We start from the raw sequence: 56,810 nt of genomic DNA, 5'->3' as shown, positions 1-56,810 counted from the left end.
GACTTCGTCGTATGGGTACTCCCGTCCTTGGTGCGGGTCTCCATCTCCAGGGTCTGCAGCCCGGGCGTCGGCTCGTCGAGCTTGACCGACGCGACGTGCGGCAGCCGTTCCACCCAGCGATCCGCCTCGTTCACGAAGTCGTAGACGTCCTTCGCGGAACCGTCGATGCGGACACTATCCTCGAACGAGAACGTGAGTTCCTCCGCTTTCGCCGCCGCTTCCAGGTTGGCCTTCAGCGCACCCAGTTCACTGCGGGAGTTGGTGTCGACGGCCTTGGCGATCTGTGCGAGGTCGGCGGGGTCGTCGTCGATGGCGCGGTAGTCGTGGAGCAGCCGGATCCGGCACTCGGTCGCGGTCAGCGGCTCGATCACCCAGGCGCCGCCCATCGAGGCGATCGGTGCCGGGGACACCTCCTGCCGGAACTCGATCCGCCGGGCGGCCGGATCGAGCACGCGGCGCGAGGTCCAGTTCCGGACGTCGCCGTTGGCGGTGGCCCAGATCCGGATCCGCTCCTCGCGGTCCCCGCGCTCGACATGTTCGACATAAATGGTGGGCGGGAAGATCCGCGGCCAGTTCCCCACTTCGGCGATCAGCCGGTAGACCGCTTCCGCCGGTGCGGCGACGGTGATCTCGTGTTCGACTTCGCTCGGGCCGGCACCGGACATGGTGAACGTCCTTTCCTCTGGTGTTTCGGTGACCATGGTCAGAAGTTGCCAAGCCCGCCGCAGACGTTGAGTGCCTGCGCGGTGATGGAAGCGGCGAGATCGGAGGCGAGGTAGCCGACCAGTCCGGCGACCTCCTCGGGGGTCGAGTACCGGCCCAGCGGGATCTTCGCGACGAACTTGTCGAGGATCGCCTGCTCGGTGGTGTCGAAAGCGACCGCGTAACGCTCGCGAACCCCTTGGGCCATCGGGGTTTCGACGTAGCCGGGGCAGACGGCGTTGACGGTGATGCCGGTGGGGGCGAGCTCGTTGCCGAGGGCCTTGGTGAAGCCGACCACCCCGTGTTTGGACGCCGAGTACGGCGCTCCCAGCACGACACCCTGCTTCCCCGCCGTGGAAGCGATGTTGACGATGCGCCCGCGATCCTTGGTCCGCATGCCGCCGGTCGTGAGCACCGCGCGGGTCATCCGGAACACACTGTTGAGGTTGGTGTCGACGACGTCTTCCCAGAGCTCGTCGGCGATGTCCGCGGTCACCCCACCGCCTGCCCGCCCGGCGTTGTTGACCAGGACGTCGACCTCGCCGTACCGGGTGACGGCCGCCTGCACGAAGGTCTCGATGTCGGTGCGCGAGCGGACGTCGAGTGTGGTGCCGTCCGCGTCGTGGCCTTTTTCTTGCAGGGATTTCACCGTCGCCGTCACGTTTTCCGCGGTCCTGGCGCCGAGGAAGACCCGATGCCCCTGTTCGGCGAGCTGCCGGGCGACGGCGAGCCCGATCCCGCTGGTGGCCCCGGTGACCAGTGCTGTCCGGCTGTCCGCTTGCGTCATGGTTCCTCCGTGTTCGTGGGCGTGACCGGTGAGCCGGTCATCCGGCTTTGGCGGCGAGCAGGCGATCGTTGACGGTCTGGATCAGCGCCTTCGGCGTGCTGACATCGGTCAGCACCGAATCGTCGAGGTCGACGCCGAACTGCTGTCCGATGAGGACGGTGGCTTCGAGCAGCGCGAGGGATTCCAGCCCGAGTTCGTCGAACGAGATGTCCACAGTGGATTCATCGAGGCCGCCGTCCTCGCCTGCCCCCTCGCGGAGGATGCGGGCCAGGTCGTCGACGGTGAAGGTTCGGCTCATCAGTGTTCCCTTTCGGTGGCATGGTCTGGTGCGGGCTCAGGCGGCGCGGACGACGACAGCGGCGTTGAAGCCGCCGTAACCGCGGCCGAGCACCACCGCGTGCCGGATCCGCGCCGGCCGCGGTGTCCCGGTGACCAGATCGAGGTCGTACTCCGGGGAGCACTCCACATTGATCGTCGGCGGGATGACACCGTCCCTGATGGACAGCAGCGCGGCCGCGACATCCAGCGAGGCGGCACCCGCGTTGAGCCTTCCGGTCATGGTCTTCGGCGCCGTCACCGCGACCTGCCCGGCACCGAAGACGTCGCAGATCGCCTCGGCCTCGACCTTGTCGAGTTCGGAAACCGCGGCGGCGTCGGCGAAAACGACGTCGACCTCGGTCGGCGACACGGCCGCGTCGTCCAGCGCGAGCTCGATCGCCTTGCGTAGTCCCGGCTCGCGCCCGCTGCCCGGCTTGGGGTCCATGGTCGCCCCGTACCCCGCGAACTCGCCGTAGACCCGCGCCCCGCGTTCCCTGGCCACTTCCGCCTCTTCGAGCACGAGCAGTGCCCCGCCCTCACCGGAGACATGGCCGGTGGCCTCGGCATCGAAAGGCAGGTAGGCCCGGTCGGCCGCGTCGGAGACGCTCATCCGGTCCGCGGTCATCTGCGCGACCCAGCCCCACGGGCAGATCGCGCCGTCCACCCCGCCAGCCAGGATCAGCCTGCTGCCCCGGCGAATCTGCCGTCGTGCCTGCGCGAGCGCGTCGAGACCGCCGGCCTGGTCGCTGACCACCACCCCGGTGAACCCGCGCATCCCGTTCCTGATGGAGATCTGCCCGGTGTTGACCGCGTAGAACCAGGCGTAGGACTGGTACGCGCTCACCGCCTTGCTTCCCCGGCTCCACAGGTTCTCCAGCTCGCGCTGCCCGAATTCGAATCCGCCGCCGGAGCTGGCCGTGACGACGCCCGCGCTGAAATCCGGGAGTTCGGCGGGGCGGACGTCGGCGTCGGCGAAGGCCCAGTCGGCCGCCACGAGTGCGAGCTGGGTCATGTGGTCGGTCTGCGGCAGCAGCCGTCTGGGCAGGTGTTCGGCTGGATCGAAGCCAGGGACCTCGCCCGCCAGCCGGACGGGGTAGCCGGACGGGTCGAAGCGGGTGATCCGGCCGATACCGCTCGCACCGGCCAAAGTGGACGCCCAGTAGTCGTCGGCTCCCATACCGTTCGGCGCGATGACCCCGATACCGGTCACCACCGTCGTCGTGTTCACGCCACCGCCCGTTCCGGCGCGGCCAGCACGATGGCGCTCTGGAATCCGCCGAACCCGCTGCCGACGCTGAGCACGACGTCCGTCTTCTGCTCGCGGGCGACGAGCGGAACGTAGTCGAGGTCGAGTTCGGGATCCTGGTCGTGCAGGTTCGCCGTCGGCGGCACGACGTCGTACTCGATGGCGAGTGCCGACGCCGCGATCTCGATCGAACCGATCGCGCCGAGCGAATGCCCGATCATCGACTTGATCGAGCTGACGGGCACCCGGTAGGCGTGCTCGCCGAGGCTGCGTTTGAACGCCGCCGTCTCGTGCCGGTCGTTCTGCTTGGTCCCGGAACCGTGGGCGTTGACGTAGTCGATGTCCGATGGAGCGAGCTTGCCCTCGTCGAGCGCGACCTTGATCGCCTCGGCCATCTCCTCGCCGTCCGGACGCAGCCCGGTCATGTGGTAGGCGTTGGATCGCGAGGCGTAGCCGACGATCTCGGCGTAGATATGCGCACCGCGCCGCCGGGCGCTGTCGTACTCCTCCAGCACCAGCCCCGCCGCGCCCTCGCCGAGCACGAACCCGTTGCGGGTGCGGTCGTACGGCCGTGAGGCGTGCTCCGGATCGTCGTTGTGCACGGTGGTCGCCTTGATCGCGTCGAAGCAGGCGACGGTGATCGGGGAGATCGGGGCGTCGGTCGCGCCGGTGATCACGACGTCAGCCGTACCTTCGCGGATGAGTTCGACGGCGTGGCCGACGGCGTCGATCCCCGAGGTGCAGCCGGTGGACACCACCGTGCCGGGTCCCTGCGCGCCGGTGCTCCAGGCCACCTCGGTCGCGAACGAGCTCGGGACGAAGTAGTTGTAGAGCTCGCGCGGGGCGTAGTTGTGGTCCACCAGGTTCAGCCGCCCGTCATCGCTGACCACGCGGTACTCGTTCTCCAGCCCGATCGTGGAGCCGACGGCGCTGCCGATGGTGACGGCGATCCGGTGCGGATCCATCGCACTCAGGTCCAGGCCACTGTCCGAGACCGCCTCGCCGGTGCTCACCACGGCGAACTGCGCGGCCCGGTCCATCCGGCGGATCTCCGCGGCGCGGAGGCCGAGCCGCTCGGGGTGGAAGTCGACTTCGGCCGCGACCCGCGACCGGTACGCCGACGCGTCGAACAGCGAAAGCGCCCTCGTGGCGGTACGCCCTTCGCTGATCAGGTTCCAGAACTCCTTGGTGCCGACCCCACCAGGGGCGACGACGCCGATACCCGTGATGACGACCCTTCGCCGTGTCATGCGCGCTCCCATGTGTAGAACCGGGTTGCCATCGCGTCGGACGGCGAACGCCAGTCCGGTGCGTAGGCGTCGATGAAAGGCTTGAGATCCGCGCTGATCTGCTGGAAGAGCGGCTCGCTCTTGGCCTGCTCGATGTGCTCGCCGCTGTTCTCCTTGGCGAAGTCCTGGAGGTGGAAGTACAGGCCGTGGTAGCTGAACAGCTGGCGGCGCAGGGTGCCCATGCGGTGCGGCATGTCGGTGGTGTCGAACTCGGCGAACAGCTTCGCCACGTCCTCGCTCGACTCCGGCCGCATCCGGGCGACGATCAGGTTGCTGTGCACGTTTCGCACTCCTCTTCCTTTTCGGGCTCAGTGGTCAGTGGGACCGTGGTTCGCCGAACCAGCGCGTGAGCGCCGACGTGAGATCGTGATGACTGCCAGGTGCGGCCCAGGCCACGTGCCCGTCCGGCCGGACAAGGACCGCGGTGGTGTCCTCTCCGGAGACCGGCCCGCAGGTGACGATGTCGATCCGGTCGGACCAGCCGGCCGCCCGTTCGCGGAGGACCGGGTTGTCCCGCAGATCGAGCAGCACGCCGCGGGCCTCGTGCAGGAGCGCCGTCGTATCCGTCCGCCCGTCCGGGGTGGTCAGCTCCCAATGCGGGAGCCTCCTGCCCAGCAGCGGATGGCCACCCCCGCCGACGTCGTAGCGGATCTCCAGGCCGCTGACCATCGCGGCGAGATGCCGCCGGACCTCCGGGAGTTCCGTGAGTTCGGCGAGCACCGCGCGCAGTGATCCGGTTTCCGCGCCGGACAGGATCAGATGTCCCTGCGCCTCGGTGTTGACGAGGACGCGCCTGCCCACCGGATGCCGCTCGTCGTGATAGCTGTCGAGCAGATCCTCGGTGTTCCGGCCCCGCACCACGGCCGCCAGTTTCCAGCCGAGGTTCACCGCGTCCTGGACGCTGGTGTTCATCCCCTGCCCGCCGGCGGCGAGATGCACGTGCGCGGCGTCGCCCGCGAGCAGGATCCGGCCACGCCGGTATTCGGTGACCTGCCGCGCGGCGTTCCCGAAGGCGTTGAACCACACGGGTTCGCCACCGGAGATGTCATCGCCGGTGAGCCTTCGCCAGGTGTCGGCCACCTCCGGGTAGCCGAGTGGTTCGGTGCGCGGGCGGGGTGGCTTCCCGTGTTCACTCATGACCAGCCGGGTGTCCCCGTTCGGCATCCGCGCCGCCATCACCATCCCGCCGGGGACCTGTTCGCCGATCATGCGCGGGCGCACGTCGATGCCGCGGACGTCGGCGAGGAACAGTTCACGGGTCGACGATTTCCCGGGGAAGTCGAATCCGCCGAGCTTGCGCACGGTGCTCCGGCCACCGTCGCAGCCCACGAGGTAGCGGGCGTTCAGGCGCTGCGTCCCGCCGCTGCCGCGGACGACGACCTCGACGTGGTCGGCGTGCTGACGCAAGCCGACGACCTCGGTCCCCCGCCGCACATCCGCGCCGAGGTCGAACGCCCACTTCTCGAGTACGGACTCGGTCTGCGACTGCGGCACGGTCTTCGCGGACTCGTGCACACTGTCCAGTACGCCGAAGTCCAGGAACAGCCCGGCGAAATGGCCGAAGTTCCCGGTCTCCAACGGCCCGAACCTCGGCAGCAGCCCGCGCTGGTCGAACACCTCCATGGTCCGGATCGCCAGGCCAAGTCCCCGGGACTCACCGCTCGGCTCGCCGAGCCGTTCGAGCACGGTCACCCCGGTCCCCGCCAGCCGTAACTCACCGGCGAGCATGAGACCCGCCGGGCCGGCACCGACGACGATCACCTCAGCATCCACTGCACTCTCCTCACGCCAGGACGTCGTCATCACGGACACGCGAACCCGGCGGACAACGGGCGCGTGCGATTAATCCCCAGAAGTCGGAAAACAAGAGAACGAAGTTCGGCCCCCATGCGAACGATGTCACCATCTGACTCCGAAACCGGCACCCTGGTCAAGCCCGTGAGCCGTTTACTGCGGACCGACCACTATGCGCGGGCAAACCGACCTGCGGACCGACCACTATCAACGGGTGAGCCGGATCACAGTGGATTGAGTGATTCTCCGAACCCGTGGATAAAGGAACCTGTGCCATTGACGGCCGGGGTCGCCGGGAATCGCACGAACACTCCACGGTGACCAGGTTGTCGCCGACTCTCTCCTGCCGTCGCCGCCACCCAACACAGATGGGAACTGCACAAATGGGCAACCTCGCTGGCAAGACCGCGCTCGTCACCGGATCAAGCCGCGGAATCGGACGTGCCATCGCGGTACGGCTCGGCCGGGACGGCGCATTGGTCGCCGTCCATTTCGGGGAGAACGAGGCGGCGGCGAAGGAAACTGTCGAATTGATCGAGTCGGATGGCGGGAAAGCATTTGCCGTCCAAGCCGTTCTCGGCATTCCTGGTGACGCACACGAACTCATTCAGGCATTCCAGAACGGAGCCAAAGAACGCACCGGTGAAAGCGGTCTCGATATTCTCGTCAACAATGCGGGGGCGACCACGCTCGGCACCCCTCCGGAAGAGATCACCCCGGAGGAGTTCGACCGGGTCTTCGCGGTCAACGCGCGGGCGCCGTTCTTCATCGTCCAGCGGGCTCTGCCGCTGTTCCGGACCGGTGGGCGGATCATCAACATCTCGTCGGGCCTCACCCGGTTCGCGAACCCGGATCAGGTCGCCTACGCGATGACGAAGGGTGCCATCGAACAGCTTTCACTGCATTTCGCCCGGCACCTCGCGCCGAGGGGCATCACGGTCAACAGCGTCGCGCCCGGTATCACCCGCAATGGCCAGCCGGTCTTCGACATTCCGGAGGCCGTCGAGCAGATGGCACAACTGTCGGCCTTCAAACAGGTCGGCGAAGCGGAAGACGTCGCGAGCGTGGTGGCGTTCCTGGCCTCCGACGACGCCCGCTGGATCACCGGCGCCTTCCTCGACGCCACCGGCGGCACCCTGCTCGGCGGCTGACCACCCGATGGCCACGCTGCGTTCCCCTCCCGTGGACGGTCGCCGGTGGGCACTGCTTTCGGTGCTCGCCGGGACCATGCTCGTCGATTCGCTCGAAATCGTGCTGATGGGTGTCGCGCTCCCGTCACTCCGCGACGACCTGGGGCTTCCGGTCTGGCAGGCAGGTTTGATCCTCGCGGGATTCCCGCTCGGGTTCGGCCTGACGCTGGCGCCGGGGAGATTCCTGACCTGGCGGTTCGGGCGACGTCCGGTCTACCTGGGCGCACTGGCCGCGTTCGGCCTCGCCGCAAGTGTGAGCGGGCTCGCGACCGACGCGGTGCTCCTGACCGGCGCCGAACTCGTCAAAGGATGCTGTGCCGCGGTGACGGCCCCGGTCGGGATCGCGGTGATCACCACGACCTTCGGACAGGGATCCGCGCAGAAGCGGGCGATGCTCGTGTACTCGCTGTTCGGCACCACCGGGGCGACCGCGGGGATGCTGATCTCCGGCGTGCTGAGCGCGGCGAGCTGGCGATGGGCGCTTCTGGTGCCGTTGCCGGTCGTCGTCGTGCTGATCGCGCTGGGACTGCGGCATCTCCCGCCCGATCCCGCCGCCGCTCCGCGCCCGCCCCGGCTCACCAGGGCACTGCTCGGTACCGGCGGGGTCCGGCGGGCGGCCTTGGGCGCGGCCTGTCTTAACGGCACCTCCGTCGGGCTCTTCGTGCTCCTGAACCTCCAGCTGCAGAACGGTTCCGGCTGGCCGGCTTGGCGTGCGGCGCTCGTGTGCACACCCGCGTACCTGACCCTCGCGTTCTCCGTGCTCCTCGCGGGCAGGCTGATTCCTCGGTGGGGCACCGCGAAACCGGTCGCGGCGGGAGCGGTCTTCACCGCGGCGGGCTGCGCGCTGTACCTCGCCGATCCCTCCCCCGGCCCGGACGGCGGCGGCGTCTTGACCACCACGGTGCTCCTCGGCCTCGGCTACCTGTGCTCGTTCGCCGCGCTGAACGCCGGGGCGTCGGCGGGCCTCGCCCCGGCAGACCGGCCGGCGGCGGGAACCGTCCTCCAGTCGGCCGTGCAACTCGGCGCCGTGCTCACCGTGATCCCGGCGACCGTCCTGCTGAGCGTCGAGCACGACCTCCGGACGGCGCTCGTCCCGATGGGTATCGCGGCGGCGGCCGGGCTGGCCGCCGCGCTCACCGGACTCCGCCGGGGCGCGCCCGGCACCTGAACATCCCGACCACCGCAGAAGAGGAGTTCCATGACCGACCGCGCCGTACGCGTCGCCCTGATCATCGGGAGCGCACGCAAAAGCCGTTTCACCACGACCGTCGCGACCTGGTTCGGCGACCGGCTGGCCGAACGCCAGGACATCGAAGTCGACGTCGTCGACCTCGCCGACGTCTCACTGAGTGCCGGGGGCCCCAGCCATCAGCCCGACCCCGCGGACGTCGCCGCCTTGGCCGAGACCGCGCCGAGGCTGGCGGCCGCGGACGCGTTCGTCGTCGTCACCCCCGAGTACAACCACAGCTTTCCCGCGGTACTGAAGAACTTCATCGACTGGCACCTCACCGAGTGGGGCGCGAAGCCGGTCGGGTTCGTCTCCCACGGCGGTATGTCCGGCGGCTTGCGTGCCGTCGAGCACCTCCGCCAGGTCTTCGCCGAACTGCACGCCGTCAGCATCCGCGAGACGGTCAGCTTCCACGGCGGGCAGGCCACCTTCGGCCCCGACGGCGTCCCGGTGGACGCCGACGGCTGCGCCGGCGCCGCCAAACTCATGATCGACCAGCTGCTGTGGTGGGCGCTGGCATTGCGGGACGCGAAAGCCGTCCGCCCCTACCGCGCGGGATGACGCGCGTTTCCCCGACCGGATCACCGAACAAGGAGTGCTCATGAGCGAAGCCGTACGGCTCGCCCACACCACGGTGGGAGAACGAGCCGACGAGGCCGTCGGCCTCACCGACGCCATCGTCACCGACGCGGTCACGATGATCAACGCCTTCACCGTCCCCGCCGGGCAAGGGGAGCTGTTCCTGACCCGGTGGAAGGACAACGTCACGGTGATGGCGGCACAACCCGGCTTCGTCCAGGCGAAGATGTACCGGGCCATGGACGAAAACGCCGACCTCGGCTTCGTCAACGTCGTCCACTGGGACAGCGGCGAAGCACTCGCCAAGGCACGGACGAATCCGGAATGGCGGGCCGCGGTCCAGCGCATGATGGACGACGACGACCTGCACATCACCGCCCGCCCGATGGTCTACGGAACGGCCTTGGTGGTCGGCCCGGGAGACCGGCCGTGACCCCGTCCCGCCCACCGGTGATGGACCGGCCCGAAGCCGTCAGCTCCCTGATCGAGATCAACGCCGTCGGCGCCGGCGAGTCACCGGACGAACGGGCCGAGAAGATCCTCGCCGGCTGGAGCGACGACCCGTCCCCGGATCTGCTGTCCGTCGCCTGCTTCGCCAGCGACGACGACGAAGTGATCACCACCATCAGCCAATGGCGCACCGACGGCGACGGCGAGGTGCTGCGCCCGGACCTCCCGGGTGAACCCGCCCGGCTGCGTTTCCGGCTGTACCGCAGCGGTCCCGTCGACCCGGGGCGGACAGCGGGCTGCTTCAACATCGTGATCCGGGTGAGTCCCGGACCCGAGCGGGCAAGGGAGTTCGTCGACGCGCTGCTGGAGCGGTCGTCGTCGCTCGCCGAGCTGAACCAGCCGATCACCGGCAGCTTCCACCTCGGACTCGACGGGAAATGCACGCTCCTCTACTCCGAATGGGAGACGAAGGCGGAACACGACGCCCACCGGGAAACCATGCGGCACACGATGGCCGATCTGTACGAGGGTCTCCCCGCTCCGCTGAGCGTCCGTCAGTACCGGCACTACCGGAGCCTGCACATCGCGTGACGCGCGCCGCTTCCAGTGAGGAGTCAGTCCGGCCATGACCATCCTGCCAACGACCCCGATCACCTTCCCGTTCGACGAAGAGGTGGGGCTCGCGCTGAGCGAGTCCTACGCCGAGGCCAGGGACACCCCCGGTCTCGTCCGGGTCCAGATGCCCTACGGCCGCCCGGCCTGGCTCGTGACCCGCTACGCCGACGCCCGGTTCGTCCTCGGCGACCGCCGGTTCGTACCGGCGACGGCGAACCCCGATGACGAACCGCGGATGGCCGAATACCACCGCAGCGGCGGCATCCTGATGACGTCGCCCGCCGACCACGCGCGGCTGCGTACCTTGGTGGCGAAGGCCTTCACCATGCGCCGGGTGGAACGGCTCCGGCCGAGGGTGGCCGAACTTTCCCGCGAGCTGATCGCCGCGATGCGGCGAAACGACGGGCCCGCGGAGCTCGTCGCCGACTACGCGCTGCCCCTGCCCGTCGCGGTGATCTGCGAATTCCTCGGCGTCCCGGTGGAGGACCGCGAACGGTTCCGCGCGTGGACCGAGGCGGTCACCGCGCTGGGCGGGCTCAGTGCCGAGGAATACGAACAGAATTTCGCCGAACTGCGGGCGTACATGGCGGGCCTCATCGAGGACCACCGCGCCACGCCGCGCGACGACCTGATGACCGCGCTCATCGAAGCACGGGACGTCGGGGACCAGCTGAACGAACACGAACTCGTCGAGCTGTGCATCAGCATCCTGGTCGCCGGCCACGACACCAGCGTCAGCCAGATCGCCAACTTCGTGTACGTGCTGCTGACCCGGCCCGGCGCCTGGGAGCGGCTTTGCGCGAACCCGGAGTCGCTGCCCGCCGCGGTCGAGGAACTGATGCGGTTCATCCCGCTCATCGCCACCGCGAGCTTCCCGCGGTATCCCACCGAGGACGTCGAGATCGGCGATGTCCTGGTGCGCACGGGAGAACCGGTGCTCGTGGCGGTCGGTGCCGCGAACCGGGACGGGCTGCGGTTCGACGGCCCGGACGACCTGGTCCTCGACCGGGAGGCCAACAGCCATCTCGGGTTCGGCCACGGCGCGCACCACTGCCTGGGTGCGGCGCTGGCGAGGCTCGAACTGCAGGAAGCGCTCGGCGCGCTGGTGCACGAGCTGCCGGGGCTGTATCTGGCAGGCGACGTCAGGTGGAAGTCGGAGATGTTGATCCGGGGTCCGGGCGCACTGCCGGTCGCCTGGTGACCCCCCGTCGTTTTCCCATTGGTGAAGGAGAAACACCGTGAGCGCAGACAGCGCCGAACAGACGACCACCACCTATCCGTTCAACCACGCGTGCGGGCTGGAACTGGACGACAGCTACCGTGAGGCGCAGCTCACGCCGGGACTGACGAAGGTCCGGATGCCCTTCGGCGATTCCGCTTGGCTCATCACCCGGTACGACGACGCGCGTGCCGTTCTCGCCGACTCCCGTTTCTCTCGCGCGATGTCACTCGATCACGACGTGCCAAGGATGTCGGAGGGCCGGAACTTCACCGGCATCCTCACCACCGACCCGCCCGACCACACCCGCCTCCGGACACTGGTCGCGAAGGCGTTCACCATGCGCCGCGTCGAGGCGCTCCGCACCCAGGTCCGCGCGCTGGCCGAGCGGCTTGTCGACGAGATGGTGGCCGACGGCGAACCCGGCGACCTGATGCGGAGGTACGCGTTGATCATCCCGGAAGAGGTGATCTACGAACTGCTCGGCGTCCCCCTCGCCGACCGCGACCGGTTCCGCGTCTGGAGCGACAAGGTGCTGGGCGGTGACGACCTTTCGGTCGAGGAGGCCGAGCGGACCCTGTTGGAGCTGCGCGAGTACATGCACACCCTGATCGCCGAACTGCGCGTCGCACCACGCGACGATCTGCTGAGCGCACTCGTCGAGGCCCGCGACGACGGTGACCGGCTCAACGAGGAGGAACTGGTCGACCTCTGTGTCGCGATCCTCATCGCCGGCCACGAGACCACCGCCAACCAGATCGCCAACTTCTCCTACGTCCTGATGGGCCTGCCGGACCAGTGGGCCCGGCTCAAGGACGACGTCGAACTGATTCCCAAGGCCGTCGAAGAACTGGTGCGTTACGTCCCGCTCGGCCTGACGGCGCTCTTCGCGCACTACGCGACCGAAGATGTCGAAGTCAGCGGGACGCTGGTGCGGGCGGGCGAACCCGTGCTGGTCTCGCACGGCGCGGCCAACCGCGACAAAACCCAGTTCGACTCGCCCGACGAACTGCGGCTGGACCGCGAGATCAAGTCGCATCTGGGCTTCGGCCACGGTATCCACCGCTGCCTCGGTGCCCCGCTCGCCCGGCTGCAGCTCCAGGAGGCCCTGCGCGCACTGGTGGTGAAACTGCCGGATCTGCACCTGTCCGGGGAACCCGAGTGGAAGAAGCACAGCCTGCTGCGCGCGCCGGACCGGATGCCGGTCGGCTGGTGAAGCCGGTGCCCGGTGCTCCCCTCAGCGTCGAGAGGAGCACCGGGCACCGCTCACAGCGCGTCCAGCCTTCCCCCGTCCACCACGAACACCCCGCCGGTGATCCAGGCGGTGCGCTCGGACGCGAGGAACGCGACCATCTCGGCGACGTCCTCCGGTTTACCCGGCGCCCCCAGCGGAGTCGGCCCACCCAGGTTCGCGTACGTGGTGTCGAAGTCCGTTCCGGCTTCCTTCGCGACGATGCGGGCGAGTTTGCGGGCCGCCGGGGTGTCGACGAAGCCGGGGAGGATGGTGTTGACCCGCACTCCCTGAGGGCCGACAGCCTGGGAAAGCCCCTTCGCGTAAGCCGACAACGCCGCCTTCGACGCCGCGAAATCGAGCATCACCGGCTGCGGTGCCCGCACCGCCAGCGCGGAGATCGCGACAATGGAACCGCGTGCCTCGGTCAAGGCGGGAAGCAATGCCCTGTCCATTCGTACCGCGGAAAGGAAATTGACTTCCAGGCACCGGACCCATTCCTCGTCCGGAATGCTCATCGGCCCGTCCGGGTAAAGACTGGACTCGCCGACATTGTTCACGAGAATATCGACGCCGCCGAGCAGTTCGAGCGCGGAAGTGGCCAGTTCGTCGACGCCTTTCCGGGTTCCGACGTCGGCGACGACCAGGTGAACCCCTTCCGGCATATCGTTTTTCTCGGTCCGCGCCGAGGTGACGACCTTGGCGCCGGACGCCGCGAGCCTTGCCACGATCGCGGCACCGATACCCCGGGTGCCCCCGGTTACGACAGCACGTTTTCCGGCGAATTCATCGGACAGGGAAGGAGGAGAGTCATTCGACATACCGACAATGATTCAGCGACACCGGCGGCCTGTCAAGAATTTCCGGGAGCAACCGAAAGGCCACAATGGCGATCCATTACGACCCCTGGAATTCAGTTGATCGACGTCATTCCGTTTCGGCGACGAGATTCAGATTGTAGGCGACCACGGTACGCAGCATCTCCCGGAACCGCTCCTGATCCTCCGGGTCGAGCGGTGCCAGCACCGTCGCCTCCGCCGCGAGGATGGCGGCACGGGTCTCCTCCAGCCGGGCGCGGCCCGCCTCGGTACCCCTGATCAGCTTGTTCCGCCGATCCGCCGGGTCCATCGTGCGCTCCACCAGCCCGGCCGCCACCAGATCGTCGACCAGATACACCATCACGGTGCGGTCGATGTCCAGCTGCCTGCCCAGCTGAGCCTGGTTCCGCGCGCTTTCGTGCACGGCACCGCACAGGGCCTGGAACCCCCGCAGACCGTGTGGGATACCGGCGACCGCGCGCTCCAGCACGGATCCGTGGGCACGGCAAACCTGGGCGAGGAGCCAACCGAGATTGTCGTCCAGCCCCACCGGGAGCGCACCGACCGTCGAACCTGTCACCCCGCCCATGCTAGCGCATCGCCTGCCGGTTCAGATAATCTTGGCACGAGACCATCTATCCAACAGATCGATACGGGAGCACCGCTCCCGCGAACCGGAAGGCCGATGATGCGCGTAGAGGTATGGTCCGACGTCGGTTGCCCCTGGTGCTACCTGGGCAAACGCCGTCTGGACAAGGCGATCGGCCAGTTCGAGCACGGCGACGACGTCGAGGTCGTGTGGCGTAGCTTCCAGCTCGCCCCGAACTACCCCCGCGATGCCGCCCGGCCGCTCTACGAAGCCCTCATGGACCAGATGGGCGGCACCCTCGACGAGGTGCGGTCGATGGTCGAACGGGTCAACGTGCCCGCGGCGACCGAGGGGCTGAAGTACGACTTCGAAAGCGCCTACATGTGCAACACCTTCGACGCCCACCGGATCGCCCAGTTCGCGGGAGAACGCGGCCTCGGTGGCCGCGCCCACGAACGGCTGCTGCACGCGCTGCTCGTCGACGGAGAGGTCCTCGACGACACCGAGACCCTCGTCCGGCTGGCCGTCGAAATCGGCCTGCCCGAAGAGGAGACCCGCCAGGTCCTGGCCGGAGACGACTACGGGGACGCTGTCCGGCAGGATGCTCGCGAGGCGAGGCAACTGGGTGCCGGCGGCGCGCCGTTCTTCGTCTTCGACCGCACCCTCGGCGTCTCGGGCGCGGAATCGGTCGACACCTTCCTCGGCGTTCTCCGCGAAGCCCACGAACGGTCGGCGCCGCCTCAGGTCACCGCCTGATCGGCCACGTCCTCCGCGAGAACCTCACGGGCGACGAGGACACCGCCGACGAACCCGACCGGCATCACGATCAGCGCGGCGAACGGGACCAGGCACAGCAGCGACACGGGAACGCCAAGCCCGAGTGCGAGCGCGCGACGTTTGCGCAGGAGCAGTCGTCGCTGCTTCAGATCCATGCCACGCCGGTAGAACGGCACGGCGATCAGTTCCAGCGCCAGGAACCACGCCGTGACCAACGCCAGCAGAACCGGCACCACGGTCTGCCCCACCACCGGGATGAAACCCGCGATCAGGAGCGGGATCGTGAACACCAGTGAGCGCAGGACCAGGAGCAGACCGTCCCGCAGGCCCATCACCAGCAACCGCCAGCCGGACAGGTCGATCGCGCCGGGGACGCCACCGAGGTCGTCCTCGACCTTCTCCGCGATGTGCTCATAGAACGGGCCACCGATGGCAAGGGTGATCGCCATGAACCCGATCATGGCGATGGCCAGCGCCACCGCGAACACCGCGACGCCGGCCACCACCCGCACCGCCGTCCGCAGACCCGCTTCCCAGTCGTCGGCGAACGGGGTGATCAGCGCGGAAAGGTCGTCGACCCAGAACGCCAGCGCGACGACTCCGCCGAGCAGCAGCATCGTGGTCAGCACCGCGGGCAGTGCCCCGATCAGCAACAGCTTCGGCGACCGCAGCAGGATGCCAAGGCCTTGCCCGAACATCCGGAAACCCTTGAAGAAATCCCGCATCGGACATTTCTACCAGCGGGGCAACTCCCTTGGCCGGTCAGGCAAGGCGAGACGGCCCCTATCCCCCGTCCGCCACCGAGCCACTGCCCTCCGGCCCGGTCACGATGACACGCAGGGAGACCTCGGTTCCGAACGGGACGGCCATGACCTGCCACGTCTGCGGCGTCCCGACGTCGAGAGTGGTCGTGCCCCGCCGGACCAGTGCCGGGACGCGGTCGACGGCCAGCGCGCGAAGGTCGAACCGTGGCACCAGCGCGTCTGTCGGCGCGAAGACCACGGTCAGCCGCCGGTCCTCGACGACCACGGTGATCACCTGGGAGACGTCCGCGGTCTGTGCCAGTGAGTCGATGACCCGGCGCAGTTCTCCCTCACCCAGCAAGGATCGGGAGACGGTGACCGTGGCGGAGCCCGACGAGGACGTGGTCACGCTGGAAGACGTCGAGGACTGCGTCTCCTCCGATCCGGTACGCGCCTCCGGGCCGAACAGTTCCGCACGGAACACCAGCAGGACGGCCGCCGCTCCGAGCACGAGCCCGAGAAGGATGAGGGCGCTGACCGCGCAGCCCTCGGGTGGCGCGCTCACCAGGCTGGACTCCGGAGCGGACTCGATGACGGCTCCGGCCACCCGGCGCTCCCACTCCGGTGACAGCCGCTCCACGACCTTCGCCTTCCACGGCCGGTCCGGCCGGTACTGGATGACGAGGACGCGGCCCGGCCGGTACTCCGAGAGGTTGATCAGGTTGACACCGTGGGTGATCTCCGTGCGGTACGTCGCCGCGCCGTCGGGGGCGACGGTAAGGACGATGTCGACCGGGACATCGCCGGTTTCGGTGCCACCCGCCCGCACGCTCTCGATCTTGGCGAGTGCGACCACCGGGACGATCGCCGCCTCACGGGCACGCCGCGGCATCCCGGCGAGGAAGAGCAGGACACCGTAGACGATCGGGAGCCCCACCGCGGCGATGATCAGCGGGACTCTCTCGAGAATGATGCCGACGATGAAGGCACACAACGTCGTCCCGATGACGGCTCCGGCCAGGAAGCCCCGGAAGAGGGCGACCGGCCCGATCCGGGCGGGAGCTTGGACAGCGGTCATGGACGTAACTCCAGACTTTCAGGGCGGGCTCAGTCCGCGGGCAGCCAGTCACTCAGGGCGGGGTGACGCCGGAACGCCACGAAGATCTTCTTGTCGTCGGTGGGCGCGGCCGGATCGAACAGCACTTCGGCGGTGGCGATCGTGGTGTCCGACGTGCGGCGGGTCACCCAGTGCCGGACGCCGGCGGGGTCGACGAACGACACGGTGACGGTCGCGCCGACGACACGGGTTCCCGATTCGTCACCACCCAGGCGCAGCTTCAAGTCGACGATCCGGGCGGGTACGCGCCATCCGGACCTCAGGAGCTGGTCCCGGATGCGGACCATTTCGGCGTACTGGCGGGAAACACGGACGGCGTACGACAGCGCGAAACAGGTCAGGACGAGCAGGAACGCGGGCGCCCACCAATCCGCGTAGTAAAGCAGCCATCCCCAGAATCCCCACCCTTCGTCCGTGTGGAAGACCGGGTCGACCGCGACGCCGACGGCAAGCGGCGGAAGCCACTCCCGCGACGAAACCCAGAACCCGAGGGTACTTGCCGCGAAGATCAGCACGGCCGGGAACGCCGGTCCCGACGGACGCCCTTGATAGCGCCGCATGGCGGTACTGGCGAGGATGCCCGAGGCCATGCAGCCGAGCAGGCCGAAGGTCCCCCAGATCGCCTCGTACGGTGGCTTGTCGTCCCCGCGGTCGTCGAAGACGCTGTCGATCGCCATAGTCCGGAACTGCTCGAAGATCGCGCCGAAACCGTGTCCGGTCAAGAATCCGCAGAACAGGGCGGCGGCCGAAGCCACGATCGCGCCGACGAGCAGACGACGGTCGCCCCGCCAGTGCTCGATGCGATCATGCCGGGCCTTGGCCGGGTCCACTGTGTTCATCGCGCTCACCTCCGTTCGGACCGCGCCCAGTCTCCGCCGGGCCGTGCGCTACCGAACCCACGTTTTGTTTCCTAAGGCTATTAGGCAAGTACAGAATGGACTATGGTAACGTGGTGATCATGGCACGAGCGGGACTGACCACGGAGCGCGTAGTCCGCGCTGGAGCGGAGATGGCCGACGATCTCGGCTTCGAGCAGGTGACCCCGACGGAGCTCGCCAAACGGTGCGGCGTCAAGACGGCGAGCCTGTACTCGCATGTGAAGAACGCCCACGAGCTCAAGACCGAGATCGCCCTGCTGGCACTGACGGAACTGGCCGACCTCGCTTCCACGGCGGTGGCCGGGCTGGCGGGCAGGGACGCGCTGATCGCCTTGGCGAACGTCCACCGTGACTACGCGGTGGAGCATCCCGGCCGCTTCACCGCCGCCCGGTTCCGGCTCGCCCCGGAGACTGCGGCCACCAGCGCCGGCGTCCGGCACGCGCGGCTGATGCGGGCGATCCTGCGTGGCTACGACCTGGCCGAGCCGCATCAGACGCATGCCGTACGGCTGCTGGGCAGCGTCTTCAGTGGCTATGCCGGTTTGGAGTCCGCCGGCGGCTTCAGTCACAGCTCACCCGATTCGCAGGAAAGCTGGACCGAGATCCTCGACGCGCTCGACGTCCTGCTGCGTGCTTGGCCCCGAAGGAAATGACCGGAGAAATGATCACCACCCCCATCACCGCCACCCTTGTCCGCGGCGCACTCGATCTGGAGCACACCGATCGCGGAACGCTCCCCCACCGGCTGCCCGCGCGTGCGCGGCGGCAGATCCCCGACGGCCAGCTGGCGATGGCGGAGTCACAGCCTTCCGGTGTACGACTGGCTTTCCGCACCCGCGCCACGATCGTCGAACTGGACGTCATCGCCACCAAACGGGTCTACACCGGAGCACCGCCTCGTCCCGACGGCGTGTACGAGCTGCTCGTCGACGGACGGCTCGCGGGACAGGCTTCCGCGCCCGACGGAGACACGCTGACCATCGACATGGCCGCCGGTACCGCGCGATCCGAGCCGGGCCCGATGCGGACCCTGCGTTTCGCCGACCTGCCCGGCGACGACAAGACCGTCGAGATCTGGCTTCCTCACGACGAAACCACCCGGCTGGTCGCCCTGCGCACCGACGCAACCGTCCACAATGCACAGTCTAATGGTCGCCGGACCTGGTTGCACCACGGCAGTTCCATCAGTCACGGCTCCAACGCCGCCACACCGACCGGGATCTGGCCCGCGCTGGCCGCGAAGCTGGGCGGAGTGGACCTGGTCAACCTGGGCTTCGGTGGCGGCGCCTTGCTCGACCCGTTCACCGCGCGGACCATGCGAGACACCCCCGCCGATCTGATCAGCGTCAAGATCGGCATCAACCTCGTCAACTCCGACGCGATGCGGTCGCGCGCGTTCGGCCCGGCCGTCCACGGCTTCCTCGACACCATCAGGGAAGGGCATCCGGCAACACCACTGCTGGTGGTCTCCCCCCTCCACTGCCCCATCCACGAACGGACGCCGGGGCCGAGTTTCCCGGACATGGCCGCCCTCGCGGAAGGAAAGCTGCGGTTCGTCGCCACCGGCGACCCGGCCGAGACAGCGGCGGGGAAACTGACGCTCACCACGATCCGCGGCGAACTCGCCCGCATCGTCCAAGAGCGAGCCGACCCGAACCTGGGCTATCTCGACGGCCTCGAACTCTACGGTGAGGAAGACAACGCCGAACTGCCGCTGCCCGACGAACTCCATCCGGACGCGGCCACCCACCGGCGCATCGCGGAACGCTTCGCCCGGCTGGCGTTCGGCGGCTCGTTCACCGGGGTGCGGGGAACCCCGGTACCCCGATCCGGGGACCCGCGGCGGACATCGCCGAGATCGACTCCGGAAGCCATTGTTTAGACCAATCGTGTGAACGCGGGCGCCGTTTGCTGTGCGCGGATGACCCGGTAGGCCGCCGGGACGGTACCTATCTTTCTTCCTGTCCAACGAAAGTCGGTACCTGCGCCCGACGGCGTGGATCACCCTGATCGGCACCGGATCACCGGTGCCGGTCACCACGTCGTGCCCGGCTACCCACTGTGTCCAGCGCGGCCACCCTTCGCGCTGGATCCTCCCTCGCGAAAGTGAGTCACCGGTATGCGCACAACGTCCCCGGGCCATCCTCTACTCGCTCGCTCCGCCACCACACTCGTGGCCGCGGCCGCGGTCATCGGTTTCCTCGCCCCGTCCACGGCCACCGCCACGACCATCGAGGGCTACTCCCCCACCGTGCAGCGTGAGGCGGTGTCTTCCCTCTCCTCGGAGGCCGGGATCAGCGAAGCCGCGGCGGTCGAGTTGCTGCGGACGCAGAAGTCCAGTGTCGAAACGCTGCGGAGTGTCACGGCCTCGCTCGGCTCCCGTGCCGCCGACGGCTACCTCGACGACGCCGCCAAACCGGTGGTGAACGTGCTCGACCAGGCCGCCGCGGACCAGGTCAAGGCGACCGGCGCGCAGGCGAAGGTGGTCAAGCACTCCACCGCGGCACTGGCGAACGCGCAGGACGCCCTGCAGGCGCTGCCCACGGTGACGCACACCTCGATCGGTCTCGACCCGAAGTCGAACCAGGTCGTGCTGACCGTGTCCGACGCCGCCAAGGGCACCGATGCCCTGCTGAAGGCCGCCCAGTCGCTCGGTGACCGGGTCCGGGTGGAGCGGACCTCCGGCGAGATGCACACCGCGATTTACAACGGCGAGGCCATCACCGGCGGCGGCACCCGTTGCTCGGTCGGCTTCAACACCAACAAGGGCGGGCAGAACTACATCCTCGACGCCGGACACTGCACGCGCGCGGTCTCGCAGTGGAACGTCGGCCCGTCGCAGGGTGCGAGCTTCCCGAACAACGACTACGGCCTGATCCGCAACACCTCCGGCAGCGGACCGGGCGCGGTCAGCCTGTGGAACGGCTCGACCCAGCGGATCTCCTCCTCCGCCGCCGCGACCGTCGGGCAGCGGATCAGCAAGAGCGGCAGCACCACCCACCTCACCTCGGGTTCGGTGCAGCGGCTGAACGTGACCGTGAACTACGCCGAAGGCTCGGTGTACGAGCTGATCCAGACCAACGCGCTGGTCAACCCCGGCGACTCGGGTGGCTGCCTCTTCTCCGGCAGCGTCGGCCTTGGCATCACCTCCGGCAAGGGCGGCAGCAGCTCGTACTTCCAGCCGGTCGGCGAGGCACTGAGCGCCTACGGCGTCACGCTCAACCCGTAAGACACCCCTGAAGCCGGGTCCTGGTCGTTACGACCGGGGCCCGGTTCCGGTGTGGAAATGTGCGCTGACGTGCTCGCGAAACCGTTGCGCGGCAAGGGAAAGGTAGGTGTTCTCGCGCCACGCGACGCTGAGGACGCGGCGGCACTCCGGGTCGTCGACCGCCAGCCAGACCACGGTCGTGCTGGTGTCGGCACGCAGTCCGAGCGAGGGAACGAACGCGATGCCGAGGCCCGCGTCGATGAGCTGAAAGAGCACCGCGGCTTCGTCGCCCTCACAGACGATGTCGAGCTCCAGCCCGGCTTTCGCGAAAAGGTGTTCGGCGAGCGCGCGCTGCCAATAGCCGGGACGGGTGGCGAGAAAGGGCTCGCCCGCCAGCTCGGAGAGGCTCACGCGACCACGTCCGGCGAGCCGGTGCCCGGCGGGCACGCAGAGCATCACGGGTTCGTCCAGCAGCACCCGGCTCCGGATGTCGTTGCCGGACAAGGGTTGCGAGGTGACGCACAGATCGACGTCGCCAGCGCGGAGCTGCTCCGCCATCCGCGCCGCCGACGCCTGGGACAGCCGCACGTCCACCAGCGGATGGTCGGGGACGAACGTACGGAGTGGCTCGGTGAGGACCAGCAGGCTTTCGGCCGCGACGGTGACGGTGCCGCGCTCCAGACCGGCGGCGTCGTCGAGTTCCCGGCGGCCGTCGTCGAGTTCGGTCAGCGCCCGGTCGACCCGCCGGAGGAACGCGGCGCCGAACCGGTTGAGCCGGATCCGGCGCCCGTGCCGGTCGAACAACGGCACGCCGAGGTCGGCTTCCAGTCGCGCGAGGGTCCGGCTGAGCGAAGGCTGCGCGACCCGCAGTTCTTCGGCGGCGCGGCCGACGTGCTCGAGCCGGGCGACCGTCTGGAAGTACCGGAGCGCCAAGAGATCCACTGCTGATACCTCGTCTGTTATGAACAGATAACCAATCTTGTCTTGGACAGCATAAGGCCTCCGCCCATAGCTTCTCTCGCGTGAGTGAAACCGTGACTACCCCGAGCCGGAAGGCGAACGGGACGCTGGTGGTGAACCGGGTGCTCGTGAGCGCCCACGCCGTCGCGATATTCGGCCAGCCGATCTTCGCCGGCGGCTATCTTGGCGGCGACTACGACATGCTCTCGCTGCACCGCTGGGGTGCCGACGCCGTGTCCTTCCTCGCCTACGCGCAGATCTTCGCGGCGCTGGCGCTGTGGCTGGTCCGCGGACCGCGCTGGCTGTTCTGGATCAGCCTGCTCCTCGCGGCGGGTGAGACCGCGCAGTATTTCGCCGGGATGGACGGCGCACTCGATCTGCATCTCCCGCTCGGCGTCGCGCTCGTCGCCGGGATGGTGCTGACGACCATCGCCGTCTGGCGTCCGCAGACGTGGCGGGCAGGCCGATGAGCCGCCGTCTTCCCCGGCGGACGTTCCTCGGGCTCGCCGGTGGCGCCGGCGTCCTCCTGACCACCGGGCTGGTCGCTCCCCGGCTGCTCGCGCAGGGTTCGCCGGGCACCGGCGAACTGCTGCGCAGCGGCATCCCGCTGCCGGAACCGTTCCGCGTACCACTGCCGATCCCACCGGTCCTGCGTCCACAGAGGACGGACGTCGCCGACCACTACACGATCACCCAGCGAGCGGCGTCGGCCGAGATCCTTCCCGGCGTACAGACACCCATCTGGGGCTACGACGGGATCTTCCCCGGCCCGACAATCGAATCGCGGCGGGACCGGACGGCGGTGGTCCGCCACCGCAACGAACTTCCCGTGCCGACCGTGGTCCACCTGCACGGCGGCCATACCCCCGCCGAGTCCGACGGCTATCCGACCGACCTCGTCCTGCCGGTGTCCGGCTGGGACGCCGGGCACGCGGGGCACGGCATGGCCGACGCCCGCGCCCGGATCACGAACGGTGAACGCGACTACGTTTTCCCGCTGCGGCAACGGGCCGCGACCCTGTGGTACCACGACCACCGGATGGATTTCACCGGTCCCGCGGTGTACCGGGGGCTCGCCGGGTTCCACCTGGTCCGCGACGACGAGGAAGACGCGCTGGGGCTCCCGGCCGGTGAACGCGAGCTCCCGCTGATGATCGCCGACCGCGCCTTCGACGAGCACGGCGCTTTCGCCTACCCGTCGCTCGATCGGACGCTTCGGACCACTCCGGGAGTCGAAAGTGCATTCGTGGAAGGTGTTTTCGGCGATGTCATCCTGGTGAACGGCGCGCCGTGGCCAGTCCACGAGGTGGCGGCCGTCAAGTACCGGCTCCGCGTCCTCAACGGCTCCAACGCCCGCCGCTACGACCTCGCCTTGGCTCCGCCGCCACCGGGTGGAGGCGGCTTCGTGCAGATCGGCAGCGACCAAGGACTGCTCGAAACACCGCGCGCACACGACCACCTTCCCCTCGCACCCGCCGAACGGTACGACCTCGTCGTCGACTTCGGCCGGTACCCGGTCGGCACCGAAGTCACACTGGTGAACCGCCTCGGGACCGGCTCGACCGCACAGGTCATGCGGTTCGTCGTCGCCCGGCGGGCACTCGACGAAAGCCGGATTCCCGCCAAGCTCAGCACGATCGCGCCTCTCGACCGCTCGGATGCCACGACGATCCGCGATTTCTCCTTCCGCGCCGGCACCGTCCACGGCCGCGCGGGCTGGGTGATCGGCGGCGAACCGTTCTCGCCGGACCTGATGTCGGCGAGCCCCCGGCTGGGCGACACGGAGATCTGGCGGTTCGTCGCCGACATCCACCACCCCGTGCATCTGCACCTGGTCGGCTTCCGCGTCCTGGCCCGCGGCGGCCGTCCGCCGGGACCGTTCGACGGCGGGATCAAGGACACCGTCGACCTGAGCCCCGGCGAGTCGGCCGAGGTCATCGCCCGCTTCGACGGCTACCGCGGCCGCTACGTCTTCCACTGCCACAACGCCGAACACGAAGACATGGCGATGATGGCGAACTTCGAGGTGCTCTGAGCGCGCGGGGTCGCGGGCGGGGGCTGTGTGGATTTTGGCGCGTTGGATGATCCAAGATCCACACAGTCCCGCACGACAGTCCCTGTCACACCGAAACGCCACTCACGACACCGTTCACTCCCTCGCATGGACGGGGTTCGTCAGTTCCCCGATCCCTTCGATGGCCACGGTGACCTCGTCCCCCGGCTTCATCGGCCCGACGCCTGCCGGGCTGCCGGTGAGCACGACGTCGCCGGGGCGCAGGGTGAACCACCGGGTCACCCACGCCAGGATCCTGGGCACACTGAAGATCATCTCGCCGGTGGTGGACCGCTGGACAGTCCGCTCATGGAGCCGCGTGGTCACCTTGAGGTCTCCGTTCTCGAGGTCGGTGGTGATCCAGGGCCCGAGCGGGCAGAACGTGTCGGCGCTCTTGGCCCGCGCCCACTGTCCGTCGGCCCGCCAGTCGTGCGCCGTGACGTCGTTGGCGCAGGTGTAGCCGAAGATGTGCTCGGTGGCGTTCTCGACGGTCAGGTTCCGCGCGGTCTTGCCGATGACGACGGCCAGTTCGCCCTCGTATTCGAGGCGTTCGACCCCGGGCGGATGCAGGATCGGCTGCCCGGGGCCGATGACGGCGTTGGGTGCCTTGAGGAACAAATGTGGCCGTTCCGGCCACGGACGCCCTTTTTCCTTGAGCTGGCAGGCATAGTTGCTGCCGACGCAGACGATGGTGCGTGGATCGCATGGCGCGAGCAGCCGGACGCCGTCGAGTGGTCCGACGACGGCGCCGGGGCCGGTCACCGGGTCGTAGGCACGGACGAGGTCACCGTCGCTTGTGGACTCGACGCAGCCCGTCCGGTCGTGCCCCTCGGTGGTGAAGCGGATCAGGCGCATGCCGGTCAGCCCCGATCCATCGCGCCGGTGAGCGCCTCGCGGACCAGTTCCAGCGGATGCCAGGCGGTGCGGCCCATCCCGTGGAAGATCTGCTGACGGCAGGACACCCCGGTGGCGGCGACCAGCGTGTCGGCCGATTCCTTTTCCAGGGCGGGGAAAAGCCGATCGCGCCCGACGGTCATCGACGTCTCGTAATGTTCGGCCTCGAAGCCGAACGACCCCGCCATCCCGCAGCACCCGGAGTCGATCTCCGCGACCTCCAGGCCGGGGATACGGCGCAGGAGCGCCATCGTCGCGGCCGTCCCGACCTCCGCCTTCTGGTGGCAGTGGCCGTGGAAGACCACGCGCCGCCCGCTGAGCCACGACCGTCCTGGCAGCTTCAGCCTGCCGTCGTCGATGGCTTCGACGAGCAGTTCCTCGACCTGCCGGACGCGCTCCTTGACCTGCTTCGCCTCGGGAAGATCGGGCAGCAGCGCCAAAGTCTCGTCTCGCAAGGTGAACACGCACGAAGGCTCACAGCCGACGATCGGCGATCCCGGCTCGGTGTCGCGTGCCAGCGAGGTGACCAGTCCGGTCGCCTTCTTCTTGGCGTCGTCGAGCAGCCCCTTGGACAGGCTCGACCGTCCGCAGCAGCCGCCGGAGGCCATTTCCACCGCCCAGCCCGCGCTTTCGAGCAATTCGATCGCCGCCTTGCCGATCTGCGGTTCGGTGAACGTGGTGAACGAGTCGGCAAGCCAGTTGACCGTGCCCGCGCTCCCGGGTGCCGCGACGCGCCGCCGGTTCCAGCGCAGCAGGTTGTCCCGGACGTACTTCGGCATCGGCCGCTCGGCCTTGATCCCGACGGTGCGCTCCATGAGCTTGCGTACCAAGCCGATGCGACCGGGCATATTGGACAGTGGGGCGGTGGCAGAGCCCATCCGGTTGAGGAACCGGATGGCGCCGAAGATCCGCGAACGCAGCGGAATGCCGTGTTCCTCGTGATACTGGTGAAGGGTCTCGGCCTTGAGCGAGGCCATGTCGACGCTCATCGGGCATTCACTCTTGCAGGCCTTGCACATCAGGCATAGATCGAGGATCTCGTGGAGCCGTTCGCCGCCGAGCGCGGCCTTCGGATCCGGCTCCGACAGCGCCTTGACCAAGGCGTTGGCGCGGCCGCGCGTGGAATGCTCCTCCTGCAGGGTGACCTGGTAGGACGGGCACATCACGCCGGCGGTGGTCTTGCGGCACAACCCGATGTTCATGCAGCGGTCGGCGGCGTCACGCATCCCGCCGCCGCCGATGACCTCGAACGACAGCATGGTCCGCAGCGGCGGCGCGGGTGGCAGGGCGTCGCGGTCACGCAAGTTGTCGGTCATCGGGGGTGCGTCGACGATCTTGCCGGGGTTCATCGTGCCCGCCGGGTCGAACAGCTTCTTGACCTGCCGCATGGCTTCGTAGAGTTCGTCGCCGAAGATCTCCCGGTTGAACTCCGATCGGGCCAGTCCGTCGCCGTGTTCGGAGGAGTTCACGCCGCCGTACTCGGCCACGAGGTCCTTGATCTTCTCCGCGACCACGCGCATCGTGTCGACCTGCTCGGGATCGGTGAGGTCGACGAACGGCCGGATGTGCAGGCAGCCGACCGAACAGTGCCCGTAGAACCCGGCTTCGAGCCGGTGCTCGTCGAGGATCGCCTTGAACCGCTGGGTGTATTCCGCGAGGTGCACGGGATCGACGGCGGTGTCCTCGATGAACGCCAGCGGTCGTTTGGTGCCCTCGCCGGCGGCCATCAGCAGCCCGAGACTGGACTTGCGCACTTTGAGCAGCGCCACCTGCTCGGCGGCCGTGACGAGTTTGAGCGTGTGGTACCCGTGCCCGTCGCGCTCCCACAAAGCGGCGACCTCGTCCAGCTTCACCGCCAGTTCGGCCTCGTCGTCACCCGAGAAGGACACGAACAACAACGCCGCCGGATCGCCGACGAGGTAGTTCCCGAGGTCGGCGTATTCGATCTTCCCCCTGGACAGGTCGAGAATCGTCTTGTCCATCAGTTCGACTTGGTGGGGCCCGCAGCTGAGCGCGTCGAGCGTGGCGGAGATCGCGCCATGTGTCGTCTCGAAATGCCCGACCGCGTACACGGTCTTCTTCGGCTTGGGCACCAGGTCGACTTCGATGCGGGTGGCCAGCACGAGGGTGCCCTCCGCGCCGACGACGAATTTGGCCAGGTCGAAGGGATTCTCGTCGCCATACCCGGAGAGGCGGTCGAGCCGGTAGCCGCAGGCACGACGCCAGAACACCGGCATGCCCTTGGCGATGGCGTCCTCATGCGCGGTGACGAGTGCGGGCAGCTCGCGATAGATCCGGCCTTCGAGTGTGTCGGCCTTGGCGCGCCGCACGCGTTCGGCTTCGCTCACCGGTTCCAGGCGGGCGCTGGAGCCGTCGGCCAGCACGACGTCCAGCGCGCGGATGTGGTCGATGGTCATGCCGAACGTCAGCGAACCGGAGCCTGCCGAGTTGTTGCCGACCATCCCGCCGATGGTGGCGCGGTTGCTGGTCGAGGTGTCCGGGCCGAACATCAGCCCATGCGCGGCGGCGGCCTTGTTGAGCTGGTCCTGCACGACACCGGGTTCGACGACGGCGGTGCGGGCCACCGGATCGAGGTCGAGGATCCGGTTCATCTGCCTGGACAGGTCCAGCACCAGGCCGGGCCCGACGGTCTGCCCGGCAAGGCTGGTGCCCGCCCCGCGCGGCACGACCGGGACACCGAACTCCGCCGCGGTGGCGATAGCGGCGGCGACATCGTCGTGATCGCGGGGGAACACCACTCCCCGCGGCATGATCGAGTACATGCTCGCGTCGCGGGAGAACAGGTGGCGGGTGTAGTCGTCGAAGGCGACTTCGCCGGTGATCCGCGCGCGCAACGCGTCTTCGAGCGGGTCGGTGGCGATTCCCTGGTGGGCGGGGCGGGTCAAATCGGCTGTCATCGATCGGCTCCTCTCGCGGCGACACGCCCTAGTTCTGCAGGTGCTCCAGTGCGGCCTGCAAACCGCGTGGATCGGCGGGGACACCGGCGAGCGTCAGTCCCATTTGGACTCCCGCGAGGGTTCCGGCGAGGGTGAGGTCGTTGAACGCGCCGAGGTGGCCGATCCGGAAGATCTTGCCCGCCAGTTTGCCGAGGCCGGCGCCCAAGGACATGTCGAATCGGTCGAGGATGACGGCGCGGACCTTGTCGGCGTCGATTCCTTCGGGCACCAGGACCGCGGTCAGCGAGCCGGAATGCTCGCGCTCGTCCTGGCAGAGGACCTCCAGCCCCCAGCCGCGCACGGCGGCGCGAGTGGCGGCGGCGTGGCGGGCGTGGCGCGCGAAGACGTTCTCCAGACCCTCCTCGTAAAGCAGGCGCAAGGCCTCCCGCAAGCCGTACATGAGGTTGGTGTTCGGGGTGTAGGGGAAGAAACCACGCTCGTTGGCGGTGAGCATCGGGCCCCAGTCCCAGAAGAGCTTCGGCAGGCACGCGGTCTTGGCGGCGTTGAGCGCCTTGTCGCTGATGGCGTTGAAGCTCATGCCGGGCGGGAGCATGAGGCCCTTCTGCGAGCCGGCGACCGTGACGTCGACTCCCCATTCGTCGTGGCGGTAGTCGATGGAACCCAGCGACGAGATCGTGTCGACCAGCAGCAGCGCGGGGTGTTCCGCCGAATCGATGGCGGCGCGGATATCCGGGATCCGGCTGGTGACACCGGTGGAGGTTTCGTTGTGGACCACGCAGACGGCCTTGATCCGGTGGGCGGTGTCGGCGGCGAGTTTTTCGGCGACGACCTCGGGGCTGGCGCCGTGCCGCCAATCCCCCGGCACGAAGTCGACATGGAGCCCGAGGGCACGCGCCATTTCGTGCCAGAGCGTGGCGAAGTGCCCGGTCTCGAACGCGAGGACGGTGTCGCCGGGGCTGAGAGTGTTGGCCAGGGCCGCCTCCCACGCGCCGGTGCCGGTCGCGGGGTAGATGACGACCGGGTTCGTGGTGCCGAAGACGGGCTTGATGTCGGTCAGCAGCTGCCTCCCCAGCTCCTGGAACTCGGGTCCGCGGTGGTCGATGGTGGCCGCCGACATCGCCCGGAGCACGACGTCGGGGACGTTCGTCGGTCCCGGGATCTGCAGGAAGTGACGACCGGCTGCGTACGTCATATGCGCCTCCACACTGAGAGCTCCGAAAGGTTCCACAGAGCGAAACCTTGGTCTCGCTGCATGAAAGGTATACCGTGTACCGAACCTCGTCGAGGGGGTACCCGCAACAACTTCGAGTCCCTGAACACGCAAGTCCCTGAATGTGTCAGCGCCGACCGCGGAGGATGCCCATGTCCATACAACTCGTCACTGTCGTGGCGCTCGCCCTGGTGTTCCTGATCGCGACCGTGCTCCCCGTGCATATGGGGGCGCTCGCGTTCGTCGCCGCGTTCGTGATCGGCACCGTCTTCGCCGGGGAGAGCACCGATGACATCGTCTCGGGCTTTCCCGGCGATCTCTTCGTCATCCTGGTCGGAGTGACGTTGCTGTTCGCGATAGCCAAAGGCAACGGCACCGTCGACCGGCTCGTCCATCTGGTGGTACGCGCCGTCGGCGGGCGGATCGCCCTGATCCCGTGGGTGATGTTCGTGGTCACCGCGGCCTTGACCGCGGTCGGCGCGGTGGTGCCCGCCGCGGTGGCGATCATCGCCCCGATCGGCATGGGCTTCGCCCGCCGCTACACCATCAATCCGATGCTGATGGGCCTGCTGATCATCAACGGCGCCAGCGCCGGCGGCTTTTCCCCCATCAGCATCTTCGGCAGCATCGTCAACGGCGTCGTCGCCCGTGACAACCTGCCGAGCAATCCCGGGCTGCTGTTCGCGTCTTCCTTCGTCTTCAACCTGTTGCTGTGCGTCGTGGTGTTCTTCCTCTTCGGCGGCCGGGAGCTGATCCGCCGGTCTTCGGCCGCCGTCCCCGAGATGGTCGCCGTGACAGCCCAGCCCGCGACAGCACTCGCGTTGAGTGGTTCCTCGGCAGGCGCGACGATGACCGGTGGCGGCGGCCCCAGCGATCCCCCGCCCTCCGGTGGCAGCGGCGGCGAAGAGCCCGAAGAGCGTCTTCCGCTTAATCGCGACCACGTGTTCACGCTCATCGGCCTCGCCGCGCTCGCGGTGGGCGCGCTGGTGTTCAAACTCGACGTCGGCTTCACCGCGCTCACCGTGGCGACGGTGCTGTCGCTGGTCTCGCCGGGCTCGGCCAAGGCCGCCGTCAGCGAGGTCGCCTGGCCGACGGTGCTGCTGATCTGCGGAATCGTCACCTTCGTGGCGCTGATGGAACGGGTCGGCACGATCGACTGGCTCGGCAACCTGGTCACCCAGATCGGCTCCCCGCTGCTGGCCGCGTTCCTGATCTGCGCCATCGGCGCGGTGGTTTCGGCGTTCGCGTCGACGACGGGGATCCTCGGCGCGCTCATCCCGCTGGCGGTGCCGTTCCTTCTGGCTGGCGAGGTGGGCGCGGTGAGCATGATCATCGCGCTGGCGATCTCGTCGTCGGTCGTCGACTCGTCACCGTTCTCGACCAGTGGCGCGCTGGTCGTGGCCAACGCTCCCGAGGGACAGACCGACAAGGTGTTCCGGGGCTTGATGATCTGGGGCTTCAGTATGTGCGTGATCACCCCGATCACGACCTGGCTGCTGTTCATCCTGCCTGGCTTGTCCTGATCCAAGCAGTCCACATCGGACGGTCCAGCCGGACTGTCCGATGTGGACTCGCGTTAGCGGGCCCGGCGTTCTGCCAGCCACCGCTCGGAGTCGGGGGTGCCGCCGTCGAGCTGGTCGACGATCGCGTCGAGGAAGCTGGCGTGACCGTGATCGGCCAGTGCCTTCAGCACCGCCTCGGCGTCGCCGCCCTCGATGATCGTGAGCAGTTCGCGATGCCGCCCGACGTTCTGCATCAGCGACTCGCCGTCGCGGCGGGCACTGCGGTTGAGCGCCATGCACAGCCGCATCTGCAGGGAGAGCGCGCGATACGCCTCGGTGACCCGCTCGTGCCCGGCGAGCGCGACGATCGACTGGTGGAAGTCGTACTTCCGCTGCGTGAAAACGCCCTCATCGCCGCCGAGAGCCGCCTGTTCGAAGGCGGCCAGCGCGTCCCGGCAGTCCTGCAGCCGCTCCGGCGAGCGGACCGGGATCCCGATCCGGACGGCGAAGGCTTCGAGTTCCTCGCGCAGGGTGATGATCTCGTAGACGTCGTGGCGAGTAAGGGGACGGACGATGACGCCGCGCCGCGGATGGGGGACGACGAGCCCCTCGAAGGTCAGGACCTGCAACGCTTCGCGCAACGGCGGACGGGATACGCCGAGGCGTTCGGTCAATTTCGCCTCGACCAGACGCGTGCCGGGCGGGAGTTCACCGGAAAGGATCATCGCGCGCAGCGCCTGGGTGGCCAGCTCGGCCATACTCGGCGGCGCGACGATGCGGCCGTCGTCGAACTGCGTCGTGGTCATCGAGACCCCCTCTCTAGCCGTATACGGTATATCAATTCCCTTTCCACTGAGTGAGCGCTGGGTCACTTCTTGTCGGTCTGGACTTTTCGTCCAAGGCTTATACAGTTGGTCTCGTGACCAACGAGCATCCTTATCCCCCCGCCTTTCGCAGTGGCGACCTCGTCACCGTGTCCGGACGGCTCGGCGTGACCGAGACCGGCGACCTGGTGCCCGGAGGCTTCGACGCCGAATGCCCGCAGGCCTTCGCCAACCTCGACGCCGCACTGCGGTCGGTGGGCGCGGACCGCTCCGACGTGGTGAAAGTCGTCGTCTACCTGACCGACATCGCCGACCGTGACGGCGTCAACCGCGTCTACGGAGAGTTCTTCGCCGAGCCCAGGCCCGCCCGCAGCTGCATCGGCGCGGCTTCGCTGCCCTACGGCGGCGCCATCGAAGTCGAAGCGCTGGCCCGAGTACGCGATGTCTGAGCAGGACGCGATCCTCGACGCGCTAGCCCCGGTCGCCGACGGCATCGCCGCGACCCTTGGCTCGTTCTGCGAGGTCGTCGTGCACGATTTTCGCCGTCCGGAACAGTCGGTGGTGGCGATCGCCGGCTCGGTCACCGATCGCAGCGTTGGCGGGTCGATGAGCGAGATCGGCATGGGCCTGCTCGCACGGGGTGACGAGGCCGAGGACGAGCTGAACTACGTCACCCGGACGGCGTCCGGGAAGCTGGTGAAATCGTCGACCATGCTGCTGCGTGACAGCGGCGGCTCGGTGTTCGGCGCGCTGTGCGTGAACCTCGACGTCACCGCGCTTGGCCAGCTTCGGACCCTGGTCGGCGAACTCGCCGACGTCGGCACCGCCACCGAAACACCGACCACCACCTTCGGCGACGACGTCGACGCGGTGGTCGACGCGATCGTCGACGAACACCAGCTGCGGCTGAACAAACCCTGGTCCGCGCTCGGCCGCGACGAACGCCTCGACTTGTTCCGCAGCCTGCACGCACGCGGCGTCTTCGCCGTCCGGCGGGCCGTGCCGCAGGTCGCGGCCCGGATCGGGATCTCCCGCGCCTCCGCCTACAACTATCTCGCCGAAATCCGTGATCAAGGAGCATCATGACCACCCCCGTGACCATTGACGACATCCGTGACGCCGCCGCCCGACTGGCCGGTGTCGCCCATCGGACCCCGGTCGTGCGTTCCCGCACCCTCGACGAGCTCGTCGGCGCCGAGGTCCTGATCAAATGCGAGAACCTCCAGCGCGTCGGCGCCTTCAAATTCCGCGGCGCGTACAACGCCGCCTCGCGGCTCTCGCCGGAACAGCTGGCCAAGGGCATCGCCGCCTACTCGTCCGGCAACCACGCCCAGGCCGTCGCGCTCGCCGCGCGGGAACTCGGGAGCAGCGCGGTCATCCTGATCCCGGAGGACACTCCGCAGTCCAAAAAGGACGCCACCGCGGGCTACGGCGCCGAGATCGTCACCTACGACCGGTACACCGGCGACCGCGTCGCGATCGGCGAGGCACTGGCTGCCGAACGCGGCCTCGCGCTCATCCCGCCGTACGAGCACCCGCACGTGATCGCCGGCCAGGGCACCGCGGCGCTGGAACTGCTGGAGGAGTCGGGTTCGCTGGAGACCCTGGTCGTCCCCGTCGGCGGCGGCGGGCTCATCGCGGGCAGCTCGACCGCGGCGAAGGCCGTGCAGCCCGGCATCCGCGTCGTCGGCGTGGAACCCGCCGCGGGCGACGACACCAAGCGATCCCTGGATGCAGGCGAACGCGTGTCGATCCCCGTCCCCCGGACCATCGCCGACGGCCAGGCCGCCGAGACCCCGGGCGAACTGACCTTCTCGATCAACCGGAAGCTCGTCGACGACATCGCGCTCGTCACCGACGACGCCATCCGCGACGCCATGCGGTTCGCCTTCGAACGCCTGAAACTCGTCATCGAGCCCAGCGGCGCGACCGGGCTCGCCGCACTCCTGAGCGGCGCGATTCCCGCGTCCGGCCGCGTGGGCGTGATCATCAGCGGGGGGAATGTGAGCCCGGAACGCTTTGCCGAGCTCCTCACCGGCCGCGATTAAGTCGTGAGTGATTTGGTTCGTTCTAACGACCCAAATCACTCACGACCCCCACCACCATGAGACCCCGGTGCTCAGCAGTTCGAGGGGGCGGCGTCCCCGGCGAAGCGCTTCACGATCCACTGGTGCGCGTCCGCGTTGCCCGCGAAGATGCCGGTCGCGTGCTCGGAAATGTAGGTCTTCCACTGCTCACGGACCCCGGCCGCGCAGTACGCCTTGTGCAGGGTCTCCGCCTGCGGCGTGTTCACGATCTCGTCGGTGGTCGCGTGATACTGGAACACCGGCACCCGAGGCGGGTTCGCGCCGAGTTTGTTCTGCGCCAGCCGTGCCTGCCACACCGGCGTGTTCAGCGGGTTGGACGTCGTGAAGTCGCTGATCCTCTTGAACGGGTAGTTCAGCACCAGTTCGGCAACGCACGCGTTCTTCTTGGCGTCCCCCAGCTGCTGACGGCCGGTGTCGTTGAGGTACGAGTCCAGTTTCAGATCCGGGTACGCCGCATCGAGACCGACCGCCGCGAAGGCCAGGAACCCGAAGCCGAGGTAGCCGTCGAGTCCCTTGGCCACCTCGGTCAGATCGGCCGGGACACCACCCGCGACGACGCCGGCCAGATTCAGCTCAGGGGCGTACGAAGGCTGCTTCTCCCCCGCCCACATCGCGCCCCCGCCGCCCTGCGAGTAGCCCTGGACGATCACCTTCGCGCTCTTCGACAGCTTCGCGGGCGAGAAGTTCTGCGCCGCCCGGACGGAGTCGAGTACGGCGGGCCCCATCGACTGGCCGGTGATGTAGGTGGGCACGGTCGTCGCCGAGTAGCCCTCGTAGTCGGTCACGGCGACCGCGTAGCCGCTGGAGATCGAGTCGTTGATGGCGGGCTGGTCGTAGAGCGTGCCGCGCTGGATCGCCTTGGACGGCGCGCATTTGAACGCCGGGCCCTGGGTGCCGACGGCGTAGCCGACGATCGGCGCCTTCCCGAGGTCGACACCCTTCGGCGTGAAGACGGTGCCGGTGACCGCGTTGGGTTTGCCCAGCGCGTTGGTCGACAGGTACATGACCTGCCAGGCGTCGGCGTTCGCGACGTTCATCAGCGGCACCGTCGGCCGCCACCGGATGACATCGCCGGGCTTCCCGGCGGGCAGGGTCGACGGCGGGGTGTAGAAGGAGTCGTCGAACGGGCCAGGCAGGCCCACCGCGGCCACGGCGGGTGGCGTCACGACGACGACGCCGAGTGCCGCCGCGAGAAGAGTCAGTACCGCGCCGAGTAGTCGGGCAGATTTCACCGGAACCTCCATCAGGGGAAAGGGAAACGGATCAGGCGGGGAGTCCGAGAGCCCCGGCCAGTACCGGCCAGGAGTTACGCAACGCTCGTTGCCAGTAGGGCCAGCTGTGGGTGCCGAGGCCGTAGTAGTCGACGGTCACCGGGATTCCCTTCGACTTCAGCCGATCCGTGAAGCTCGTCGACGCCGAAAGTGCCGAAGGTTCGAGGATGTCCGACTGTCCCGGTGGGTCGAGCGGGCCGGATTTCCCGTTCCCGCAAGAGAGGTAGAGCGCGGTGCCACGCAGATCGTCGACGTGGTCGTACGGGTTGTTCGCCGACCAGAGCGGCCACATCCCCCAGCTGTCGCCCCAGAGTTCGAGGTAGTTGAAGATGCCCGCGCGGGCAAGAATTCCTTGGATGAACAGGGGAATCCCCGGGTAGAGCGTATTGGGCACGCCGCTGTAGGACGCCGCCGCGGCGAACATCCCCTTGTGCTTGAAGGCGTACGCGAGCGCGCCGTATCCGCCGATCGACAGTCCGGCGATCGCGCGGCGGGTGCCAGCCCGGTAACCGCGCTCGACGATCTGCCGCACCTCCAGGGTGTGGAAGGTGTCCCAGTCGGGAGTGCTCTTGAGGCCGAAGTTCCACCACTTGGTGTACATCCCGGCCGGGCCGCCGGTCGGCATGACGACGAGCGCGTCCTTGTTCGCGGTGAACGCCTTGACGTCGGTGAACTGGTCCCACGAGCGGTAGTCCACCGGTTCGCAGCAGCCGTGCAACAGGTAGAGCGCCGGCCAGGTCCGGGTCGGCTGCGCGGCCCACCCGGTCGGGACCAGCAGCCGGACCATGCCGGTGGTGCCGAGTGCGGGCGAGGCGATCTTCAGGTCGAGCGTCCGCGCGTCCAGCCAGGTCTCTTCGACGACCTTCGCGCCGTTGTCGGCGGCCGGTGTCGCGGCCCTTGCCGGGACGGCCGTCGCGCTCGTCCCGAGCAGGGCGACCATGGACAGCACCAGCAGACCCCACCGCCGGGTTCGGTTCATCATTTCTCCTCGCTCACAAAGGAATGTTTCCGTGCTTCTTGGCAGGGAGGGTCTGGCGTTTGGTGCGCAGCGCACGCAGTGCCCTCGACACCTGCAGGCGGGTCTGCGACGGCGCGATCACCTGGTCGACGTAGCCGCGTTCCGCGGCGAGGTAAGGATTCGAATGGCGTTCGCGGTAGGCCTCGGTGAGCCGGTTCTGTTCGGCCGGCCGCTGTTCCGGCGGCATCGATGCCAGTTCGCGCCGGTGCAGCACCCGCACCGCGCCTTCCGCACCCATCACCGCGATTTCCGCGGTGGGCCAAGCAAGATTGACGTCGGCGCCCAGATGCTTCGAGCCCATTACCGCGTAACCACCGCCATAAGCCTTGCGGATCACGACGGTCACCTTCGGCACGGTCGCTTCGGCGTAGGCGTAGATCAGTTTCGCGCCGCGGCGGATGATCCCGTGCCGTTCCTGCGCCGCGCCGGGCAGGTAACCGGGGACGTCGGCGAGGGTGAGCAGCGGGAGGTTGAAGGCGTCGCAGAACCGCACGAACCGCGCGGCCTTTTCCGAGGCGTCGATGTCGAGCACCCCGGCCTGGTGCCGCGGCTGGTTGGCCACGACGCCGACCGTGCGCCCCTGCATCCGGCCGAAAGCGCAGATCATGTTGGGCGCGAAGGCACCGTGCACTTCGGTGAACTCGCCGTCGTCGACGAGCCGGGCGATCACCTCGGTCATGTCGTAGGCCTGGTTGAGCGAATCGGGCACGATCCGGTCGAGTTCGAGGTCGGCGGAGGTCAGCTCCGCGCTGGTCTCGTCCGCGTAGTCCGGTGCGGCGTCGAGGTTGTTGGACGGCAGATAGCCGAGCAGGATCCGCACCCAGTCGATCGCGTCCTGCTCGTCGACGGCGCGATAGTGGGCGTTCCCGGAGATCTCGCTGTTGACCGCGGCACCGCCGAGTTGCTGGGCGGTGACCCGCTCGCCGCTGACCGCGTGCACGACATCCGGCCCGGTGACGAACATCTGCGCGGTTTCGTCGACCATCACGGTGAAGTCGGTGATCGCCGGCGAGTAGACCGCGCCGCCCGCGCACGGCCCCATGATCAGCGAGAGTTGCGGGATGACGCCGGAGGCCAGCGCGTTGCGCCTGCCGAGTTCGGCGTAGTACGCCAGCGAGACGACGCCTTCCTGGATCCGGGCGCCGCCGGAGTCGTTGATCCCGACCACCGGGCAGCCCAGTGTCATCGCCAGGTCCATCACCTTGAGGACCTTCTCGCCGAAGACCTCGCCCATGCTGCCGCCGAACACGGTGAAGTCCTGGGAGAACACACAGATCTGCCTGCCGTCCACGGTGCCGTGCCCGGTCACCACGCCGTCGCCGTAGGGCCGGTTGGCGTCCATCCCGAACTCGGCACACCGGTGCCGCGCGAACTGGTCGAGCTCGACGAAGGAACCCGGATCCAGCAACAGGTCGACGCGTTCGCGTGCGGTCAGCTTGCCCTTGGCGTGCTGCCGGTCGACGGCCCGTTTCTCGGCGATCCGGACGGCTTCGTCCTGACGGGCGGCCAGATCGGCGATCCGGAACGCCGTCGTCGGGGCGAACGGGACGCCTTCGAGGGTCATGGCGTCACCCTTTCCCCGCGTGCCGCGAGCCGGTCCGCGAGCGCCGCGGCGACCACCTCGACCTGCGGCGGGTCGATCATCGACAGATGGTCGCCAGGGACCCGCACGACTTCGAGGTCGGTGCAGAAGGCGTCCCAGCCGAGGGTGTCGTCGGTGCGCAGGTACCGCGGGTCGAGGGTGGTGGTCAGCGGATGCGGCTCCTGCGCGCGCATCAGCAGCACCGGCCCGGCGTACGGTTCCGGCGTGTAGCGTTCGGCGACCCGGGCGTCCACATAGGACTCGTATTGGTGCCGCAGCACTCCTTGGCCCATCCCGGGTACCTGTGCGGCGAGTTTGCCGATCACCAGCCGGATCTGCTCGTCTTCGCCGAGCAGGACGAGTTCGTCGCGAGGGATGTCCAGCGGGACACCGTAGGTCTGCTCGACGTGCTCGGTGAACCGGTCGAACCGGTCCAGCAGGATCTCCCCCACCGGCTTTCCGTCCGTGGGCAGCGGCAGGATGCTGTCGATCAGGAACACCAGGTCGACGCGCTCCCCCGCCGCGGTCAGCCGCCGGGCCGTCTCGTAGGCGAGGCAGCCGCCGAACGACCAGCCACCCAGCCGGTACGGCCCTCGTGGCTGGATCTCCCGGATCAGCTCGAGATAGCAGTCGGCCTTGCCCTCGACGGTGTCCTCTTCGTCGATCCGTTCGAGTCCGTAGACCGGCCTGCCGTCGGGCAGCAGGCGGACGAGGCCGTCGTAGACACTCGTCGGGCCGCCCGCCGGGTGGAACAGGAACACCGGATCGGTGCCGCCCTCACGCAGTGGCCGGACAGGGCAGCTCCCGCGGCCCTCGATCCCGTCGCGCAGCAGATCGGCCATCGCGGCGATCGTCGGTGTGGCGAAGAGCAGCTCGACGTCCGGGACGGCGCCGAGCTGACCGGCGAACGCCGACCGCAGCCGCTCCGCGCCGTCGGTGTCACCTCCCGTGGCGAAGAAGTCGTCGTGCACGCCGGGCTCCGATCCGCCCAGTTTCGCCTGCCAATGCCGGGCGACCCAGCGTTCGGCCGGATCGCGCGGCCCGATCACGACACTCGGCGCGACGGCCCGCGAGGCCTCCCCGCCGAAACCGGCTTGCTCGGCGAGGTGGTCGGCGAGTTCGGCGAGGCTGGCGCCACGCAGCAGCAGCGGAACCGGCAGGGACAAGCCGAAATCACGTTCCACGACGCCGCGGGCCCGCATCGCGCTCAGCGAGTCCAGGCCGAGCCGCGTCAGCGGTAGCCGCCGGTCGACCTCGTCCGCGGCGAGACCGATCATCCCCGCGACGAGACCGGCGAGGTAGTCGGCCAGCATCTCGCGAGCGGCACCCGGCAGGACCGCACGCAAGGCGTCCAATCCGTCCCATGTGGACGTATCGGCGCTCGTTTCCTCGTGCGGTACCAGCACTTCGAAGAACGGCCGTTCCGCGAGACGGGGGAACAGAGCCAGCACGGTTCCGGCGTCGACACGGGCGATCCCCGTCGCCACGCGGTCACGCGAAAGCACGGCCTGCAGAGCCGTCAGCGCCTCCTCGGTGCCGAGCGGTTCGAGCACCGGGTTCCGGCTGCCGACAGCCGCTCCGGCCTCGCCCCAGGAACCCCAGCCGACGGTGGCCGCGGGCAGCCCGCGGGCCCGGCGCCACTCGACGAGCGCGTCCACCCACGCGTTCGCGGTGGCGTAGGCGGCCTGGCCGGGCGAGCCGAACAGCGCGGCGGCCGAGGAATACGCCAGCCACCAGTCGAGGTCGTGTCCGGCCGTCGCCTCGTGCAACCGCCACGCGCCCAAGGCTTTTGCCCGCCAGACGGCGTCGACAGCGTCGGCATCGACAGTGACGGCGGCCCCATCGGACAGCGCACCGGCAGCGTGCAGCACGCCACGCAACGGCATCCCGCCCTCGATGGCCGCCGACACCAGTGCCTCGGCCGTTCCTGGCTCGGCGATGTCACCCGCCACCACGCGGACGTCGGCGCCGAGCTCACGCAGGGCCGCCAGCGCCGGTTCGGTGTCCGGGCCCGCACCACGGCGTCCGGAAAGCACCAGCCGGGTCGCGCCGCGTCCGGCCAGCCAGTCCGCCGCGACCAGCCCGAGACCGCCAAGTCCACCGGTGATCACGTAAGCGCCTTCGCGCACAACGGTTTCGCGGCTGGGTTCGCCGAGTTTCGGCCGGGCAAGCCGCTGCGTGTACCGGATGCCTTCACGCCAGGCGATCTCGTCGTCGGGCGCGTCCGCGCGGATCTCCGCCACCAGTTGCGCGACCCACAGCCGGGCCGGATCCGGTCCGGCGTCGAAGTCGACCTGGCTCGCACGCAGTTCGGGATGTTCGAAGGCGAGTACGCGGATCAGCCCCCGCGACCACGCCTGGTCGGGGTCACCGCTTTCGCCGGGTTCGACGGCCGACGCACCCGCGCTGACCAGCCACAACCGCGGAGCCGACGCCAGTTCGGCGACGACACCGGAGAGCGTGACGAGCGTCCGTCCTGCCCGCGTCGGATCAGGTTCGCCGGCTGTGGTGGCACACACGAGCACACCCGTCACGTCACGGGATCGCAGCAGACTCGCCAGCGCCGCGCGGTCGCCGAGCGGCGCCGTCGCCAGCTCGTCCCCAGTTTCGGTGAGCCGGTCACGTAACGCCGTCAGCCACTGGTGCTCGCCGTCATGCAGCACGATCCAGCTCCGGGCCCGAGGTTCCGCCGTTGGCAGTTCGGTCTGCCGCCACACGGTTTCGAACAGCAGATCCGCCATCGGGACCGGCAGGGCCGAACGCTGGAACCGGCGGCAGTAGACATCGCGGAACTCCACCAGGACGGCGTCGTCGGCGTCGACCAGCTGGACGCTGCCGACCAGGCCGTCACCGGCCGGGTCGAGCGAGTCCAGGACGGCGTCGACCCGGGCACCGCGACGGGGATCGCCTGCCACCACGACCTCGCCGAGGGTCAGCGGCAGGTAGGCGCCGTCCGCCTCGCCGAGTGCGTCCCCGGTGGCCGCGGCCAGCGCGTGCAGGCAGGCGTCGGCGAGCACCGGGTGCAGGACATACGCCGGATGGTCGGCAGGCTGCGTGATCGACGCCGACGCGCGGCCGGGTGCGGCCCGTACTTCGCGCAGCGCACGGAAAGCCGGGCCGTAGGCCTGCCCCATCCCCGCCAGCAGCTGGTAAAGATCGACCGGCCGGGCGTCCTCGGCGACGACTCCGAACGGGACGAGCGTGGTGCCCCCGTCGCGGACGCGGGCGGTGGCGTGCCGGATCCAGCCGTCCTGCGCGGACCGGGCGTAGACGTCCACTTGGCCGGAGCCGGTGGTCAGGCTGGTGGTCACCTCGGTATGCGCGGCGAGCGGGAGCACCCGGTGCAGTTCGAGACCGCCGACGCGCAGTTGCCCGCCGGGCCGCGAAACCGTTTTGGCCGCGGCGAGCGTCTGTTCCAGGAAACCGGCGGCGGGAAACAGCGGGACCCCCATCGCGGCGTGGTCGGCGAGCCACGGCAGGCCCGCGGTGCCGACGTCGGCCCGCCAGAGATGACCTCCGCCGGTCGGCTGTTCGATGTGCACGCCCAGCAACGGATGTATGCCGGACGGCCGCGGTGCCTGGCGACGCGGCCAGAACCGTTCGTGCCGCCAGCGCGGGGCCGGCAGTTCGACCGGGACCGGACGAGGGCCACGCGTGTCGAGCAGCCCGGGCAGCCCGAGGGTGTGCAACCGGGCGAGGCTGGTCAGGAACGCGGTCCGCTCGTCGATTTTGCGGCTCGCCGACGGCAGCGCGAGTGCACGGGTGGTCTGCTCGATCGCGGCCAGCGCCACCGGATGGGGTGCGATCTCGACGAATACGCCGTATCCGTCGGCGGTCGCCGCCGCCAGGGCTTGGCTGAACCGCACCGGACGGCGCAGGTTCGCCGCCCAGTACTCGACGTCGAATACCGGTGTCCACTCCTGATCTTCGAGAACGCTGCTGTAGCAAGGGATCTGCGCCGGTTCCGGGGAAAGGCCGTCGAGGTCGGCACGGAGCCTGTCGAGTACGGCGTCGACGGCTTCCGAATGCCCGGCCCCGCCGACCGGCAGCCGTCGCGCCAGCCTGCCAAGGCTTTCGACATGCGAGACGAGTGCCTCGACCTGGTCCGCGTCGCCGCTGACCGTGCACTGGACCGGCGACGCGTAGACCGCGACGGTGATCCCGGGGAATTCCGCTTCCAGGTCCGCCAATTCCGCCGGGGACAGCTCGACCACGGCCATCGCGCCGTCGCCGGTCGCGTCGACCTCCGCGAGCAGCCGGGCCCGCGTAGCCATCACGCGCAGCCCGGCGGCGACGTCCAGCGCCCCCGCGACGACGGCCGCCGCGACCTCGCCCATCGAATGCCCGAGCACCGCCGCCGGGACGACGCCGTGCGCCCGCCACAAGCCGGCGAGGGCGAGTTGCATACCGAACAACGCGAGCTGCGTCGCGCCGAGGTCCGGCAGGTCACGCTCGCCGGAGAACACCTCGCGCAGGGAGAATCCGGCTTCGGCGCGGAAGACCGGGTCCAGCGCCTCGACCTCCGCGCGGAACGCGGATTCGGTGCGCAGCAACAGTCGGCCCATTCCGGGCCACTGGGAACCGTAACCGGAGAAGACGAACACGACTTCGGGTGCGGGACCGGCCTCGCCGGTGATGGCCAGGTCTCGCAACGCGGTGGCGGCCCGGTCCCGCCCCTCGGCGACCACCACGCCACGGACCGGCAGGTGATCACGCCCGTGCGCCAGCGTCGCGGCGACGGTGTCCAGCGGCACCGCGCGGTGGGCAGGGTCGTCGAGCCAGTCGGCCAGATCCACGGCCCGTGCCCGAAGCACCTCGGCCGACCGGGCCGACAAGGCGAGCACCTGGGGGCCTTCGGCTTCCTTTCCCCGGGCGGGGAAGGAGGTGGCAGGCCACTCTTCGAGTACGACATGGGCGTTGGTGCCGCCGAAACCGAACGCGGAGACCCCGGCGCGTGCGACGCCGGAGTAGCGCGGCCAGTCCGTTCCCGTGGCGACCACACGCAGACCGAGACCGGGGAAGTCGATGTGCGGGCTGGGTTCGCGGTAGTGCAGGCTCGGCGGGAGCCGCCGGTGCGTCATCGCCAGTACGACCTTGATCAGGCCGGCGATCCCGGCCGCCCCTTCGAGATGTCCCAGATTGCTCTTCACCGAACCGATCAGCAGCGGACGGCCGGGTTCACGCCCCACGCCGAGCACCTCACCGAGCGCGCCTGCCTCGATCGGGTCGCCGAGCGCGGTGCCGGTCCCGTGTGCCTCCACGTAGTCCACGGAGGACGGATCGATCCCCGCCGCCGCGTAGGCGTCACGCAGCAACGCGGCCTGCGCGTCCGGGCTGGGTGCCATGAGACCGTTGGACCGGCCGTCGGAGTTCACCGCGCTGCCCCGGATCACCGCGAGCACCCGGTCTCCGGCGCGGCGTGCGGCCTTCAGCGGTTTGAGGACGACCACGCCGCACCCCTCGCCTCGGGCGATCCCGTCGGCGTCGGCGTCGAACGGCTTGCACCGGCCGTCCGCGGCGAGCACACCCGCGCGCTGGAAGGTGGCGGTGACGGCGGGCGACAGCAGCAGGTTGGCCCCGGCGGCCAGCGCGGTCTCGCATTCGCCGTGGCGCAGGCTCTGTATCGCTTGATGCACCGCCACCAGCGACGACGAACAGGCCGTGTCGAGGGTGAGGCTGGGCCCGCGCAGGTCGAAGAGGTACGAGAGCCGGTTGGCGGCGATACTCGTGGCGGCTCCGGTGGCGGACCAGACGTCGACGGCGGCGGGGTCGGTCATCGTCAGGTGGCCGTACTCGCCTGCCGAGAGGCCGACGAAGACCCCGGTCCGGCTGCCCCGCAGGGAAGACGGCGGCAGACCGGCGTGTTCGAGCGCCGCCCAGGTGACTTCGAGCAGCATCCGCTGCTGGGGGTCCATCGCCTCGGCCTCCCCCGGCACGATGCCGAAGAACTTGGCGTCGAATCCGGCGACGTCGTCGAGGAATCCGCCGCGTCCGGGCAGCCAGTCGAGGTCGTGACCGGCGGCGAAGGACTCCCAGCGGTCTTCCGGGACGTCGCGGATGCCGTCGCGGCCGTCGTCGAGGAGCCGCCAGAATCGCGCCGGGGACTCGACGCCACCCGGCAAGCGGCAGCCGACGCCGACGATCGCGATCGGTTCCTCCTCACGGGCTTCCGCATTCGCGACCGTGTCACGCTCCACTGTGGACAATCGGTCGGCGAGTGCGGCGATCGTCGGGTACTGCCACACCAGGGTCGGCGGCAGCGGGCGGCCGAGGTACCGGCCCAGATCCGCGGCGAGTGCCATCGACTCCCGTGACGACAGCCCGCTTTCGTGCAGCGGGCGGTCGTGATCCACGTGGTCCGCGGGCACCCCGGTCCGCTCCGCCACCCGCGCGATCAGCCAGGCGCGGATCTCGGCGTTCACCCGAGCCGCCGCATGGTCAGCGCACCGTCCGCATAGGACTTCCGGCACAGCGCCCTGCTGATCTTGCCGCTGGACGTGCGCGGCACTTCACCCGGCGCGAGGAAGACGACGTCGTGCAGGCGCAGGCCGTGCGCGGCCGACACCGCGACCCGCAGCTCGGCGGTCACCGTCGTGACGTCGGTGTCGACGCCCTTGGCCTGTTCCAGCACCACGACCGCGGCCTCACCGTCTTCGTGGCCGACCGCGAAGGCCGCCGCCGAATGCGGCCGGACCGCGGGATGCTCCTCGACGGTTTGTTCGATGTCCTGCGGGTAGTGGTTGCGGCCGTCGACGATGACGAGGTCCTTCAGCCTGCCGGTCATGAACAGCTCACCGGCGTAAAGCACGCCGAGGTCCCCGGTCGCCAGCCAGCCTTCACCGGATTCCGGATCGATCGGCGGCAACCCGAAGACAGCGGTGGACGCGCTCGGCCGTCCCCAGTAACCCACGCCGATATTCGGGCCGCTGACCCGGATCTCGCCGACGGTGCCGGGTTCGGCGAGCGCGCCGGTGACCGGATGCGTGATGCGGACTCGCTGTCCGGCCGGACGTCCGCACGAGACGAGCGTGGTCGCCACCGCTCCCGGCGCGGCGGGGACGGCGACCCCGGCGGCGAGCCGGTCACGGTCGAAGATGACCTGCCTCGGCGGTCTGCCCGCGTCGGTGACGGAGACGAGCACGGTGGCCTCCGCGAGTCCATAGGATGACCGGTGCACCTCGGGGCGCAGCCCGCATTCGGCGAAGGCGTCGTGGAACTTCGCGATGGTCTCGGGCAGCACCGGCTCGCTGCCGTTGATCAGCGAGACGACCCGGCTCAGTTCGAGGTAGCACTTCTCGTCGTCCGTCACCCGGGAAGCGCTGTAGGCGTAAGCGAAATTGGGTGCCGCGCTGATCGCGCCGGGACTGGCCGAAAGCGCGCGCAGCCAGCGCGACGGACGTTCGAGGAACGCGATCGGGTCCATCAGCACCGAGGCCGCCCCGGCGGCCATCGGCGCGCCGATGCCGAGGATCAGGCCCATGTCGTGGAAGAGCGGCAGCCAGCTGACCGTGGACGTCGTCCCGGTTTCGACGCCGTAGGAGTCGCAGGCCTGGCGGGCGTTGGTCAGCGCGTTGCGGTGGGTCAGCATCACGCCTGCCGGGGTTCGCGTCGAACCGGACGTGTACTGCAGGTATGCCAGCGCGTCTGGTTCCGGTCGCGGCCAGGAACGCACACCGGCCGCGACCGGAGAAGGGGTGTCGACGGCGAGCACGGCCGGGCGCTCGATCTCCGTCGTGGCGAGGAACGCGGTGACGCCGTCGAGACCGCCGCCGGTCGTGAGCACGACTCGCGGCGCGCAGTCGGCGAGTACCGCGGCCAGCCTACCCGCGTGTCCGGGGAGGTCCGGGGCGAACAGCGGGACGGCGACCAGCCCGGCCCGGATCGCGCCGAGGAAGGCGACGACGTAGTCGGCGGACTGCGGGGCCAGGATGGCGGCCCGCTCGCCGGGGGCGGCGAACTCGGCCAGCCGCGAGGCGAGGGCACCGACCCGGTCGTCGAGTTCGCGCCAGGAGAGCGTGACCGCTCGGCCGTCCTGGCCGGTGCGGTGATCGAGGTAGGTCACGGCGGTCTCGTCGCCGAGCCGCCAGGCCCAGTACTCCAGCAGGGTCGCGAACGACTCACTGTCGCTCGCGGCACCCGGCCCGGAGGTGGTGACGACCGTTTCGGAAATGGTTTCCATAGCCCCTCGTTGATGACGTGAGCGGGAGCAGGTGAATTCGACCGGAATGGCACCGTTGCCACAATCGGATTCAATTCCGGATGGTCGTTCTTATCTGCGGCGAACTGTATGGATCAGCCGGGAAGAGTGTCAATGAAAGCAGTACGAAACGCTGACGCCGATGCGGACATGCTCACCGGGAAGAGAGAAACGGGTCACCGGCCTTGTCACCCCGGGACGGACTTTCGCCCGGCCGAGCCCTCAGCAACCGGAACGCGAGGAACGCGCCGAGGAGTTCCAGCGCGGCCGCGGTCAGCAGACCGGCCGTGTACCCTGCGGCCAAAGCGGATGCGGCGCCTTCGCCGATCCTGGTGGAGCGCACCACCGCCAGCACCGTCCCGATCAGCGCGACACCCAGGGCACTCGACAGTTCGCGGGACGCGGTCAGCAGACCGGACGCGGTACCCGCGTGCCGCTCGGCCACGATTTCCAGCGCGTACGAGGTCAGCGGTGTCGTCAGTGCGGACCCGGCGCCGATGAGCACCAGCCCGGGAATCCTCGGGAGCACTTCGGGGAGATGGTTGACCATCGCGACCGCCAGAAGTCCCACGGCCACCGTGGCCAGCCCGGCCGCGACCGTCCGATGTGGACCGAAGCGCGGGACGGCCAAGGGCACCAGCGGGGTCGCGGCGACGACCGCGACCGCCACCACGACCAGCGGCAACCCGGCCGCCACCGGGCCGAGTCCGAGGGATTCCTGATGCAGCAGCGGGGTGAAGAAGAAGACGCCCGAGACCCCCAGTCCCCACAGCAACTGCACGGTGAGCGCGCCGGTGAAGACCCGCTGTCCGGTCAGTTCAGCGGGCACCAGCCGCTCGCGCGCGTGTCTTTCCCGGAAAACAAACCAGAGACCGCAAGCCGTGCCCGCCGCACCGAGCATCGCTGGTACGAGCACGCCACCCTCACCCAGTTCGACCACGGCGGCGGTGACGAGGACCATTCCGGCGGTCACCACCAGCATCGAGAGTACGGCCGGTCGCCCCGCCGTCGGGTCACGTCCCGCCGTGGCGACCTTCGGTCGCAGGACCAGCATCGCCGCCACGAACGGCAGGTTGACGAAGAAGATCCAGCCCCAGCCCAAGTACTCGCTCAGCACTCCGCCCAGTGTCGGGCCGAGCGCCAGCGCGACCGCGAGGCAGGCCGTCCAGACGGTCGCGCCGATGGCCCGTCTTCGCGTGTCGAGGTTGGTTCGCAGCAGGCTCAGCAACGCGGGTACCAGGAACGCCGCCGCGGCACCCTGCAGCACCCGTGCGGAGATGACGAGCCACGCCGACGTGGCCAGTCCTCCGGCGGCCGCGCCGACGCCGAATACGAGCAGCCCGGCCCGCAGCGTCGCGGCCTGTCCCCAGCGGTCCACCAGCGTGCCCGCCACCGGCAGCAGCCCGGCGAACGAGAGCATGTACCCGATGCTCACCCACTGCAGCGCGGGCAGGTCGAGGGCCAGGTCACGCGCGACCGAGGGCGCGCCCGCCGCGACGATCGTGTTGTCGAGAGTGGTGACGAACGCCCCGAGCGCGACCATGGTCAGCGTCGGAACCGCCGACGTCGTCCGCTGGATCATTTCCGCGAACTCCTTCCGGAAAACGGGGAACCGCGTTTCCGGCGGCCGAGGTTAACCGGGTTCACCCGGTTCGATCAACGACCGTGATCGGCTTTGTCACGCCGCACCGCGATTCGCGTACTCAAGTGACAATTTCCCGAGTCGTCTTTGATAACCCCGAGACAGGACCTCATCGGGACGGAAGTGGGCAACCGTCGCACTCGCGTTCGAGTGAAGTCCCTGCCGCCGAGGTCGCCCGCTGGTTCCGGCCGCACGCGTTCCGATCGCGCGGCGGATACTGGAGGAGGTCCAGCAGGCCGTCCCCGAATACGCCAAACCGCTCCGACGGCGAGTTCGGCAAGATCATCGTGCCGGCGATCGGACGATCAGTGAGCCCTAGGCCGCCGACAGCGTGTCATAAGGGGTCCCCATAAGACGAAAATCGTCCCATGGGGACCCCTTATGACACCCGCCGGGCGCGACGGTGACACTCCGGCGCAACACCCGCTACCGGATCATGCGCGAGGCCGGACTGGTCAGCATGACCGTCGACGGCAGGCACCGGCGGATCCGGCCGCGTGCCGATGACCTGAGCGACCGCTTCCCAGGGCTGATCGAACCGATCCTGCGATGCGCTCCGGAACTCTAGAGCCGAGTTCGCAGCCCTTCGGCGGAACGGCGGTTCGGCAGGCCCGTCATGCCACGCGCAAGTGATCGCGCAGTGTCCGCGCCACGCGGGCCATCAGCACCTCGGCCTCCGGCTGGATCGCCGCGGACACCCGGGATTCGGTCAGCGCGGCGACCGCGAAAACCCCGCCGTCGGCATGCTCCACGACACCGACTTCGTGCCGCATGTTCAGCACCGTGCCCGTCTTCGACGACCATTTCGTGGCATCGGAGACGAAGTCGGGGCTCAGCCGTTGGCGCAACAGGTTGAGCCCCATGAGTTCCCGCACCCGTGCGGCCACGGAAGCGTCTATTGTGGACGGTTTCCACAGCGCTTCGAGCAGGCCGGTGAAGGCGCGGGCCGAGCCGGCACTCGCGCGGGTGATGTCCAGCTGGGGAACCGGATGTCCTTGTCCGGCGGTACCCGCGTTGATCGCGAGCGCGTGCGCGAGGTGGACGTCCGTCGGCGGGAAGCGTTCCGCCGGCGTGTCACTGAGGTCTCCGGCCGGATGCCGTGCGGTGATCCCGAGAACACCCCATTCACGCAGCATCCTGGTGACCTCGGCGGGCGACGTGAGCGCGAAGAGCGTGTCGGCCGCGCTTTCGTCGCTGATCGCCATGGTGAGGTAGAGCAGGTCGTCGACCGCCACCGTGGCCGGATGCCGGAACCGGGTCAGCCCGGTGGGCCCCGGCGCGGTCGCCCGCCCCGGCTGGACGTCGATCGGTGTCGCGCCGTCCAGTTCGCCACGGCGGATCCGCTCCAGGGTCGCCGCCGCGAGCGGGATCTTCACCAGTGAGGCGCTCGGGAACTCATGGTCGGGGTCGATGCCGATCTCGTAGCCTGTCCTCAGATCCCGCACCAGGAACGAGCCCTGCAAGCCGCCGTCGTCCAGTTCCTCTCGCAGCCGCAAAAGCAGTGTTTCGGTGTTCATGAACCCTCCTCAGCGCCGAGACAGCGGGCGATGTCGGGCCACAAGCGGGCGCGGAGCCGCTGTGCGTCCTCGCCCAGTCCCGCGGTGATGTCGAAGCCGCGGGCGAGCTGGATTTCACCGACGGGCCGCCATTCCAGGCCGAGTTCCGTGGCCTGGGCCGCCGAGCACAGCAGCAGGTCGGCCGAACCGAACACGGCCGCCGCGGCGGCGGTAAGCGAGTCGGCGACGGCGACCTGCGCGGGCCGCAATCCCACCGAATCCCGGACGCGGAACAGCCGATCGCGCAGATGCGGGACGTCGTCCTCCGGCTGGATCCAGACCCGGCGAGGCGGACGGCCGGACCGGCCCACCCGCAGTGTTTCCAGGTGGATGGCACCCGCCCGCTGCCGTCCGCCACTCGCCAGGCCCAGCGTGACCTTCCACGCGCCCTCTTCCGAGGGGACGGCCGTGAGGGCCGCGCGAACCTCTTGGGTGCGAACGAGTTCGGCTCGTTCCCGGGGCGGCGCCTGCCGGAATTCCAGGAAGACGTCGAGTGCCCTTGCCGCCGCGTCGAGTTCGGCGAGTTCACGGGTCGTGCAGGTCTCCGGCACCGCGAGCCGCAGCGGCCGCAGCTTGGCGCGCCGCGCGTCGTGCTCCATGGCGTCGGCCAACGTCACCAGTCGCTTCGCCGACGGCAGCATGTCCCGGCCGAAAGGAGTGAGCCGCGCGCGGCGGGTGGTGCGGTCGAACAACCGCTCGCCGAAATGCCGTTCCAGTGCGGCGATGCGTCGGCTCGCCACGGGCTGGGGAATGCGGGCGATCGCGGCTCCCGCGGTGAAGGTCCCGGCCTCACTCACGCTCACGAACGCCCGGCAGCTGCCGATCAAGTCCACGACCACATACTATGCCGGATCCGCATGGAATCGGTTATTACTGTCTTGGACAGCATGGCCGACACTGGCCAGACTACGGACATCAAACGATCTTGAAAGGAACTCCTGTGTCCGTCACTTCTCGCCGGTGGACCGTCCGAGCGGCCTTGCTGGCGCTTTCGGTCGTGTCACTCGCCGCTTGTTCCACCCCCGCCCCCGCTCAGCCGCCCACCTCCTCCGCCGCCGCGGTCGCACCGGTCTCGACGGCCGGGCGTGCCGACTTCGAAAAACTCGAGCAGAGCTTCAGCGCGCGGCTCGGGGTGTACGCGGTCGACACCGCGACCGGCCGCGAAGTCGCCTTCCGCGCCGACGAGCGCTTCGCCTACGCCTCGACGCACAAGGCCTTCAGCGCCGGCGCCGTCCTGAAGCAGACCGCCATCGGCGATCTGGACCGGACGGTGACCTACACCCCGAAGGATCTGGTCGCCGACTCGCCGGTGACGGAGAAGCACGTCGCGACCGGCATGCCGCTGCGGGCGGTCATCGACGCCACCCTTCGCTACAGCGACAACACCGGCGGCAATCTGCTCTTCCGCGAACTCGGCGGCCCCGCGGGCCTCGCCTCGGCATTGCGCGCGATCGGCGACACCACGACCCACGTCGATCGGATCGAACCCGCACTCAACGACACCGCCCCGGGCGACCTCCGGGACACCAGCACGGCACGCACCCTGACCGTCGACCTGCGTGCCTTCGCACTCGGCGACGCCCTTCCCGAGGACAAGCGCAAGATCCTCGTCGACATCATGCGTGCCAACACCACCGGCGACGAGACGATCCGCGCCGGGGTCCCTGGCTGGCCCGTCGCCGACAAGACGGGCACCGCCGGCTACGGGACACGCAACGACATCGCCGTCATCTGGCCGCCGGATCGCGCGCCGATCGTCCTCTCGGTCCTTACCGACCGGAAGGACAAGGACGCCAAGATCGACAACAAGCTTCTCGCGCAAGCCACGGCGGTCGCGGTCAAGGCCCTTTCCTGACGCACACCGAAGGTGTGAGTGCCGTCCTCCCTGGGTACCCCGTAAATGCGCCCATGCTCTTGGCCCAGCTGGGAAACCCGCGAAGGAGACACGCATGGGTACTGCCGGAGCACGCGACGTCTACGATCTCCCCAGCGGCAGCGCCCCACCGCTGGGGAAGGTGCGGGCCTGGCTCCGCGACCGGCTCTTCGGTGTCGGGCTCGACACGGTGGCCGACACCGAACTGCTGACGACCGAACTCGTCACCAACGCGCACGAACACGCGGACGGCGTCACCGGACTGCGCGTATCCGTGCCGTGCGGCCGGGCGGTGGTCCGCGTCGAAGTCGACGACCACCGCCCGCAACTGAGGCCGCACCGCGTCGCGAAACAGGACCCCACCAGCCCAAACGGCCGAGGCTTGGCGCTGGTCGAAGCGATCAGCAGCGAATGGGGTGTCGACACCGGTGGCGGGTTCAAAACGGTGTGGGCGGAGATCCCGGTGGCCTGACAGGGCCGGGCCAGCGCGGCACCGTCCCGCGTTCATGAAGGATTTGGGACGTTGACTGTCCCAATTCCTTCATGAACACGTCGGGCCCCAACTTACTTGGCTTCGACCCGTCCGAGCGGATCGGACGGGGCCGTCAGCGCGTCACAGGCCTCCTTCCAGGCGGGATCCCCGGGGTAGAACTCGCTCCGGAGGTAGGCCGCCGTGAGCCGCTGGACCGCCGCCACCCTGGCCGGGTTCTCGTCCGTGGTTTCGGCGACGTCGTAGCCGGAGATCCCGCCGAGACCGTGCTCCGCGTCGAACAGGGTGAGCAAGGTTTTGCGCCCTGGCGAAAGAAAGTACGGATCGGTGTGCCACTCCGGACCGCGAACCGTGAGGTGGGTCGAGGTGTCCTTGTCCCCGGCGACCACGAGCGCCGGCGTCGTCATCGCCGAGAAATCCGTGCTCAGGAAGATGGGATAGTTCTCGGCCACGAATCCGGTGACGGCGTCACCGCCCCGGCCGGGCGCGGCGAGCAGCACGCCGGCGGAAACGCGGGATTCGGCCAGGTTCACTTCCGTTCCGTCGTGCGGATCGGTGTACCGGGCGCCCAGCAGAAGACTCGCGGTGTGCCCACCCATCGAATGTCCCGCCACGGCGACCTTGCTCCGATCCAGCCGTCCCCGAAGCCCCGGGACGGCGGCCTCGATCTCGTCGAGACGGTCGAGTACACGGGTCATGTCCTCGGCGCGGGACCGGTAGTACAGCGGCGCTTCGGGGTCGTCCGAATCCAGGTTCAGCGTGCTCGAACTCAAGTGGGTGGGCTGGATGACGGCGAACCCGTTCGCCGCCCAGAAGTCCACGAGCGGGGCATAGCCGTTCAGCGACGAGAGATGGTTCGAAGGGCCCTGGCCGTGGGACAGCAGGATGATCGGCAGCTCGCTTCCGGCGAGCGGCGCGGAAACCCGCACCCGCAGATCCACCGCGCGGTCCGGCGTGGGCAGCACTACCGGGCTGACCGACAGAACCGGTGTGGGCGCAGTACTCATGACGTGTCCTTCCGTGGATCGCTCGCTAAGCGGAGCGCTGTTCCACAAACATACGGAGCACCGTTCCGCTTTGTCAAACCGCCCGCCCGGCGAGACGGCGCGCGAGCGAAGCCGCCGATTCCGTCAGGCCGCCGAAGCGAGGGAGAGCCCTGCGACGGAAAGTCCCGCCGCGAGGAAGAAGTCGACATGTTTCAGTAATTTTGCGACTGGTGTCTAGGCGGGTTCGCCGTGCGTCACGTCCTCGACAGAGCATCTACTTTGGACACTGCGGCGAAATGCGTCGCAGGCATGATCGCCACCTTCGGCCATGGCCTTCACGGACTCCCGTCTTTAGTCGCTATCGACCGCCGCGTCCGCCTGCCTAGCATCACCCTCCCCGTAGTTCCTTGCTGTGGAAGGCACCCATGCGCATCCGAGGTCTACCCACCGCCCTGCTGTGCGCGGCTGGCGTCGCGTCGAACCGCGACGCCTCGGACATCCAGCACCGGTGAACCAGCCCGAAAACGCCACGCCGGACGGCCTCGGCGAGCAGCTGATCAGGCTGGGGCTCGGCAAGACCGCCGCCGGGATCTACCGCCGGATGCTCGAAAGCGCGCCAGTAACCTCCGATGAACTGCTTTGCCGGGAGGGCGACGCGAAGTCCGTCCACTTGGCACTCAAAGAACTGGCCGATGCCGGGCTCGCGGTGTCTTCGGGGCCGGGCACCGAGTACCTCCCCGCGAATCCGGGCGAGGCACTGGCCGCGCTGAGCACGCGCCGTCAGGCCGAATTGCACGAGGCGCGGATCGCGGTCCAAGCCGCTTACCGAAGCTTCCGGCGCGCGCATTCGGGGATACCACTCGCCCAGGATCTGCTGGAAGTGGTCACCGGCGAGGCCATCATCCCCCGGCTCCAGCACCTCGCCGGCATGGTCCGGTCTCAGGTGCGCCGTCTCGATTCCCCGCCGTACTTCAGCGGCGGGCGCCGGAATCTCCTGGAGGAAGACCAGTTGCGGCGTGGGATCCGCTATCGATGTGTCTACAGTGGAGCGTCGCTTGGCGATCCCGGCTATTTCGCCGGGAACATCCTGCCGTGCCTGCGGGCCGGTGAGCAGGCACGGCTGTTACCGGAACTCCCGGTGAAACTGACGCTCTTCGACGACCGGGCGGCCACGATCGCGCTGACCATCCGCGAGGCCGATCGCAACCAGTCCATCGTCATCGTGCGGCCCTGCGCCCTGTTCTCCGCCTTGGAGGGGTTGTTCGAAACCTCGTGGGCCGCCGCACTCCCGCTCGATCAGCACGGACGGACATCCGGGGAGCCGATCCGGCAGATCGAACGGGAGCTCCTGATCCTGCTCGCCGCGGGGCGCAAGGACGACGAGATCGCCGCCGAACTCGGGGTCAGCAGGCGCACCCTGTTCCGCTATCTCGAAACCCTGATGGACCGCACCGGTGTCTCCAGCCGGTTCCAGCTGGGCGTTTTCGCCACCCACAACGGCTGGCTGTGACCCGGCGTTCTCACCCGGATGGGGTCACCCGGAAAGACCACCTCCGCTGCGGCGAGCGCCGGAAAAGCGGAAGGTGATCTTGGAAGGAGGGCGGCATCATGGGGAATCACCGACAGAACGGCACCGGGACGCTCCGGATCGCCACCACTGGACTGCGCGTCTGCGCTGTCGTTGTCGCGGTTGCCGCGTGCGCCTGGCTGGCGCTCTGGCTCGCGTTCACCCTCTGACCCGTTCCGGCTCAGGCCCCAGGTTGAGGGCCCGGCGCACTCCCGGGTTCGGGCACCCGCTCGGGTACACCGGGATCCGGCACCGGCTCGGGAACGCCCGGGTCCGGCACCGGCTCGGGAATGCCGGGTTCGGGCCTCCCCGGATCCGGCGGCATCGGGTCGGGCGGCGCCGGGGGTGCGGTCATGCGGGTATGCGTCATCGGACTACCTCCTGATCACCTGCTACCCGACCGGCCACCGCCCGAAACCGGCCGCTACGCCGTCTGGGTGGCGATCCAGTCGGCGGTGACGTCCGTGCGGGAGGCCGTCTCGATCGCGGCGTGGGGGCATCCGGGCCCGGTGGTCTCGAGCGACACCAGCTGTCCACCCTTGCCCTCGGGCACGAAGTACGGCGCGCCCGAATCGTAGGTGCAGGCACTCGTCGTGATCTGCGGTGTCGCGCCGCGGACACCGACCGTCGTGGGCGCCACCGTCGCCACGTGGACGGTGCCGTGCTGCATCCGCGTCGCCGGAGTGGGGTTCGTGCCGGTCAGGCTGCCCCATCCCGCCAGCGTCACCTGCTGACCGACCGTGGGCGCCACGCGGTTCACCGTCATGGGCGCCACCGTGCTCACCGGGGTGTCCAGCCGGAGAAGGGCGACGTCGTTTCCCTTCGCCTGCAGCACTTCGGTCACCCTGCGGGCCACTCCCGATTCGGTCGCCTCGTCGACGAGGCCCAGCGTCACCGTCGTCGGGTACGGCGTCTTGCCCGCAACCCGATTGCGCTGGGCGTCGTGGAAGCAGTGACCGGTGGTGACGACCCAGCCCGGCGCGATCAGCGCCCCGGTGCAGTAACTGCTGTAGGCCGAGCCGTCCGGGCGGGGGATCTTCGTCATCGCGATCTTCGCGACGAACCCGAACTGCCCTGATGGGACGTCGGAGCCGTGGGCGACGTCCGGCGCGGCGAGCGCGGCCGGAGCGGTGGTGATGGTCAGGACAGCAGCGGCCAGCAGGGCGCGCAGACGCAATTTCTTACCCTTCGTCGAGGAGGTGATCCGAGGCTAGGACCATTGCCCGGCAAGGGGAATTACCTGACCAGGTGTCACCCGATGGCACGCTCCGCGCCGACGGGCCCGCCGCGCCGGGCGAGCCAGCGCCCATAGGTGTGACTGCTGTCGATGTCGGACCGGTAGGCGGCCTCGGCCGCGGCGAGCAAGGCGCCACTGTTCCCGCCGAAAGCGCCGTCGACGCGCCAGGCGATGAGATACCGCATCCACAGTGGATCCCCCGCGAGCGGCCGGATGGCGATCCCGGGTGTCGAGGGAAAGGTGACCTGGCAGGGGGAAATCGCCCGGCCGTCGGCGATCAGGCGCTGCAGCGGGCGGAGTTCCGTGCTGCGATGGGCGACCTGGGGCCGGAATCCCGCCCGCGCACAGGCTTCCTCGAAACACTCCGGCCAGCCGGCACCGTCGGAGGGGCCGAGTACCCAGCGCTCACCGGCGAGCCCGGCAAGGTCGATCTCGGTGACGGCGGCGGCCGGATGATCGGCGGCGAGCGCCACGAACACCGGCTGAACGGCCAGCGGCCGCATCGCCACCCCCGGTGTCGCGGGGAGGATGTAGCCGGGATAGTCGGCGACCACGGCGGCGTCGAGTTGCCCGCCTGCCACGAGATCCAGCAGCCGCCGCGGCGAGAACTCCGTGGTCACCGAGACCGCGTGCGCCCGATCCGGGCCACCGAGCCGATCGGCCAGTTCGACCACCATCGAGCCGCCGATCCCGCCCAGCGTGACCGGGCGCGCCGAGCCGTCCGCCAGCCACCGCGCCGCGTCACGGTGCATCGAATCCGCCGCCGCGAGAACGACCCGCGCGCGCGAAAGCACGCACTCGCCGAACGCCGTGGGCACGACCCCGCCCCGGCCGCGGAGGAACAGCGTTCCGCCGAACGCGCGCTCGATGCGTTGCAGTGAAGCGGTCAGCGCGGGCTGGGTACTGCCGACGCCGGTCGCCGCACGCGTGATGCTGCCCGCGTCGGCGACCGCGCACAGCACCCGCAGATGACGTAACTCGACGTCCATCACGCGGACCTTATGGCTACTTGGGATGTGCCGGAAGCCGTCGAAAGTCGGGATCGTTTTTCGTGCTCCCCTCCCTCCCCGCAAGGAGTACGCATGCGACGCGCATGTCTCATGTTCGCGTTCACCGGCACCCTTTTGGCCACCTTCGTTCCCGCGACCGCGTCGGCGGCTCCCGGGTTCACGACGTCGATGGAGGCCTTCGAACCCGGTGGAACGATCAGCAGAGTGACCGTCAGCCGTCCCTCGTCGGACCGGACCGCGGCGCCACAGCGCGTCGCGGACGCCGCCGCGGTGACCCCCATCGAAACCAACGGCCCCAGTGCGAGCACCTTCGATCTCGTCTTCGTCGGTGACGGCTACACCTCCACACAGCTGGGCACGTTCTCACAGCACGTCCGCTCCAGCATCGCGGCGCTGTTCGCCGTCGAGCCGTACAAGAGCTACCGCAAGCGGTTCAACCTCTGGCAGGTCGACGTCGTCTCGCCGCAATCCGGCGTCACCAACGACCCGACCCAGGGCGTGCGGCGCAACACCGCGATGGGCGCGTACTTCTGGTGCGGCAACATCGAACGGCTGTTGTGCGTCAACGAAACCAAGGCGAAGCAGTACGCCGCGGCCGCTCCGGACGTCGACCAGGTCATCGTACTGGCGAACACCACCAAATACGGCGGCGCGGGCGGCGAGGTCGCGACCTCGTCCGGCGGCAACGTCCAGGCCAGCCAGATCGTCGCGCACGAACTCGGTCACTCGATCGGCGGACTGGCCGATGAATACGACTACGGCACGTGCGAGACCCGCGAACCCCGTGAGCCCAACGCGTCCGCCCTCACCGCCACGCAGATGCGAGATCGCAAGGCCAAGTGGTACTCCTGGCTCGGCAAGCCCTCCCCCGACGGCGGCACCGTCGGCGCCTACGAAGGTTCCCGCTACTGCAAGACCGGGATGTACCGGCCCAGCGTGAACTCGCTCATGCGCACCCTCGGGCAACCCTTCAACCCGCCGAGTACCGAAGCGATGATCGCGGGCTTCCACCGCGAGTGACCCGGCTGGCCCTTTCCGGCGCCGCCTCGCTCGCCCCAAGTACAGGAAGGCCCTCGGCGCGCGGATCGCCAAGGATGTCGACCTGCACTCGCCGCCGCCGGTCACCGGCATGCTGAAACTCGGCCGCGGTGCGGC

At 69.0% G+C, this 56,810-nt stretch carries 52 protein-coding genes (1 of these 52 running past the window's edge); 23 read left to right on the top strand and 29 right to left on the bottom strand.

Translation table 11 applies throughout. The annotated features are described in order from the left end of the window. The 7 genes in view from AB0M65_RS02395 to AB0M65_RS02365 are tightly spaced (at most 38 nt apart) and all read right to left on the bottom strand, a layout consistent with a single transcriptional unit that may run on beyond the window. A protein-coding gene (locus AB0M65_RS02395; protein WP_364020190.1) for an aromatase/cyclase crosses the window boundary here: on the bottom strand, positions 1-665 show its 5' portion. 268 nt of this gene lie to the left of the window's left edge; only the first 665 of its 933 coding nucleotides appear in the window; its start codon is at positions 663-665; its stop codon lies beyond the left edge, outside the window. Positions 666-703: 38 nt separating this feature from the next. Further along, on the bottom strand, positions 704-1,489 hold the full coding sequence (gene fabG, locus AB0M65_RS02390) for a 3-oxoacyl-ACP reductase FabG (RefSeq protein ID WP_364020187.1): 786 nt from the start codon (positions 1,487-1,489) through the stop codon (positions 704-706). 37 nt (positions 1,490-1,526) lie between these two features. After that, positions 1,527-1,787: an acyl carrier protein gene (locus AB0M65_RS02385; protein ID WP_364020185.1), complete on the bottom strand. Its 261-nt coding sequence runs from the start codon at positions 1,785-1,787 to the stop codon at positions 1,527-1,529. Between the two features lie 36 nt (positions 1,788-1,823). Next, entirely contained in the window at positions 1,824-3,035 is a 1,212-nt protein-coding gene (locus AB0M65_RS02380) for a ketosynthase chain-length factor (RefSeq protein ID WP_364020182.1), read from the bottom strand. Continuing rightward, complete coding sequence (locus AB0M65_RS02375; RefSeq protein WP_364020179.1) at positions 3,032-4,303, bottom strand: beta-ketoacyl-[acyl-carrier-protein] synthase family protein; 1,272 nt, start codon at positions 4,301-4,303, stop codon at positions 3,032-3,034. Before AB0M65_RS02375 ends, AB0M65_RS02380 begins: the two co-directional genes overlap by 4 nt. Beyond that, entirely contained in the window at positions 4,300-4,623 is a 324-nt protein-coding gene (locus AB0M65_RS02370; RefSeq protein ID WP_364020176.1) for a TcmI family type II polyketide cyclase, read from the bottom strand. Before AB0M65_RS02370 ends, AB0M65_RS02375 begins: the two co-directional genes overlap by 4 nt. A 34-nt stretch (positions 4,624-4,657) precedes the next feature. Continuing rightward, on the bottom strand, positions 4,658-6,115 hold the full coding sequence (locus tag AB0M65_RS02365; protein ID WP_364020173.1) for an FAD-dependent monooxygenase: 1,458 nt from the start codon (positions 6,113-6,115) through the stop codon (positions 4,658-4,660). Between the two features lie 404 nt (positions 6,116-6,519). On the opposite strand from AB0M65_RS02365, the gene AB0M65_RS02360 reads away from it, so the two are divergent. From AB0M65_RS02360 to AB0M65_RS02330, 7 genes are read left to right on the top strand one after another with little or no spacing between them, the layout of a single operon-like run. After that, positions 6,520-7,287, top strand: coding sequence for an SDR family oxidoreductase (locus AB0M65_RS02360; protein ID WP_364020170.1), 768 nt, complete (start codon positions 6,520-6,522; stop codon positions 7,285-7,287). Between the two features lie 7 nt (positions 7,288-7,294). Next, positions 7,295-8,494 carry an MFS transporter gene (locus AB0M65_RS02355; protein ID WP_364020167.1) on the top strand — a complete coding sequence of 400 codons (1,200 nt, stop codon included), beginning with the start codon at positions 7,295-7,297 and terminating at the stop codon, positions 8,492-8,494. A gap of 30 nt (positions 8,495-8,524) precedes the next feature. After that, on the top strand, positions 8,525-9,115 hold the full coding sequence (locus AB0M65_RS02350; RefSeq protein ID WP_364020164.1) for an NAD(P)H-dependent oxidoreductase: 591 nt from the start codon (positions 8,525-8,527) through the stop codon (positions 9,113-9,115). 40 nt (positions 9,116-9,155) lie between these two features. Further along, positions 9,156-9,566, top strand: a complete 411-nt coding sequence (locus tag AB0M65_RS02345; RefSeq protein WP_364020161.1) for an antibiotic biosynthesis monooxygenase family protein — start codon at positions 9,156-9,158, stop codon at positions 9,564-9,566. After that, positions 9,563-10,174 (top strand): hypothetical protein, encoded by a 612-nt coding sequence (locus AB0M65_RS02340; RefSeq protein ID WP_364020158.1) that lies wholly within the window; start codon positions 9,563-9,565, stop codon positions 10,172-10,174. The genes AB0M65_RS02345 and AB0M65_RS02340 overlap by 4 nt, the downstream gene beginning before the upstream one ends. A gap of 34 nt (positions 10,175-10,208) precedes the next feature. Continuing rightward, positions 10,209-11,399 carry a cytochrome P450 gene (locus AB0M65_RS02335; RefSeq protein ID WP_364020155.1) on the top strand — a complete coding sequence of 397 codons (1,191 nt, stop codon included), beginning with the start codon at positions 10,209-10,211 and terminating at the stop codon, positions 11,397-11,399. A 37-nt stretch (positions 11,400-11,436) separates the two neighbouring features. Next, positions 11,437-12,633: a cytochrome P450 gene (locus AB0M65_RS02330; RefSeq protein WP_364020152.1), complete on the top strand. Its 1,197-nt coding sequence runs from the start codon at positions 11,437-11,439 to the stop codon at positions 12,631-12,633. Between the two features lie 50 nt (positions 12,634-12,683). Here the strand turns inward: AB0M65_RS02330 and AB0M65_RS02325 are convergent, their stop codons facing one another. Continuing rightward, positions 12,684-13,469, bottom strand: a complete 786-nt coding sequence (locus AB0M65_RS02325; protein ID WP_364020149.1) for an oxidoreductase — start codon at positions 13,467-13,469, stop codon at positions 12,684-12,686. A gap of 106 nt (positions 13,470-13,575) precedes the next feature. Then, positions 13,576-14,055 carry a MarR family transcriptional regulator gene (locus tag AB0M65_RS02320; protein ID WP_364020146.1) on the bottom strand — a complete coding sequence of 160 codons (480 nt, stop codon included), beginning with the start codon at positions 14,053-14,055 and terminating at the stop codon, positions 13,576-13,578. Positions 14,056-14,151: 96 nt separating this feature from the next. Here AB0M65_RS02320 and AB0M65_RS02315 point away from each other — a divergent pair, with 96 nt between their 5' ends. Further along, positions 14,152-14,811 carry a DsbA family oxidoreductase gene (locus AB0M65_RS02315; RefSeq protein ID WP_364020143.1) on the top strand — a complete coding sequence of 220 codons (660 nt, stop codon included), beginning with the start codon at positions 14,152-14,154 and terminating at the stop codon, positions 14,809-14,811. Here the strand turns inward: AB0M65_RS02315 and AB0M65_RS02310 are convergent. The 3 genes from AB0M65_RS02310 to AB0M65_RS02300 are packed head-to-tail and all read right to left on the bottom strand — an operon-like array spanning position 14,796 to position 17,531. Beyond that, positions 14,796-15,557 carry an EI24 domain-containing protein gene (locus AB0M65_RS02310; protein ID WP_364020140.1) on the bottom strand — a complete coding sequence of 254 codons (762 nt, stop codon included), beginning with the start codon at positions 15,555-15,557 and terminating at the stop codon, positions 14,796-14,798. The two genes, AB0M65_RS02315 and AB0M65_RS02310, sit on opposite strands and share 16 nt — an antisense overlap. A gap of 58 nt (positions 15,558-15,615) precedes the next feature. Then, positions 15,616-16,653, bottom strand: a complete 1,038-nt coding sequence (locus AB0M65_RS02305) for a hypothetical protein (protein WP_364020138.1) — start codon at positions 16,651-16,653, stop codon at positions 15,616-15,618. Positions 16,654-16,682: 29 nt separating this feature from the next. Then, positions 16,683-17,531 (bottom strand): hypothetical protein, encoded by an 849-nt coding sequence (locus tag AB0M65_RS02300; protein WP_364020135.1) that lies wholly within the window; start codon positions 17,529-17,531, stop codon positions 16,683-16,685. 119 nt (positions 17,532-17,650) lie between these two features. Here AB0M65_RS02300 and AB0M65_RS02295 point away from each other — a divergent pair, with 119 nt between their 5' ends. From AB0M65_RS02295 to AB0M65_RS02285, 3 genes are all read left to right on the top strand, one after another. Next, positions 17,651-18,223, top strand: coding sequence for a WHG domain-containing protein (locus AB0M65_RS02295; RefSeq protein WP_364020132.1), 573 nt, complete (start codon positions 17,651-17,653; stop codon positions 18,221-18,223). 8 nt (positions 18,224-18,231) lie between these two features. After that, the gene (locus AB0M65_RS02290; protein ID WP_364020129.1) at positions 18,232-19,452 is read left to right on the top strand and encodes a GDSL-type esterase/lipase family protein; all 1,221 of its coding nucleotides are present in this window, start codon (positions 18,232-18,234) and stop codon (positions 19,450-19,452) included. Between the two features lie 237 nt (positions 19,453-19,689). Beyond that, positions 19,690-20,799, top strand: coding sequence for a S1 family peptidase (locus tag AB0M65_RS02285; RefSeq protein WP_364020127.1), 1,110 nt, complete (start codon positions 19,690-19,692; stop codon positions 20,797-20,799). Positions 20,800-20,826: 27 nt separating this feature from the next. On the opposite strand, the gene AB0M65_RS02280 is transcribed toward AB0M65_RS02285, so the two are convergent. Further along, positions 20,827-21,720, bottom strand: coding sequence for a LysR substrate-binding domain-containing protein (locus tag AB0M65_RS02280; RefSeq protein WP_364020124.1), 894 nt, complete (start codon positions 21,718-21,720; stop codon positions 20,827-20,829). A gap of 80 nt (positions 21,721-21,800) precedes the next feature. Here AB0M65_RS02280 and AB0M65_RS02275 point away from each other — a divergent pair, with 80 nt between their 5' ends. After that, positions 21,801-22,208: a hypothetical protein gene (locus tag AB0M65_RS02275; RefSeq protein ID WP_364020121.1), complete on the top strand. Its 408-nt coding sequence runs from the start codon at positions 21,801-21,803 to the stop codon at positions 22,206-22,208. Continuing rightward, positions 22,205-23,773, top strand: a complete 1,569-nt coding sequence (locus AB0M65_RS02270; protein ID WP_364020118.1) for a multicopper oxidase domain-containing protein — start codon at positions 22,205-22,207, stop codon at positions 23,771-23,773. The genes AB0M65_RS02275 and AB0M65_RS02270 overlap by 4 nt, the downstream gene beginning before the upstream one ends. Positions 23,774-23,887: 114 nt before the next feature. On the opposite strand, the gene AB0M65_RS02265 is transcribed toward AB0M65_RS02270, so the two are convergent. From AB0M65_RS02265 to AB0M65_RS02255, 3 genes are read right to left on the bottom strand one after another with little or no spacing between them, the layout of a single operon-like run. Then, positions 23,888-24,646, bottom strand: a complete 759-nt coding sequence (locus AB0M65_RS02265) for a fumarylacetoacetate hydrolase family protein (protein WP_364020115.1) — start codon at positions 24,644-24,646, stop codon at positions 23,888-23,890. Between the two features lie 5 nt (positions 24,647-24,651). Next, entirely contained in the window at positions 24,652-27,603 is a 2,952-nt protein-coding gene (locus AB0M65_RS02260; RefSeq protein ID WP_364020112.1) for an FAD-linked oxidase C-terminal domain-containing protein, read from the bottom strand. 28 nt (positions 27,604-27,631) lie between these two features. Then, positions 27,632-28,795, bottom strand: a complete 1,164-nt coding sequence (locus tag AB0M65_RS02255; protein WP_364020109.1) for an aminotransferase class V-fold PLP-dependent enzyme — start codon at positions 28,793-28,795, stop codon at positions 27,632-27,634. 170 nt (positions 28,796-28,965) lie between these two features. Here AB0M65_RS02255 and AB0M65_RS02250 point away from each other — a divergent pair, with 170 nt between their 5' ends. Then, positions 28,966-30,336 carry an SLC13 family permease gene (locus AB0M65_RS02250; RefSeq protein WP_364020107.1) on the top strand — a complete coding sequence of 457 codons (1,371 nt, stop codon included), beginning with the start codon at positions 28,966-28,968 and terminating at the stop codon, positions 30,334-30,336. A gap of 53 nt (positions 30,337-30,389) precedes the next feature. Here the strand turns inward: AB0M65_RS02250 and AB0M65_RS02245 are convergent, their stop codons facing one another. Continuing rightward, positions 30,390-31,121: a GntR family transcriptional regulator gene (locus tag AB0M65_RS02245; RefSeq protein WP_364020104.1), complete on the bottom strand. Its 732-nt coding sequence runs from the start codon at positions 31,119-31,121 to the stop codon at positions 30,390-30,392. Between the two features lie 113 nt (positions 31,122-31,234). Between AB0M65_RS02245 and AB0M65_RS02240 the strand changes: the two genes are divergently transcribed. The 3 genes from AB0M65_RS02240 to AB0M65_RS02230 are packed head-to-tail and all read left to right on the top strand — an operon-like array spanning position 31,235 to position 33,187. After that, positions 31,235-31,588 (top strand): Rid family hydrolase, encoded by a 354-nt coding sequence (locus AB0M65_RS02240; RefSeq protein ID WP_364020101.1) that lies wholly within the window; start codon positions 31,235-31,237, stop codon positions 31,586-31,588. Then, complete coding sequence (locus AB0M65_RS02235; RefSeq protein WP_364020098.1) at positions 31,581-32,225, top strand: PAS domain-containing protein; 645 nt, start codon at positions 31,581-31,583, stop codon at positions 32,223-32,225. Before AB0M65_RS02240 ends, AB0M65_RS02235 begins: the two co-directional genes overlap by 8 nt. Next, on the top strand, positions 32,222-33,187 hold the full coding sequence (locus AB0M65_RS02230; RefSeq protein WP_364020095.1) for a pyridoxal-phosphate dependent enzyme: 966 nt from the start codon (positions 32,222-32,224) through the stop codon (positions 33,185-33,187). Before AB0M65_RS02235 ends, AB0M65_RS02230 begins: the two co-directional genes overlap by 4 nt. A gap of 71 nt (positions 33,188-33,258) precedes the next feature. Here AB0M65_RS02230 and AB0M65_RS02225 read toward each other — a convergent pair whose 3' ends face one another. The 6 genes from AB0M65_RS02225 to AB0M65_RS02200 form a co-directional block, all read right to left on the bottom strand. Next, a complete protein-coding gene (locus AB0M65_RS02225; RefSeq protein ID WP_364020092.1) occupies positions 33,259-34,458 on the bottom strand; it encodes a lipase family protein in 1,200 nt (399 codons plus the stop codon). Positions 34,459-34,489: 31 nt separating this feature from the next. Next, on the bottom strand, positions 34,490-35,476 hold the full coding sequence (locus AB0M65_RS02220) for an alpha/beta hydrolase family protein (RefSeq protein WP_364020358.1): 987 nt from the start codon (positions 35,474-35,476) through the stop codon (positions 34,490-34,492). Positions 35,477-35,489: 13 nt separating this feature from the next. Continuing rightward, entirely contained in the window at positions 35,490-37,079 is a 1,590-nt protein-coding gene (locus tag AB0M65_RS02215; protein ID WP_364020089.1) for an acyl-CoA carboxylase subunit beta, read from the bottom strand. Then, entirely contained in the window at positions 37,076-43,519 is a 6,444-nt protein-coding gene (locus AB0M65_RS02210) for an SDR family NAD(P)-dependent oxidoreductase (protein WP_364020086.1), read from the bottom strand. The genes AB0M65_RS02215 and AB0M65_RS02210 overlap by 4 nt, the downstream gene beginning before the upstream one ends. Then, positions 43,516-45,276, bottom strand: coding sequence for a fatty acyl-AMP ligase (locus AB0M65_RS02205; protein WP_364020083.1), 1,761 nt, complete (start codon positions 45,274-45,276; stop codon positions 43,516-43,518). Before AB0M65_RS02205 ends, AB0M65_RS02210 begins: the two co-directional genes overlap by 4 nt. Before the next feature lie 172 nt (positions 45,277-45,448). Further along, positions 45,449-46,876: an MFS transporter gene (locus AB0M65_RS02200; RefSeq protein WP_364020080.1), complete on the bottom strand. Its 1,428-nt coding sequence runs from the start codon at positions 46,874-46,876 to the stop codon at positions 45,449-45,451. Between the two features lie 463 nt (positions 46,877-47,339). Between AB0M65_RS02200 and AB0M65_RS02195 the strand changes: the two genes are divergently transcribed. Then, complete coding sequence (locus AB0M65_RS02195; protein ID WP_364020077.1) at positions 47,340-47,504, top strand: hypothetical protein; 165 nt, start codon at positions 47,340-47,342, stop codon at positions 47,502-47,504. A 46-nt stretch (positions 47,505-47,550) separates the two neighbouring features. On the opposite strand, the gene AB0M65_RS02190 is transcribed toward AB0M65_RS02195, so the two are convergent. Together AB0M65_RS02190 and AB0M65_RS02185 are read right to left on the bottom strand one after the other, a co-directional pair. Next, positions 47,551-48,453 (bottom strand): serine hydrolase, encoded by a 903-nt coding sequence (locus tag AB0M65_RS02190; protein WP_364020074.1) that lies wholly within the window; start codon positions 48,451-48,453, stop codon positions 47,551-47,553. Then, positions 48,450-49,331 (bottom strand): LysR family transcriptional regulator, encoded by an 882-nt coding sequence (locus AB0M65_RS02185; protein ID WP_364020071.1) that lies wholly within the window; start codon positions 49,329-49,331, stop codon positions 48,450-48,452. Before AB0M65_RS02185 ends, AB0M65_RS02190 begins: the two co-directional genes overlap by 4 nt. 101 nt (positions 49,332-49,432) lie before the next feature. On the opposite strand from AB0M65_RS02185, the gene bla reads away from it, so the two are divergent. Next, positions 49,433-50,347, top strand: coding sequence for a class A beta-lactamase (bla, locus tag AB0M65_RS02180; RefSeq protein WP_364020068.1), 915 nt, complete (start codon positions 49,433-49,435; stop codon positions 50,345-50,347). 94 nt (positions 50,348-50,441) lie between these two features. Beyond that, a complete protein-coding gene (locus tag AB0M65_RS02175; RefSeq protein ID WP_364020065.1) occupies positions 50,442-50,837 on the top strand; it encodes an ATP-binding protein in 396 nt (131 codons plus the stop codon). 92 nt (positions 50,838-50,929) lie between these two features. Here the strand turns inward: AB0M65_RS02175 and AB0M65_RS02170 are convergent, their stop codons facing one another. Beyond that, the gene (locus AB0M65_RS02170; RefSeq protein ID WP_364020062.1) at positions 50,930-51,862 is read right to left on the bottom strand and encodes a chlorophyllase; all 933 of its coding nucleotides are present in this window, start codon (positions 51,860-51,862) and stop codon (positions 50,930-50,932) included. Between the two features lie 487 nt (positions 51,863-52,349). Between AB0M65_RS02170 and AB0M65_RS02165 the strand changes: the two genes are divergently transcribed. After that, positions 52,350-53,351 carry a LuxR C-terminal-related transcriptional regulator gene (locus tag AB0M65_RS02165; RefSeq protein ID WP_364020059.1) on the top strand — a complete coding sequence of 334 codons (1,002 nt, stop codon included), beginning with the start codon at positions 52,350-52,352 and terminating at the stop codon, positions 53,349-53,351. Positions 53,352-53,449: 98 nt separating this feature from the next. Next, positions 53,450-53,578 (top strand): hypothetical protein, encoded by a 129-nt coding sequence (locus tag AB0M65_RS02160; protein ID WP_364020056.1) that lies wholly within the window; start codon positions 53,450-53,452, stop codon positions 53,576-53,578. Between the two features lie 11 nt (positions 53,579-53,589). Here the strand turns inward: AB0M65_RS02160 and AB0M65_RS02155 are convergent, their stop codons facing one another. From AB0M65_RS02155 to AB0M65_RS02145, 3 genes are all read right to left on the bottom strand, one after another. Further along, positions 53,590-53,778, bottom strand: a complete 189-nt coding sequence (locus tag AB0M65_RS02155) for a hypothetical protein (RefSeq protein ID WP_364020053.1) — start codon at positions 53,776-53,778, stop codon at positions 53,590-53,592. 54 nt (positions 53,779-53,832) lie between these two features. Beyond that, entirely contained in the window at positions 53,833-54,585 is a 753-nt protein-coding gene (locus AB0M65_RS02150) for a trypsin-like serine protease (RefSeq protein ID WP_364020050.1), read from the bottom strand. Positions 54,586-54,659: 74 nt separating this feature from the next. Beyond that, the gene (locus tag AB0M65_RS02145; RefSeq protein WP_364020047.1) at positions 54,660-55,634 is read right to left on the bottom strand and encodes a LysR family transcriptional regulator; all 975 of its coding nucleotides are present in this window, start codon (positions 55,632-55,634) and stop codon (positions 54,660-54,662) included. A gap of 93 nt (positions 55,635-55,727) precedes the next feature. Here AB0M65_RS02145 and AB0M65_RS02140 point away from each other — a divergent pair, with 93 nt between their 5' ends. Beyond that, on the top strand, positions 55,728-56,675 hold the full coding sequence (locus tag AB0M65_RS02140; protein ID WP_364020044.1) for a M64 family metallopeptidase: 948 nt from the start codon (positions 55,728-55,730) through the stop codon (positions 56,673-56,675). Positions 56,676-56,810: the final 135 nt, after the last annotated feature.

The sequence above is a fragment of the Amycolatopsis sp. NPDC051071 genome (assembly GCF_040682875.1).
GTDB lineage: Bacteria > Actinomycetota > Actinomycetes > Mycobacteriales > Pseudonocardiaceae > Amycolatopsis.
The sequence above is the reverse complement of the archived record's forward strand: the minus strand, read 5'-3'. Positions and strand labels throughout refer to the sequence as shown.

Excerpts from the sequence above, each read along its gene's own strand:
- AB0M65_RS02260 (WP_364020112.1), bottom strand. The coding sequence starts at position 27,603 with ATGACAGCCGATTTGACCCGCCCCGCCCACCAGGGAATCGCCACCGAC.
- AB0M65_RS02295 (WP_364020132.1), top strand. The coding sequence starts at position 17,651 with ATGGCACGAGCGGGACTGACCACGGAGCGCGTAGTCCGCGCTGGAGCG.
- AB0M65_RS02360 (WP_364020170.1), top strand. The coding sequence starts at position 6,520 with ATGGGCAACCTCGCTGGCAAGACCGCGCTCGTCACCGGATCAAGCCGC.
- AB0M65_RS02250 (WP_364020107.1), top strand. The coding sequence starts at position 28,966 with ATGTCCATACAACTCGTCACTGTCGTGGCGCTCGCCCTGGTGTTCCTG.
- AB0M65_RS02205 (WP_364020083.1), bottom strand. The coding sequence starts at position 45,276 with ATGGAAACCATTTCCGAAACGGTCGTCACCACCTCCGGGCCGGGTGCC.
- AB0M65_RS02300 (WP_364020135.1), bottom strand. The coding sequence starts at position 17,531 with ATGAACACAGTGGACCCGGCCAAGGCCCGGCATGATCGCATCGAGCAC.
- AB0M65_RS02355 (WP_364020167.1), top strand. The coding sequence starts at position 7,295 with ATGGCCACGCTGCGTTCCCCTCCCGTGGACGGTCGCCGGTGGGCACTG.
- AB0M65_RS02160 (WP_364020056.1), top strand. The coding sequence starts at position 53,450 with ATGGGGAATCACCGACAGAACGGCACCGGGACGCTCCGGATCGCCACC.
- AB0M65_RS02305 (WP_364020138.1), bottom strand. The coding sequence starts at position 16,653 with ATGACCGCTGTCCAAGCTCCCGCCCGGATCGGGCCGGTCGCCCTCTTC.
- AB0M65_RS02335 (WP_364020155.1), top strand. The coding sequence starts at position 10,209 with ATGACCATCCTGCCAACGACCCCGATCACCTTCCCGTTCGACGAAGAG.
- AB0M65_RS02345 (WP_364020161.1), top strand. The coding sequence starts at position 9,156 with ATGAGCGAAGCCGTACGGCTCGCCCACACCACGGTGGGAGAACGAGCC.
- AB0M65_RS02270 (WP_364020118.1), top strand. The coding sequence starts at position 22,205 with ATGAGCCGCCGTCTTCCCCGGCGGACGTTCCTCGGGCTCGCCGGTGGC.
- AB0M65_RS02265 (WP_364020115.1), bottom strand. The coding sequence starts at position 24,646 with ATGCGCCTGATCCGCTTCACCACCGAGGGGCACGACCGGACGGGCTGC.
- AB0M65_RS02215 (WP_364020089.1), bottom strand. The coding sequence starts at position 37,079 with ATGACCCTCGAAGGCGTCCCGTTCGCCCCGACGACGGCGTTCCGGATC.
- AB0M65_RS02200 (WP_364020080.1), bottom strand. The coding sequence starts at position 46,876 with ATGATCCAGCGGACGACGTCGGCGGTTCCGACGCTGACCATGGTCGCG.
- AB0M65_RS02155 (WP_364020053.1), bottom strand. The coding sequence starts at position 53,778 with ATGACGCATACCCGCATGACCGCACCCCCGGCGCCGCCCGACCCGATG.
- AB0M65_RS02315 (WP_364020143.1), top strand. The coding sequence starts at position 14,152 with ATGATGCGCGTAGAGGTATGGTCCGACGTCGGTTGCCCCTGGTGCTAC.
- AB0M65_RS02220 (WP_364020358.1), bottom strand. The coding sequence starts at position 35,476 with ATGAACCGAACCCGGCGGTGGGGTCTGCTGGTGCTGTCCATGGTCGCC.
- AB0M65_RS02145 (WP_364020047.1), bottom strand. The coding sequence starts at position 55,634 with ATGGACGTCGAGTTACGTCATCTGCGGGTGCTGTGCGCGGTCGCCGAC.
- AB0M65_RS02310 (WP_364020140.1), bottom strand. The coding sequence starts at position 15,557 with ATGCGGGATTTCTTCAAGGGTTTCCGGATGTTCGGGCAAGGCCTTGGC.
- AB0M65_RS02385 (WP_364020185.1), bottom strand. The coding sequence starts at position 1,787 with ATGAGCCGAACCTTCACCGTCGACGACCTGGCCCGCATCCTCCGCGAG.
- AB0M65_RS02325 (WP_364020149.1), bottom strand. The coding sequence starts at position 13,469 with ATGTCGAATGACTCTCCTCCTTCCCTGTCCGATGAATTCGCCGGAAAA.
- AB0M65_RS02140 (WP_364020044.1), top strand. The coding sequence starts at position 55,728 with ATGCGACGCGCATGTCTCATGTTCGCGTTCACCGGCACCCTTTTGGCC.
- AB0M65_RS02175 (WP_364020065.1), top strand. The coding sequence starts at position 50,442 with ATGGGTACTGCCGGAGCACGCGACGTCTACGATCTCCCCAGCGGCAGC.
- AB0M65_RS02235 (WP_364020098.1), top strand. The coding sequence starts at position 31,581 with ATGTCTGAGCAGGACGCGATCCTCGACGCGCTAGCCCCGGTCGCCGAC.
- AB0M65_RS02350 (WP_364020164.1), top strand. The coding sequence starts at position 8,525 with ATGACCGACCGCGCCGTACGCGTCGCCCTGATCATCGGGAGCGCACGC.
- AB0M65_RS02320 (WP_364020146.1), bottom strand. The coding sequence starts at position 14,055 with ATGGGCGGGGTGACAGGTTCGACGGTCGGTGCGCTCCCGGTGGGGCTG.
- AB0M65_RS02290 (WP_364020129.1), top strand. The coding sequence starts at position 18,232 with ATGATCACCACCCCCATCACCGCCACCCTTGTCCGCGGCGCACTCGAT.
- AB0M65_RS02375 (WP_364020179.1), bottom strand. The coding sequence starts at position 4,303 with ATGACACGGCGAAGGGTCGTCATCACGGGTATCGGCGTCGTCGCCCCT.
- AB0M65_RS02285 (WP_364020127.1), top strand. The coding sequence starts at position 19,690 with ATGCGCACAACGTCCCCGGGCCATCCTCTACTCGCTCGCTCCGCCACC.
- AB0M65_RS02190 (WP_364020074.1), bottom strand. The coding sequence starts at position 48,453 with ATGAACACCGAAACACTGCTTTTGCGGCTGCGAGAGGAACTGGACGAC.
- AB0M65_RS02245 (WP_364020104.1), bottom strand. The coding sequence starts at position 31,121 with ATGACCACGACGCAGTTCGACGACGGCCGCATCGTCGCGCCGCCGAGT.
- AB0M65_RS02170 (WP_364020062.1), bottom strand. The coding sequence starts at position 51,862 with ATGAGTACTGCGCCCACACCGGTTCTGTCGGTCAGCCCGGTAGTGCTG.
- AB0M65_RS02230 (WP_364020095.1), top strand. The coding sequence starts at position 32,222 with ATGACCACCCCCGTGACCATTGACGACATCCGTGACGCCGCCGCCCGA.
- fabG (WP_364020187.1), bottom strand. The coding sequence starts at position 1,489 with ATGACGCAAGCGGACAGCCGGACAGCACTGGTCACCGGGGCCACCAGC.
- AB0M65_RS02255 (WP_364020109.1), bottom strand. The coding sequence starts at position 28,795 with ATGACGTACGCAGCCGGTCGTCACTTCCTGCAGATCCCGGGACCGACG.